We start from the raw sequence: 56548 nt of genomic DNA, 5'->3' as shown, positions 1-56548 counted from the left end.
CGCGTCGGTGCCAGCACCTCGGCGGTGCTCGCCGCCGGGGTGCTGGGGGTGCGCAACCTCGGGCCGACCGCGCTGCAGGTCGCCCAGGTCGGCTCCGGCCACCTGGACGCGTTCTGGGAGTGCGGGCTGGACGCGCCCAACCTGCTGGGCGGCGCACTGATCGCCGCCGAGGCAGGCGCGGTGGTGAGCGACCACGTGGGCGGACCATGGCTGCCCGGCACCTCCCCCGGCTTCCTGGCGGCACCGGTGCAGCAGCACGGCGAGTTGGTGCGGGTGTTGAGTGCGGTGGTCTGAGCGGTGCGGGCGGAATCGTCGGGTGCGGCGGAGCGGCGCATCCGACGACGCGCGGACTCAGCTCACGAGATGCCGCAGGCCACTTGGCGCGACTCCTGGTCGAGGTCGAGGAACGGGCAGTCGGCGGAGAGGTGGGAGCCGTCGCTGAAGACCAGGTCGACGTAGAGGCTGGGCTCCCAGTGGTTGCTGCCGTGCGGATCGATCCGCAGTGTGGTGGTGGCGCCCTTGAGGAGCTCCCACGAAGTCCGGTTGAGGAGGGTGAGCTAATACGGACCCACGTCGCTGTACTGGTCGAACTGGCCGAAGGTACTGGAGATCCGGGCCGCGGTGGTGCCGTTGAGGTCCCGCACGGTGACGGTGACCAGGGTGTCGCGGTCCTTCTGGTCGTGGTCGGAGTGGAAGGTGACGCTGGCGCCGGTGAGAACGGCGCCGGCGGCGCGCGGAGCGGGCAGGGGTCGGGCGGCCGGACGGCTGGCGGCGGCGGCCGGGGTGGTCATCGCGAGGACGGTGAGCAGGGCGAGGCCGAGACTGGGCAGGGCTTTGCCGAACATCATCTGCCATCCCTTCAGCAGGAGCTCAGATGTCCATCGTGACAAGGAGGTTCGGCCACGACCATCCCCCGCAGGAGTGATGGTTCGCGCACGCGCGGCCGACCGGCAGCAGGCTCAGTCCTGGTTCCAGGCGGGATGGGCCGGGTCGTCGGCCCGCACCAGGATGTCGGCAGCCTCGTCCGGTCGGACCTCGGCCTCGTAGCGGGCGAAGGCCGGCAGCGTCCACCGCTCCCCCTCCTCCGTGCGCCGTCGCAGCGCCGGCTCCGACATCCGCAGGTGCACCGCCAGGTCGAACGGGAACCAGCGGCCGAGCAGCAGTTGACCGTCCAGCAGCAACACGGTGCCCGGCGCCAACTCGACGTAGGGGCTGCGGGTGGAGCGGTCGGTCACCGGGTCGCGCAGGTCGGGCAGCACCCGCCCGGTGCCGCCCGGATCCAGCGGCGTGAAGACCTCGCGGAACAGCGCGTCATCGTCCAGCCAGCGGTCGTAGTAGGCATCGGCGTCCTGGTGGCCGTACTCCAGCCGCAGCGAGGCGGAGCGCAGGAAGGAGCGCGAGCGCACCCGCTGCACCGGCCGGCCGCGCAACCGCAGCTCGGCGGCCAGGTCGGCGGCGAGTTGCTCGGGGTGGGCCGCCGGAGCGCCGTCCAGCGCGATCCGTGGCCAGGCACCGCCGTCGGCCGGGGTCAACCGCTCGATCCGGTCGGCGAGTTCGCCGGTCAGCCGGGACCAGCTGATCGGCCGCAGCCGCAGGCCCGCCATCAGGGTGCCGTCTCCAGCAGGGTCTTGCCCAGCGTGGCCCTGGACTCCATCGCCGCGTGCGCGTCCGCGGCCCGGGCCAGCGGGAAGCGCTGGCCGATCACCGGGCGCAGCCGGCCGGCCGCCGCCTCGGCGAAGGCGTGCTCGGTGCAGGCGCGCAGGTGCTCGGGGCTGCGGTCGGCGGTGACCAGGCGCACCTCGCGGGCGGCAGCGGTCTGCGCCGGGATCGCGGCCCACTCACCGCCGGCCAGCCCGTAGCTGTCCATCCGCCCGCCCGGCAGCAGCAGGCCGAAGGCGGCCCGGCCGACCTCGCCGCCGACCCCGTCGAAGACCACGTCCACTCCGCCGACCTCCCGCTCGACCAGCCCGGCCCAGTCGGCGGAACGGTAGTCGAAGACGTGATCGGCGCCCAACTCGCGGGCCAGCTCAAGCTTGCGGGCACCGCCGGCCACCGCGACCACCGTCGCGCCGGCCGCCTTGGCCAGCTGCACCAGCAGGCTGCCCACCCCGCCCGCGGCCGCCTCGACCAGCACCCGGTCGCCGGGCCGCACCTCGGCGGCCCGCAACTGCATCACCGCCGTGCGCCCGTCGGCCAGCAGCGCCACCGCCTCGTCCAGGGCCAGGCCGTCGGGGACGGCGAAGAGCCCCTCGGCCGGGACGGCGGCCTTCTCCGCGTATCCGCCGGAGCCCCCGGTGGAGCTCACCACCGGGCGACCGAGCAGCACCGGGTCGACCCCCGCGCCGACGGCGCCGACCGTGCCGCCGACCCCGTTGCCCGGGATCAGCGGCGGCTCGGCGCGGAACGGGCCGGCGCCGGTGGCCCGGAACTGGGTCTCCACGAAGGTGATGTTGGCGTAGGCGACGTCGACCAGCACCTGGCCGGGGGCGGGCACGGGATCGGGCGCCTCACCCGGCACCAGGACGGACGGGTCGCCGAACCGCTCCAACCAGACTGCACGCATGTCGCTCTTCCTTCTCGCTCAGCGGTCGCCCGCGGACCGGCCCTGGTCAGCGCCGGTGATCTTGTGTCAGCATCCTCGCTCATCAAGTGCGCTTGAGGTCAAGGCACGGATGACCGGGTGACCGGGTGACCGGGTGACCGGGTGACCGGGTGACCGGGTGACCGGGTGACCGGGTGACCGGGTGGCGGTGACGGTGACGGGTCGCGGCACGCGGCACGCGGTGACCGGACGCGTTCGCCGAGAAGTCACCGGTCCGGCCGAGACACCCGGCTGAAGCACCGTGGTCGTCCCGCCGGTGGGTCGGGAGCTCTGATGCCGCGCGCCGGCTGGATGTTCGCCGGCACCTTGCTGACATCTCGTTGACATAGAGCCCTCCCGCAAGAGGATTGCCCGACTATATGCTCAGCCTGTGACTGATGATCAGGAGATCACCCTGGACTGGATGTCTGCCTCCGAGGAGGACAGCCGCCCGCCGTCCGACCTGCGGCCCGAGGTGCCGCACCCGGCGCGGATGTACGACTACTACCTGGGCGGCAAGGACAACTTCCCCGCCGACCGGGCGGCGGCCGAGGAGATCATGGCGTTCAGCCCCCGGGTGCGGCAGAGTGCCCGGGCGAACCGGGCCTTCCTGCAGCGGGCGGTGCGCTACCTGGCCGAGCAGGGCGTGAAGCAGTTCCTGGACATCGGCACCGGCATCCCGACGGCCGGCAACACCCACGAGATCGCCCAGCGGGTGCAGCCGGACGCGCGGGTGGCCTACCTGGACAACGACCCGATCGTGCTGGTGCACAGCCGCGCGCTGCTCGCCGGGGCCAGCCACGGCAGCGCCACCGTGATCCAGGCCGACCTGCGCGACCCGGCCGGGATCCTGGCCTCCCCGGAGATCCGCGAGCTGCTCGACCTGGGCCGCCCGGTGGCGCTGCTGCTCTTCGCGATCCTGCACTTCGTGGACGAGGACTCCGACCCGTACGGCATCGTGCGCACCCTGGTCGACGCGCTGCCCTCGGGCAGCTACCTGGCGCTCTCGCACGGCACGGCCGACTTCGCCACGCCCGACCAGGCGCGGCGCGGCCCTGCCGTCTACTGCGCCGCCACCGAGCGGCTGACGTTGCGGGGCAAGGACCAGGTGGCGAAGTTCTTCGACGGCCTGGAACTGGTCGAACCCGGGCTCGTCACCGTCCCGCTCTGGCGGCCCGAACAGCCGGAGCAGGAGGGCGACGCGAGCACCGGGATCTGGGGCGCGATCGGCCGCAAGCCGTAGCCGGCGGCGGCTGACCGCGCCCTCCTGGCGACCCTCCTCGCGGCCTTCCTCGCGGCCTTCCTCGCGGCCCGGCGGACGGCTCAGCGAGCGGACCGTGGGCGGACCGTGGGCGGCTCAGCCCTGCTGGGGCCAGGCCCGCAGGTCCCAGTCGGGGAACGAGTAGGCGTCCCACAGGGCCCGCTCGTTCTCCTGCGGCGCGTTCCGCACCCGCTCGGGCAGGTCCCAGATCTTGGTGGCCCGCGTGGCTGCCGTGTACGAGGGCCAACCAGGCACGCCGGCCCGGGCGAAGGCGGTCCAGGCGTCCATCATGTCGTGCGACAGCCCGGTCAGCTGCGGACGCTCGGCGGCGACGGTGGCGGCGCCGCGCGGGAAGGCGTCCAGGTCGAGGTTGCCGAAGACGAACGGCAGCTCCAGGGTGTGCATCGCACCCAGGTTCTGGGCGCCGGGCAGGCCCGGGACGTACGGCACGTGCCAGTCGAACTGGTAGACGTAGGTGGGCCGCCAACGGGCCTGTGCCGCGGCCATCCGCAGCGTGGGCACCCGCTCCAGCTGGTCGGTGACCATCGCGTTGACCACCCGGCCCGCCGGCAGTCCCGGCCGGTCGGCGGCGTAGACGTCGTACATCCGCTGCTTCTGGTCGGCCAGCGGCGCGGGGAAACTGCGGTAGGCGCTCAGCGGGAGGTCCAGCACGCTCGGCTCGAAGAGCGCCCAGTAGTCGGTCTCGTTCTCGTTGGTGCCGACCATCAGCTCCACCCCGCGGGCACTGCCCGCCGCGATCCGGTCCACCACCGGGCCGGGGACCAGGGTGCCGTCGACGGACGGGCCGAAGAAGAGCGCGTCGGCCAGACCCGACACGCCCTGCTGCGCGGTCGCCTGGAGGTGCAGCAACTGGTCGGTGCTCATCGCGTCCAACTGCGCGACGGTGGTGATGCTTCCGGCGGCGAGCAGGTGCGTGGCGGCAGCGCGCGCGTAGTCCTGGGTGTGCACCAGGTAGCCGGGGCCGCTCTCCACGATCGCCCGGTGGAAGAGCCGTTCGGGATGGTCGCCGGCCAGCAGCGCGTCGATCGAGATCGCGCCCGCCGACTGGCCGAAGACGGTGACGTTGCCCGGGTCGCCGCCGAAGGCCCCGATCTGCTGGTGCACCCAGCTGAGCGCCGCGATCTGGTCGCGCAGCCCGTTGTTGCCCGAACCGGCGTAAGCCGGGTCCAGGCCGCCGAGTTCGGTCCAGCCGAGCAGGCCGAGCCGGTAGTCGACGCTGACCACGACCGCGTCGCCGCGGTCGGCGAGCGCGGCGCCGTCGAAGACCGGATCGGCGGCCGCGCCGAGTTCGTCCGCACCGCCGTGCAGGAAGACCAGCACCGGCTTGTGCGCGCCGCCGCCGCGCGGCTGCCAGACGTCGGTGTAGAGGCAGTCCTCGACGCCGCCGCCGACCGTGAGGTCCTGCGGGCAGCCGGGTTTGGCGGCGGTGGCCCGCAGCGTCCCGCGCCACGGGGTGACCGGGGCGGGCGGGCGGAAGCGGCGGGCGCCGGTGGGCGGGGCGGCGTACGGGACGCCCAGGTAGGAGCAGGTGACCCCCTGCGGCAGGCCCTGCACCCTGCCCTGCCCAGTGGCGGCACGGCAGTCGCGGCCGGCGGCCGCGCCGGCCGGGCTCGCGGCGCCGAGCAGGCTGCCCAGGAGCAGGGCGAGGACAACCGCCCCCGCCCAGGGCGCTGTCGAGGTCGTCTTCCTGCGGAACACGCGGCACTCCCCTTTTTCCTCGCCATCAGGTGACTCCCAGGATCGGCGGGGCCGCGTCCGGCGGTCATCGGCGCGCGGGTGGAGGTGGAGATCTCCACCCTGGGGTGGAGGGTTGACGATCGCTCAGCAATTCCGAGTTCGGCGGTTCAGCCGTTCAGCCGCTCAGCCGTTCAGCCGTTCAGCCAGTCGCCGTCGAGCTCCTCGCGCAGGGATTCCAGCGCCTGGGCGGTGCGGGCCCGCACCGAGGTCCAGGCGCCGTCGTCGATGTCGGCGATCAGCACCTCCGGGCCGGTGAACCAGCGGATCTCACGGCTCAGCCGGGGCAGTTCACGGAAGCGGCGGGCCAGGTCCAGCTCGGGGCCGGAGGCGTCCAGGTGGTCGGTGAGCCCGTCGTCGTCCAGCACCGTCTCGAACATCACCGTCTCGACACAGGCCAGCGAGACCCGCGCGGTCCAGGACTCCCAGCGCTCCTGCGACTTGTCGGCCAGGTCGGGACGCACGACGGTGCCCGGGTCGTCCTGGTCGAGGTCGGCGAGGAGGACGCCCCAGTGCGCGCAGCCCTGGTTCTCCTCCCGGAAGACCAGCGCGCCCTCGTGCACGAACAGCTCGTCCGGCCTGAGCAGCCGGTTGTGATTGCGCGTCAAGTCGTCACGGCGACCCACGAGTCGCAGCGCCTCGCGGAGCGCGGTCGGCAGGCGCAGCCCGAGCCGCCGCTCGGCGGCGTCCAGCTCGGCGGCGCACCAGCCGTCGTCCTCGGCCAGTGGGCGGCGCCAGTAGGCGGCGAACTCGGCGATGAAGCGCCAGGCGGCGGCGCGGTCCTGGCCTGCGGCGATGAGGGCGGCGTGCGGGTCGAAGATCTCGGTCATGGCCGTACGGTACGACGCGGGGCGGACAGCCGGCCGGACAGGTCCTCATCGTCCAGGAAGGACAGCACGGCGGCGTCGAGTTCACCGGCCCGCCGGAACGGCAGGCCGTGGTGCGAGACGCCGGGCAGGATCGCCGTCCGCGCGCCGGGCAGCAGACGGTGGGCAGCGGCCTCGACCCGGCGGGCGTCGTGCACGCGGCTCTCGGCGGCGAGCAGGACCAGGGTCGGGACGGTGAGCCCCCGCAGCCGCGCGGCCCGCGGGCGCCGACCGACGATCGGCTTGGCGTCGGGGAACTCGGCTGCCAGTCCGTACAGTTCGAGAAAGTCCGGGTCGACCACGGCGCCGGCACTCTCCCAGCCGAGGAAGGCGCGGGCGCGGGCCGCGGTGGGGCGCAGCAGCAGGGGCAGGGCGCGCAGCAGGTAGCCGGGCCGGTAGCCGGCGAAGCACTGGGTGGGGTCGATCAGCACCAGCCGCTCGACGCGCTCGGGGCAGCGCAACGCGTGGGAGAGGGCGATCCACGCGCCGTAGGAGTGGCCGAGCAGCGCACACCTGGCGAGCCCCAGGCCGTCGAGCACGGTGTCGAGCCAGTCGAGCAACTCGGCGGACGTGCGCGGCGGGTGCTCGCCGCGCAGGCTGAGCCCCGGCTCGCCGATCCGGTCGACGGCGTGGACCCGGTGGGCGCGGCCGAGCTCCGCGATGTTGGCGAACCAGACGGCGGCCGTCGTGCCGCCGCCGTGCAGCATCACGAGGGGCGGCGCATCAGCGGGGCCGCAGCTGATCACGCGGGTGGTGCCGTAGCGGGACGCGAGGTCGGCGGTGTCGACCGGGACGGGCCAGCGGGCGAGAAGGGCATCGTAGGAAGCGAGGAAGGGTGTCCGCGTCATCGTGACCTCCGTGGGCGCAGTAGTTCGCCAGGCAAGTATCTCGCTGAACGAGAGATATTATGCCCACCACAGACCGCAGTGGAGAGGTGAGGGCATGGAGGAGATCGATCCGGCGATGCGGGTGGTACACCAACTGCGCGCCGTGACCGTCGAGCTGGACCTGCTGGCCGGCGAATTCGCCACCCGCGGCGGGCTGCACCCGACCGACCTGCGGGCGCTGATCTGCCTGCTCGACGCGGCCCGGGCCGGCACGGCGGCGACCCCGGGGTGGCTCGGGCGCCAGCTCGGCCTCAACTCCGCCGGGACCACCGCGCTGGCGGACCGCCTGGAGCGCCTCGCCCTGGTCCGGCGGACCCGGGACGCGGACGACCGGCGGCGCGTGCTGCTGGAGGTGACGGAGCGGGCGACGACCCTGGGGTGGGAGTTCTTCGGCCCGCTGATCGGCGCCGTGGTGGGCGAGCTGCGCGGCTTCGACGAGGCGGAACTCGCGGTGGTGCAAAACTTCCTGGGCGGCGTGCTGAACGCGGTGGCGCAGCAGCGCGGCGGCAGCGGCAGCGGCAGCGGCAGCGGCAACGGCAACGGCAACGGAGCGAACGGGGCCTGACCCGGAGCTGGTGCTCCGGGTCAGGCCCCGCAGTACTTCTGATGAAGTGTCAGCTCTCGTGCGCCGAGGCGTCGTCCACCAGGAAGGCGGTGCTGGGCGTGCTGCCGGTCTCGTGCGAGACCAGGCGCAGGCCGATCGTGGTGCCCCAGCCGACCTGGCTGATGAACGGGCTCAGGTCGACGGACTGGTACTGGTAGCCGTTGGTCGGGTTCTGGCTGGTCCAGGTCTTCACGGTGCCCAGCGACTGACCGGTGTACTGGTCGATGGCCTGCAGCTGCAGGGTGTCGGGCGAGGCGGCGGAGGTGTTGGTGGTGCTGATGTTCAGGTAGAACGAGAAGTTGGCCGAGCTGTAACCAGGGTAGGTGTTCAGCGAGTTGGCGATCGAGTCATCACTGGTGGCGTCCTGACCGAGCCAGGCGTACCACTGGCCCGAGTGCGCCGCGTGCAGGCTGGACGGGGTGATCACGTTGTAGCCGGACGGGCTCCACGCGTCGGTCATCACGGTGTGGTCGACGTCGGCCGAACCGTTCTCGAAGCCGCCGTCGGTCAGCTGCTCGATGCCGCCGCAACCGGTGGTGCCGGAGGCGCTGATGTTCTCCCAGAATCCGGTACTGGCCGATTTGCCGTTCTGGTCGGTCGCGTTGACGGTGATCCGCTGGTAGCCGCTGGTGGCCGCGGCGGTGCCGGAGATCACGCCGGTCGAGGAGTTGATGCCCAGGCCCTTCGGCAGGCCGGTCGCGCTGTAGCTGACCGTCGAGCCGGTGTTGTCGACCGCGACCGCCGGGATCGAGACCGACCCGGGTGCGTCGACCCGGTCGCACATGGTGCTGATCACCACGGGCGGGTTGGTGTAGACCGGGTCGGAGGCCATGCAGAGGTGGTCGGTGTTGGACCACAGGGTCTGCAGCGGGAACGACCCGGTGGCGAGGTTCTCGAAGAAGAGACCGCCGTTGGAGCCGTACGGGATCCAGGCGCACTTGTCGGCGATCTCCTGGCCGGTGGAGTCGGTCCAACCACCAGGGGTGTTCGGGTCGGTGACCGTCTCGGCGTACTCGTGGCCGCCGATGATGCCGTAGCCGTCGAGACGGCCGCGCGCGGTGTTCTCACCGAACCAGTTGGTGCCGCAGCCGGCGACGTCCGTCAGGTAGGGCATGTTGGTGTAGGCCAGCTGCCCGTACGAGGAGCGCTGGAAGTCGTGCCAGGCGCAGTAGCCCAGCTCGCGCCACTTGTCCGGGTCGGTGCCCTGCGGCGAGTCGATGATGTACTGCACGTTGCGGTTCTGCGCCTCGGTGGTGTTGCCGAAGTGCTGGGCGGCGGCGCGCGCTTCGTCACCGAGCTGCGGCTCGGTGGCGGACTGCGGGGCCGCGGCGCCGTTGTCCACCCAGACGCCGGCCAGCACGCTGCCCTGCTGCGGGAACGGGATGTGCGCGGCGCCGGAGGGGCACTGCACGCTGCCCGAGGCGATGCCCTCGCAGTACTGGGTCAGCACCCCGCTCCAGCCGTCGCCCGCGCTGCCCAGGCCCTTGAAGAAGTCCTGCTGGTACGGGACGGCCTGGTCCGCGTCGGCCGACATCACGGTGTCACCACTGGAGTTGGTTGACGGGGTGCCCCACTGGGATCCCCACACCACCAGGTAGACCTTCGGCGGGCCGATCACCACACCGGCGGAGTCCTGGCCGCCCTTGTAGGTGACGGGCAGGTCGTACTCGTTGGCGACGTTGCCGTCGCCGTCGTCGCCGCCGGTGCCCGGGTCGGCGCCGTCGGCCAGCTGCGGGGTGACCTTGCCGCCGGTCTTGGTGGTGGAGCTCTGCGCGGCCGGCGCGGGGCGGGCGGAGCCGGCCTTGCCCGGCTTGGCCAGGTGCGGGCCCGCGGTGGTGGCGTTGGTGCCGGTGCTCTTCGGGGTACCGGGCTTGACCTGGACGGTGGCGGTGGTCCTGGCCGCGCCGGGATCGGCGAGGGCGGTGAGCGGGCTGGCGAGCCCGGCGCCGAGCAGGGCGGCGGAGAGGGCGACCAAGGCGGTGCGCCGTCCGCGCGGGAGCAGGCCGGATCTGATTTTGATCACGGGTCAGCGTCCGTTTCTGGTGACGTGGGGGCACCCTGCCCGCGGGGCCGCGGGCAGGGGGTGGAGCCGACGAACGCCGGCGAGACCCGTCGGGGCGCGCGGTTCGAGGCGCGGGGGGACGAACCGCTGGACGGGCTGAGGCCGGGGGAGGTCGGTGCAATGTGCCATACGATATTTCACTGGCTGGGACCGCACAAGAGTCAACGCAACTGCTCGGGCGAGCTGAGCGCTATGGTGTTTTATGAGCGCTTCTGCGCGGTTCTGGTCGGCCTCGGACCGGTCTGGTCCGGCGTCAGTGCTCGGCGCTGTCCCTGAGTAGCGTGATCCCGTCGCGGGCGGCCACCACCGTGTAGCCCGAGCGCTCGGCGTCCGCGACCACCACCGCGAGGCCGGCACGGCAGTTGGTGGTGTCGGAGGTGGTGTCCTTCGTGTCGACCACCAGGTAGGCCACCGGCTGCGCCGGGCGGTGGTACGGGCAGGCCATGCTCACCGTCGCGCGGTCCGTCAGCTGCGCGGCCAGCTGGTTGCTGGCCGCCACCGTGGCACCGCTGGGGACCGCGCGCGCCAGTGCCAGCGCGGCCCGCTGGTGCGCGGTGGTGGTCCAGGTCGCCGGTCGGACCAGCGTGGCCAGCGGGAAGGCGGGCAGCGTCGCCGCCGTCACCAGCAGTCCCCCCGCCAGCACCCGCCGCAGCCGCCGACCCGAGTAACGCACCCTCTCGCGCGCCAGCACGTCCACCATCGCGCCGAACACGATCGGCACCAGGACGCCGTTGTAGTGGTACGCGGTGCCCCAGTAAGCGTTGTTGTGCGAGGCGAAGCGCCACCCCAGGGTGGGCAGCGCCAGCAGGGCCAGCGGCGAACGCAGCGCCAGGAAGGCGGTGGGGGCGAGCAGCAGCAGCGTGGTGTCAAGCCGGGTCGGCGGCCACCACCGGCTGCCGGGCGCGGACGGCGGGGCCGCGCTCGGTTCGAGCTGCTGCAGGTAGTCGAAGGTATGGGCGGCGCTGGCGGCCGGGATCAGTACGAACATCTCCAGCAGCGTGCCGAGCACACCCACCACGGCGAGCGCGACGCCGAGACGGCGCGGGCCACGCCAGGCGATGTAGAGGCCGAGCATCGCGACGGTCAGCCCGAGGTCCTCCTTGACCAGCAGCAGCGGCAGCGCCCAGCAGGCGGCGGCGCGCCAGCGCTCGCGGCCTGCCGCCTCGACGGCGAACGCCAGCAGCGGGACGGCGAAGCAGACCTCGTGGAAGTCGAACGCGTCGACCCGCACGATCCCCCAGGCGCAGCCCGTCCCGATCCCGGCGGCCACGCCCACCCAGAGCCCGCGGGTCCGCTGGGCCCAGCGGGTGATCGGCACCACGGTGAGCGCGAGCAGCGCGGCCTGCGCCACCAGCAGGGTCAGCGGGGTCGGGAAGAGGCGGTAGGCGGGGGCCAGCACGGCGAGGATCGGGTGGAAGTGATCGCCCAGCACGTTGTAGCCGGGGCCCTTGAGGTCGGCCACCGGCGCGTGGAAGTGCGCGTAGTTGCGGATCGCCTGCTCGAAGATGCCCAGGTCGTAGCCGCCGGAGAGGCCGCGCTGGTGGCGTCGGACGGCCACCGCGGCGTAGAGGACGAAGAAGGACGCCGCCAACGCGTAGGGCAGGGCACGGGGACCGTGGTTCGCCGACGGCGTCGGTGAGGGCTCGGTCGGCGACACCGCGGCCGCCTGCGCCGCGGGCCGGACGGTCTGGATTGTCGGCGCGCCTGACACAGGCTCCGTCCCCCCTCGGCTCTGCCCGCCGCCCCCGAGCGGGCGGGACAGGAGGGATCGACGCTACCACCCGGGATCCCGCCGCCCGCCGCGAGCCCGGTCAGGGCGGCGTGAGCGGTCACGGCGGGCTGGCGGTCACGGCGGCGCGAGCGGTCACGGCGGCGCGAGCGCGGCCAGGGCCGCTTCGGTAGCCGCGCCGGAGCGGGCGTCCAGCACCGCCACGCTGCCGCACAGCCGGTGGACGCCCTCGGTGGCGGCCAGCGCGAGCAGCCCGGGCAGCAGGTCGACGCTGCGCCGGGCCAGCCAGGCTGTGCCACGGGTGGCCAGCCACCACAGGTCGGCCGCGCGGCCGGGCGGCGCAGGCGCCCGGACGGCCGCAGGGGGCGGGCCGAGCGGGTGCCCGGCCTCGGCGAGCAACTGGTGGAACCGGCGGGCGATCAGCAGGTGGCCCGCCGGGCTCGGGTGCAGCCGGTCGGCGCTGAGCAGCGCGCGGTCGGCGAGCCAGGGCAGCTGGGCCAGGTGCAGGTGAACCGCGGCATGGCGGTGCGAGAGCTCGTGCACCACGGCGTTGACGGAGGCCATCCGGCGGGCCAGCGGACGGGCCAGCGGGCCCGGCAGGCCGAGCAGCGCCCCCGGATCCGGCAGGCAGGCGGTGAGCAGCACCGCGCCCTGGGCGGCGAGGGCTCCCAGGACGGTGTCCAGCGCGGCGGCGGTGCGGGCGATGTCGAACTCCGCGCGCAGGGTGTCGTTGCCGCCGACCAGCACGGCTGCCAGGTGCGGTCGCAGGTCCAGCGCCGACGGCAGTTGACGCATCGTCAGTTCGGTGGCCCGGGCGCCGCTGGCGGCCAGGTTGAGGTGCGTGACCAGGGTCGGGTCGGTGGCCAGCGCGGGCGCCAGCAGCGCACTCCAGCCGCGCCAGCCGCCCTGGTCGGGACTGCCGACGCCTTCGGTGAGCGAGTCGCCGAGGGCCGCGAAGCGCACGGTCCGTGCCCGAGCGGCCGCGCGGGCGGCGGTGGGCCGGGTGGGAGCGGTCATCGGGGTCTCCCGACCGGCAGCGGCGCGCCGCCCAGGGCCGACTCGTGCACGGCCAGGAACGCGGCCACCGCCGCGGGCCAGCCGTAGCGCTCGGCCCTGGCCCGCGCCGCCGCGCGCCGCGCCCGCTCCTCCCGGGCCAGCAACTCCCGCACCGCGGCGGCGAATCCGGCCCCGGTGTCGGGAGCGGCCGCACCCGCGGGGCCGACGATGTCCGGCAGCGCGGCCGAGCGGCTGACCGCGACCGGCGTGCCGCAGGCCAGCGCCTCCAGCGCGGCCAGGCCGAAGGTCTCCACCGGACCGGGGGCCAGCACCACATCCGCCGAGGCCAGCAGCGCGGCCAGCGCGGCCCGGTCGGCCAGGTGGCCCAGGAACCGCACCGGCAGCCGCTCGCGGTCGGCGCGCTCGGCGAGCCGGGCGTGCAGCGGCCCGGTACCGGCCACCACCAGCACCGCGTCCGTGCCGCCGCGCCGCAGCTCGGCGAGCGCGTCCAGGGCCAGGCCCGGCCGCTTCTCCGCCGACAGCCGCGAGCAGAGCACCAGCAGTGCCCGCCCCTGGCCGGCGTACCTGGTGCGCAGCGCCGGGTCGTACCGCCCTGGGTGCAGCCCGGCCAGGTCGACGCCGAGCGGCGCCCGGAGCAGGTTGCGCACGCCGATCCTGGCGAACTCGGCGGCGGCCCAGTCCGTGGTGCAGACCACGGCGTCGTAGGCGTGTGCGGTGCGGGAGTTGAGGCGGTCGGCGAGCGCCCGGGCGGCCGGCTCGGGCAGACCGTGGGTGCGCAGCAGGCCGGTGGCGTTCTCGTGCGAGACCATGGCCGCCGGGATGCCCCGGCGCCGGGCCCAGTCGCCGGTCCAGCGCAGCGTGGTGCGGTCGGAGACCTCCAGCCGGTCGGGCGCCAGCTCGGTGAGCAGCCGGGCCACCGCGCGTCGGTCGGTGAGCAGCCGGTAGCCGCCGCTGGCCGGCAGCACCGGCCCTGGCAGGGTCACCACCCGGCCCTGCTCGGTCTGCTCATCGCGGTGCTCGGCCCCCGGCACCACCAGCACCGGCCGGTGCCCGGCGGCCAGGTAGCCCGCGCCGAGGTGGCGCAGGGCGGTTCGCAGGCCGCCGGAGACCGGCGTGACGAAGTTCGCGACGCGGACGATCCGCAGGCCCTCGCTCATGCCGGCAGTTCCTCGGCGGGGCGCACCACCGGCACGCCGGCCGACGGGGTGCCGGCTGCGGCGGTGGGTGCGGCAGCGGGCGCGACGGTCACCGCGGGCGCCGGTGCGGGCGCCGGCACAGGCCCTGGTGCCGCGCCCGAGGCCACCTCCAGCACCTCCCCCCGGTGCTCCGCCACCACCTCCGCGTAGTGCCGCAGCAGCAGGTCCCCCACCGCCTCCCAGGTGCGCGCGGTGACGTCGGCCCGCCCCGCCCGCCCGTAGGCGGCCCGCCGCTCGGGGTCGGCCGCCAACTCGGCGACCGCCTCGGTCACGGCGCGCGGATCGCGTGGGGCGACCAGCAGCCCGGTGCGGCGGTGGCCGACCAGGTCGAGCGGGCCACCGGCCGCCGGGCCGACCACCGGCACCCCGCTGGCCATCGCCTCCTGGATGGTCTGGCAGAAGGTCTCCAGCGGCCCGGTGTGCACGAACAGGTCCAACGTGGCGTAGCAGCGCGCGAGTTCCTCGCCGGTGCGGCGGCCGAGGAAGACGGCGCCGGGCAGCGCCTGCCGCAGCGCCGGCGCGCTGGGGCCGTCGCCGATGACGACCAGCCGCACGCCGGGCAGCGCGCAGACCCCGGCCAGCAGGTCGACCCGCTTCTCGGGGGCGAGCCGGCCGACGTAGCCGACCAGCACCTCGCCGCCCGGGGCCAGCGCGCGGTGCAGCGCCTGGTCGCGGTGGCGCGGGTGGAAGCGCAGCGAGTCGACGCCGCGCGGCCACAGGTGCACCCGGGGGACGCCGTGCGCGGTGAGGTCCTGGGCGGCGGGGGTGGAGGGGGCCAGGGTGCGGGCGGCCTCCCGGTGCACGGTGCGGATCCGGTGCCAGGCGGTGGCCGCGCCGAGGCCGCCGCCGAACCGGTAGGCCTGGGCGTAGCCGGCCAGGTCCGTCTGGTAGACGGCGATCGCGGGCAGGCCCAGACGCTTGGCCTCGGTCATCGCGCGGGCGCCGAGGATGAACGGGCTGGCCAGGTGGACCACGTCGGGCCGGTGCGCGGTGAGCGCGCCGGCCAGCCGGGCGCTGGGCAGCGCGACGCGCACCTGGGGGTAGTTCGGCAGCGGGACGGAGGGGATCCGGACGACGGGCAGCGGGGCGCCGTCCGGGCCGAAGGAGTGTGCCGGGCAGCTCGAACCGCGAGCCGGTGCCGGGGTGATGACCAGCGGCTGGTGGCCGCGCCGGACCAGGTGCTCGGCGGTGCGGAGCACGCTGTGGGCGACGCCGTTGACTTCGGGCGGGAAGGACTCGGTGACGATCGCGACTCGCATGCCAACGTTGTTGCCGGGCCGGACGTGCGCTGGGCCAAAGGGATCTGTCGAACAGGCGAACGGCGGCCAGCTCTTTCGCACCGGCCAAGACGAGCTTCCCGATCCAGGGCTCAGGTTCAGCCCCGCCATGTCAAACAATCATGACAATTCCGCGCACAACGGCTAGCCAACCGACCAGTAACCCACTTACCGTCAACTCCCCACCGCACCGCGAAGCCCCCCACCGTGAGGAGCCGCCCCATGCCCCGCCGCACCTTACGTCCGACCCGCCGCCGGTTCGGACTCCCGGCGGCCCTGCTCGCCACCCTGCTGGCCGGCGCGCTGCTCGCCGCCGCCCCCGGCGCGGCCACCGCCTCGGCCGTCCGCGCCCTGCCCGCCGCCGCCGCCGACTACTGCGGCGGCCAGTGCGACGACATCCTGCCGCCCGGCGAGAACGGCAACGCCACCCTCGCCGACATCCTCGCCAACAAGGTCTTCGGCACCCGCCCCGCGCACACCGAGGACCAGCTCGGCCCGTACTCCGCGCTGTCCTCCGGCTACCCGGGCCTGACCAACGACCAGTTGAGCAGTTTCTTCAACGACGCGTCGTTCGGCGTGCCGGCCAACCAGGTGGCCAGCAGCATCAGCCCGCGATCCGACGTCACGATCGTGCGCGACAAGGCCACCGGCGTGCCGCACGTCACCGGCACCACCCGGTACGGCACCGAGTACGGGGCCGGCTACGCGGCGGCGCAGGACCGGCTCTGGGTGATGGACCTGTTCCGGCACGTCGGCCGCGGCGAGCTGTCCGGCTTCGCGGGCGGAGCCGCGGCCAACCGGCAGCTGGAGCAGAGCTTCTGGCAGGCCGCGCCGTACACCGAGGACGAACTGCAGCAGCAGATCAACACCGTGGCGAACGACGGGCCGCGCGGGCAGCAGGCGCTGTCCGACGCGCAGGCGTACGTGGACGGCATCAACGCCTACATCACCCAGGCCTACAACAACCGGACCTTCCCCGGCGAGTACGACCTGACCGGGCACGTCAACGCGATCACCAACGCCGGCTCGATCCAGCCGTTCCAGCTGACCGACCTGGTCGCGCTGGCCTCGGTGATCGGCGCGCTGTTCGGCTCGGGCGGTGGCGGCCAGGTGCAGTCCGCGATGGTCAAGGAGGCCGCCGACGCGCGCTACGGCACGGCGCTCGGCGACCAGGTCTGGCAGTCGCTGCGGGAGGCCAACGACCCGGAGGCGGTCACCACCCTGCACGACGGGCAGTCCTTCCCCTACGCGCTGCCGCCGACCGACCCGCAGGGAACCGCGATGCCGGACCCGGGCTCGGTCGTCCCCGAGCAGCTGATCTACAACCCGACCGGCTCGGCCACCTCCAGCACCACCAAGGCCGCCGGGGTGCTGCCGGGCGACCTGCTGACCGCCAAGCACGGCATGTCCAACGCGCTGCTGGTCTCCGGGAAGGACACCGCGAGCGGAAACCCGGTGGCCGTCTTCGGCCCGCAGACCGGCTACTTCGCGCCGCAGCTGCTGATGCTGGAGGAGTTGCAGGGCCCGGGGATCAGCGCCCGCGGCGCCGCCTTCGCCGGCCTGAGCTTCTACGTGGAGCTGGGCCGCGGCCAGGACTACGCGTGGAGCGCCACCTCGGCCGGGCAGAACATCACCGACACCTACGCGGTGCCGCTGTGCACGACCGACGGCTCGCCGGTCACCCTGGCCGCCCAGTCCTACCTCTACCACGGCACCTGCACCCCCTTCGACAAGCTGGTGCAGCAGGACGCCTGGTCGCCGACCACCGCCGACTCCACGCCGGCCGGCTCCTACTCGCTGGTGATGTACCGCTCGGACTACGGCCTGGTCACCTCCCGCGGCACGGTCGGCGGCAAGCCGGTGGCGTTCACCTCGCTGCGCTCCAGCTACGACCACGAGGTCGACTCGATCATCGGCTTCCAGATGCTCAACGACCCAGGCTCGGTACACGATCCGGCGAGCTTCCAGCAGGCCGCGCAGAACATCAACTACACCTTCAACTGGTTCTACGCCGACTCCAAGCACATCGCCTACTACAACTCCGGCGACAACCCGGTGCGCGCGCCCGGCGTCGACGCCGGCCTGCCGGTGATGGCCCAACCCGCCTACGAGTGGCAGGGATTCGACCCGAGCGACAACACCGCGCAGTACACCCCGCCGGCCCAGCACCCGCAGGGCGTGGACCAGGACTACTACATCTCCTGGAACAACAAGCAGGCCCAGGACTACGGCGCGGCCGGCTTCGGCGACGGCTCGGTGCACCGGGCCAACCTGCTGGACGCCCGGGTCAAGGCGCTGGTCGCCAAGGGCGGGGTCACCCGGGCCTCGCTGACCCAGGCGATGGAGGACGCGGCGGTGACCGACCTGCGCGGCGAGGACGTGCTGCCCGACCTGCTGAAGGTGATCGGCACCGCACCGGTCACCGATCCCCAACTGGCCCCGGTGGTACAGGAACTGCAGGCCTGGCAGGTGGCCGGCTCGAAGCGGGTGGAGACCTCCGCGGGCAGCCACGCCTATGCGAACGCGGCCGCCGTCCAGGTGATGGACGCCTGGTGGCCGCTGGTCGCCGACGGGGTGATGCACCCCGGGCTCGGTGACCAGCTGTTCACCGCGCTGACCGGCGCGCTGCAGATCAACGAGTCGCCCTCGGGCGGCCAGACCGGGCCGGTCGGCGGCGGCTCGGTGAGCGCCAACGAGTCGATCCCGCACAAGGGTTCGTCCTTCCAGTACGGCTGGTGGAGCTATCTGGACAAGGACCTGCGCTCGGTGCTCGGCGAGCCGGTGGCGGGGCCGCTCGCCCAGCAGTTCTGCGGCGGGGGCGACCTGACGGCCTGCCGCACGGTGCTGCTGACCACGCTGAAGCAGGCGGCGGCCGAGAGCGCCGCCCAGGTCTACCCCGGCGACGGCGACTGCGCGGCCGGTGACCAGTGGTGCGCCGACACCATCATCCAGCGGCCGCTGGGCGGGGTCACCGACGACAAGATCACCTGGCAGAACCGGCCGACCTACCAGCAGGTGGTGGAGTTCCCCTCGCACCGCTGACCTGCGAAAGGCCTGGCGGGGCGCCGGATCACAGCGCCCCGCCAGGCCGCTTCCGCTCGGCGCGGGAGCCGGTCAGTCCTGATTCCCGACCGCCGCCGAGCCCGGCGTGCCGACTCCGCGCAGCAGCGGCACGGCGAGCACCGCACCGAGCGCCATCAGCACCGCGGCGGCGATCGCCGCGCCCTGCAGGCCGCCGGTGAAGGCCTCCCGGGCCGCGACGAGCACGGCCCGACCGAGCCCCTCGGGCAGCCGGCCGACCACCGCGTCGGCGCCACCGAGCGAGTCGCGCGCCGGGCCGGCCACGGCCGCCGGCAAGCCGGCCGGCAGCTCGCCGGGCACCTGGGCCCGGTAGAGGGCCGTCCCCAGGCTGCCGAGCAGCGCCATCCCCAGCGCACCGCCCAGCTCGCTGCCGGACTCCAGCAGGCTCGCCGCCGTGCCCGCCCGCTCGACCGGGGCCGCGGCCATCACCACCTCGCTGACCTGCGACATCACCCCGACCGCGCCGCTGGCGTAGCACACGGCGACGGTCAGCAGCAGCCAGAGCGGCGAGTGCGGGCTCAGCAGCCCGAGGCCCGCGAAACCGAGCGCCATCAGCCCGAAGCCGCCGGCGACCACCGGCGCCCGCCCCAGCCGCTGCCCCAGCACCATCACCAGCGGGGCGACCGCGCCGACCGCCAGGCTCGGCAGCACGCTCCACAGGGCGGCGCTCAAGGTGCTCAGACCGAGCACCAGTTGGAGGTACTGGGTGACGAAGATGGCGATCCCGACCAGCCCGAACATGGCCAGCAGGTTCAGCCCGACCGCGCCGGAGAAGCCGCGGGCGCGGACCAGGGTCAGGTCGATCAGCGCGTGCGGGTGGCGGCGCTGACGGCGCACGAAGAGCGCGCCCACCAGCAGGCCGACCAGCATGGCGATCAGCGGCACGGGGTGCGGACCGTCCTGGGCGAGCTCCTTGATCCCGTAGACCAGCGGCAGGATCGCGGCCAGCGAGAGCAGGGCGCTCGGCAGGTCGAAGCGGCCGTCGCGGTGGCGGGGCGTCTCGGGCACCAGGACCGGGCCGAGCACGAGCAGCATCAGCATCGCGGGCAGGTTGATCAGGAAGACCGAGCCCCACCAGAAGTGCTCCAGCAACAGCCCGCTGAGCACCGGACCGACCGCGATCCCGCCGCTGGTGACGGCCGTCCAGACGGCGATCGCCTTGGCGCGCTGCTTGGAGTCCGGGAACAGGTTGCGGATCAGGCCCAGGGTGGAGGGCATCAGGGTGGCGCCGGCGACGCCGAGCACGGCCCGGGCGCCGATCAGGGTGGCCGCGCTGTCGGCGTAGGCGGCCAAGGTGGAGGCGGCGCCGAAGGCCAGCGCGCCGGTCAGCAGCAGCCGGCGGCGGCCGATCCGGTCACCGAGCGCGCCCATGGTGATCAGCAGGCCGGCGAGGACGAAGCCGTAGATGTCGAAGATCCACAGCTGCTGGGTGCTGCTGGGGTGCAGGTCCTGGCTGATGAACGGCACCGCGAAGTAGAGCACCGAGACGTCCATCGAGACCAGCAGCAGTGGCAGCAGCAGCACGCCGAGCGCGATCCAGGCCCGGCGGCCGGCCGGTGGGGCGGCGGGTGGTGCGGCGGCGGTGCGGTCCAGCGTGTCCATCCGATTCCCCCGGGGAGAGTGCGGCGAGGCATGAGGCGTACGGCGTACGCGCTTCGATGCGTACAGAGTACGCATAGTGCAGTGCGGCACGCAACAGGCAGACCTCAAGCGGCTTCTGCGAACCCCCGCTGGGCAATCGCTCAGCGCACTAGTACACTCGGTGAGAAGCGTCCGCCGACCGACCAGGAGACCCCGTGCCCGCCGCCGATGTGCCGCCCTACCTGCGGATCGCCGCCGACCTGCGCGGGCGGATCGCCGCCGGCGCGCTGCGCCCGGGCGACCGGGTGCCGTCGACCCGCGGGATCACGCAGGAGTGGGGAGTGGCGATGGCCACCGCGACCAAGGTGCTGGCGGTGCTGCGGCAGGAGGGGCTGGTCGAGTCCCGCCCGGGGGTGGGGACGGTGGTCGCCGAGGGGGCGGACGGGGATGGCGGCCCCGGCGCGCCCGTACCGCCCGTGACCGAGCCCGCCGAGCCCGCTCCCGCAGCGGCCCCCGCCCCGGCGCCCGCGCGCGCCCGGCGGCGTGAACCGCGCGCCGGCGACCCGGGGCTGAACCGCGAGCGGATCGTCCAGGCCGCCATCGCCGTGGCGGACGCCGAGGGCCTGGCGCCGCTCTCGATGCGCCGGGTCGCCGCCGAACTGGGCGTCGCCACCATGGCCCTGTACCGCCATGTGCCGAGCAAGGAGGAGCTGGTCGACCTGATGGCCGACGCGGTACTGCTCAGCACTCCGCTCCCGGCGGCCACCCTCACCGGCTGGCGCCCCCGACTGGCCGCGCTCGCCCGGGTGCAGTGGTCCCTCTACCGCCGCCACCCCTGGCTGGCCCGGTCCATCTCGCTCACCCGCCCCGTCCCGCTGCCCGGCGCCCTGCGGCACGGCGAGTTCGTGCTCGACACCGTGGCACCGTTCGAACTGCCGCCCACCACGCAGCTCTACCTGCACATCATGTTCTTCGCCGTCATCCGCGGCATCGCCGTCAACCTGGAACTCCAGTCCCAGGAAGGGGAGATGACCGACGAGGAGTGGATGGCCTCGCAGGAGGGCGTGCTGCTCAGCACGCTCGCCAGTGGCGAGTTCCCGCGCTTCGGCAGCCTGATGGGGCAGTTGGACTCCGCCACCGGCGAGGAGGACTTCGACCTCGATCTCGACCAGCTCTTCGAGTTCGTCCTGGCGCGCCTGCTCGACGGCCTGACCCTGCTCTTCGAACCGCCGGCCGGCTGAGCCCCCCGTCGGCCGGGATCCCGCCGGACGCGGACCGCTCACCCGGGCGGCGGCGGACCGCTTGCCGGGCTCCGGTACCCGGCCGAGGCTGGCCGGGTACCAGCCCCCGAGCCCCGGAGAGCCGCCGTGACCTCCTCCCCCGTCCCCTTCCGCCCGTACGGCACCCGGCTGCCCGACGAGTCACCGCAGTACACCCGGGCCCGCGAGGAACTCCGGCTTTCCGAAGTGGAGTTGATGCGCCAACGGGAGCGGGTGGCGCAGCGGCGGCGGGAGTTGCCACCCGGCCCGGCGGTCGAGGACCACACCTTCCTGGAGGGGCCGCCCTGGCTGGACCAGGACGACGGGCCGGTGCGGCCGGTGCGGCTCAGCGAGCTGTTCACCGCACCCGGACGCGCGCTGGTGGTCTACCAGTTCATGTACGGCAAGCTGCAGCAGAGCCCGTGCCCGATGTGCACCATGTGGCTCGACGGCTTCAACGCGGTCGCCCACCACCTGACCCGCACCGCCGACTTCGCCGTGGTGGCCGCCGCCGATCCCCAGCAGTTGCGCGCGCACGCCCGGCGGCGCGGCTGGGAGCGGCTTCGGCTGCTCAGCTGCGGGGCCGGCACCTTCAAGTACGACCTGGGCAGCGAGGACGCGGCAGGCAACCAGGACTCCACGGTCTCGGTCTTCACCAAGGACGCGGACGGCACGCTGCGCCACCAGTACTCCGCCCGCCCGGCACTGGCCGACGACATCGAGGAGCGCGGCATCGACCTGCTGTCGCCCGTCTGGCACCTGCTGGACCTGACCCCGGGTGGGCGCGGCGACTGGTACCCCGGGCTGGACTACTGACGGGCCCGGTTCATCTGTTGGCGCTCGGCGACCCCGCCCTTATACGCTGTACAGGCCTTATACGCCGTACAGGAAGGTGCCGCCTCCCCCATGCCCCGAACCGACCGCAGGCCCGACCGGTGGGTGATCCTCACCGTGATCTGCCTCGCCCAGCTCGTCGTGGTGCTCGACAACACCATCCTCAACGTCGCCGTCCCCTCGCTCACCAAGGAGTTGGGCGCGACCACCGCGCAGACCCAGTGGGTGGTCGGCGCCTACTCACTCGCCCAGGCCGGCCTGCTGATCGCCGCCGGCGGGCTGGCCGACCGGTACGGCCGCAAGCGGGTCCAGTTGCTCGGCCTTGCGGTCTTCGGGGTCGGCTCGCTCGGCGCCGCGCTGGCCGGCACCCCTGGTCAGCTGATCGCCGCCCGCGCGGGCATGGGGGTCGGCGGCAGCCTGCTGCTGGCCACCAGCCTGGCCATCGTGGTGCGCGTCTTCGACGCCGAGGAGCAGCCCAGAGCGATCGCCGTCTGGAGCGCGATCGCCTCCCTGGGCTTCGCGCTCGGACCGGTGACAGGCGGCGCGCTGCTCGCCCAGTTCTGGTGGGGCTCGGTCTTCCTGGTCAACCTGCCGGTCGCCGCGCTCGGCCTGCTCGCGGTGGCGCGCCTGGTCCCCGAGTCCAAGGACCCGCGCGGGGCGCGCCCCGACCTGCTCGGCGCCGCGCTCTCCACGGCCGGCCTGGTCGGCGTGGTGTACGCGGTGATCCAGGGCCCGGGCAGCGGCTGGACCGCCCCGGGGACGCTGCTCGCCGGCGGCCTCGGCCTGCTCATGCTGCTGCTCTTCCTGCTCTGGGAGCGCCGGATCGAGCACCCGCTGCTGGACCTGGCGTTCTTCCGCGACCCCCGGTTCCGCGGCGCGGTCTCAGGCGGCGTGCTGGTCAGCTTCGGGATGGGCGGCTCGCTCTTCCTGCTCACCGAGCACCTGCAGTTCGTACTGGGCTACGACCCGCTCTCGGCCGGTCTGCGCACCGCCCCGATGGCCCTGACCATCGTCGCGCTCAACCTGACCGGGACCGGGGTACGGCTGACCACGCGGCTCGGGCTCAGGCCACCCGCCGCCATCGCCGCGGGACTGGCCCTACTGGCAGCCGGACTGGCCGCGATCGCCCTCTTCGGACGCCACGACTCCTACCCGGGCGTGCTGCTCGGCCTGGTGCTGATGGGCATCGGCGTGGCCTTCGCGCAGCCCGCGATGGCCGTCTCGGTGATGGGCTCGATCCCGCCGGAGAAGGCCGGGGTCGGCTCCGGCCTGATGGGCACGCTCAGCGAACTGGGCAACTCGCTCGGCGTCGCCGTGCTGGGCGCCGTACTCACCGCCGGGTTCGCCGGCCGGCTGCCGGCGCGGCTGCCACCGGCCGCGGCCCGCTCGCTGCCCGCCGCGCTCGACGCGGCGGGGCCCGGCGCCGCCGAGCGGGTCCGCGCCGCCTTCACCGACAGCCTGACCAGCAGCCAGCTGATCGGCGCGGTCGCGGTGCTGCTCGGCGGCCTCCTGGCCGGCTGGCTGCTCAGCCGGGCCGGCGGCCGGCCCGCGGCACCCGCCATCCCGGCGCAACCGGCCGACGCGGCCGGAGCGGCCGGAGCGGCGGCCCAGGCGGGCTGACCGCGGGTGCCCCGGCACCGGGGCGCGCCCCGGTGCCGGTGGTGGGGCGCGCCGCTTACGATCACTGCACGGTCCGCCACCCAGCGGCCGCGCAGCAATGAGGTGAAGGACAGCGCATGGCCGACAAGCCCCGCGACCCGGCGGTCAGCATCTGGGTGAAGCCGCCCAGGACCCGCAAGCACGGAGCCGCCCCCAGCGGCCTGAGCCGGGACCGGATCGTCGGCGCCACGGTGGACCTGCTGGACGCGGACGGTGTGCAGGCCTTCTCCATGCGCAGACTGGCGGCCACCCTCGACGTCACCGCGATGTCGGTCTACTGGTACCTCGACACCAAGGACGAACTGCTCGAACTCGCCCTGGACGACGTCCTCGGCCGGATGGCCGTCGCCCCGCCGACGGACCACGACAACTGGCGCGAGCAGCTGCGCACCCTGGCACACGAGTACCGCCGCTGCTTCCAGCAGCACCCCTGGGCCGCCCAACTGGCAGGCCAGTTCCTGCCGCTGGGCCCCAACGCGCTGCTCTTGTCGACCAGTGCCATCGACGCCATCACCCGCACCGGCCTCACTCCCGACCGGCTGGGCGCCGCGCTCGGACTGATCTTCGAGTACACCTACGGCTTCGCCCTGCTCGAATCCCAGTGGCTGGTCCGGGTCCGCAGCTCCGGCCTGCCCGAGGAGGAGTTCCACAAGGTCGTCCACGGCCTCGTCGAGCAGGCCGACACCCGCTACGCCGAGCACGCGGAACTCATCGACGCCGTCGGCCACAACTCCGCCGCCGCTCGCGACCGCCGCTTCGCCCAGGGTTTGGACCTCGCCCTCGCGGGCATCGACGCCACCATCGCCGGCGCCCCGGGCACGCGGTAGCGGCGCGGCCGCGGAGACGGCATCGTCCACCGCGAGCGCGTCGTCGGCCTGGACGCGGCTACCATCGGCTGCAGGAGTGCCGCGCGGATCGACCCCGCCGGGCCCCGCACCCGGTGGCGCTGCGCTGACGACCTCGGAGGAGGCAACACCCATGACCACCGAGCAGACCACCCGCGACGCCGTTCGACGCGTCCTGGGAGACGTGCACACCGAGGTCACCGAGTTCCCCGGCGGCAACGTGGCGATCGCCGTCAGTGGCGCCGCGCACTCGGCCACCATCGACGGCCACCCCGACACCGGCTACGGCTGGACCACCGACCCCGGGGAGGACGACGGCTGCACCGGACACGAACGGATCGCGGCCACCCTGGACGACGCCCTCGCCGCGGTGCGGGCGGCCTTCACGGCGCGCTGACCGCCCGGGCGGCGTCCGAGGTCCGGCGTCCGGCGTCCGAGCCGTGTTCGACGGGGAGGTGACCGCTCGCACCCAGGGGAGCGGGGGAGCGGGTAGGTTGATGAGCGCCGGACGCCCGCGAGCGGCCCGATCAACGTCGACGGAGGAGTGCCGCATTGGGCGAGCGGTCGGACGGCTGGATCCGCGTGCCGGTCGGCGATGACTCGCGCAGCTGGGCTACTCGCGGACGGTGCAGGCGAGTTCTGCTGGTCGTACACAACGTGACGGCTGCGACGCGCCTGCTCGATGTCATCCCGCTCTTCCGCGACGACCTGCGCGTCCAACTGCTGGCCGGCTGCACGGGATCGTCGCCGTTCCAGTCGGGCGTCGCGGATCTGCTGGCGTCGGTCGGGGTGCCGGTCCTCCCCTGGGAGCAGGCCGTACGGGTCCCGGTCGACCTGGCGATATCGGCCAGCTTCGGCGGCCAACTCGGCTCCATTGAGGGGAAGTTGGCTGTCCTTTCGCACGGCGTCGGATACAATAAGAGGCTCCGGACACCGGACACCGGACACCGGACACCGGACACCGGACACCGGACACCGGACACCGGACACCGGACACCGGTCTTCGGCCTCGCCCCGGAGTGGCTGCTCGCCGACGGCGCCCCGATCGCGGACGCGATGGTGCTCTCCCACCCCGAGCAGCTCGACCGGCTGCGCGAGGCCTGCCCCGAAGCGGTCCCCACCGCTGTGCTGGGCGGCGACCCGTGCTTCGACCGGATCCTGGCCGCCCGCCGCTACCGCGAGCGGTACCGGCGCGCGCTGGGTGTGCGGCCGGGGCAGCGGCTCGTCCTGCTCAACTCCACCTGGAACCCGACCTCGCTCTTCGGTGACGGCGGCCCGGCGGACGTACTGCCGCTCCTGCTCCCCCGGTTGACCGAGGAGCTGCCGGTCGACGAGTACCGCCTCGCCGCCGTGCTGCACCCCAACATCTGGCACGGCCACGGCGCCGGCCAGATCCGCCTGTGGCTCGACCGGGCACGCCGGGCCGGCCTGACCCTGATCGACCCGCTGGACGGCTGGCGCCAGGCGCTGATCGCCGCCGACCTCGTGCTCGGCGACTTCGGCTCGGTCTCCTACTACGCCGCGGCCCTGGGCACACCCGTACTGCTCGGCGCGGCGCCACTGGAGGCACTCGGCACCGACTCCCCGGTGGCCGACTTCGTGCGGCGGGCACCCCGGCTGGACCCCTTCGCCGCGCTGCTCCCGCAGCTGGCGAACGCCGTCCGCGAGCATCTCCCGGTCCCGGGCCCGGCGGAGCTGACCAGTTCGGCCCCCGGGCAGTCCGCCGGGCTGCTGCGGGAGCTCTTCTACCGCCTGATCGGCATCCCCGAGCCGGCCGGAGCGGCGGTGCTGGACCCGCTCCCCCTGCCGCCCCACGAGCCGGCGGCGCGCACCGCGCCGCTGCGGGTGCTGACCCGAGTGATCGGCGGAGCCGACGGCCCCCTGATCGGCCTGCACCGCTACGCCGACCCGCGACACGAGCCGCAGGGCCACGGCGAAGGCCATCTGGCCGTGCCCGAGGACACCCTCGACCCGGGCGTGCTCGCGCTGGCCGACGTGATCCTGCGCCACGGACCCGCCCACGACCCGCGCCTGGGCCACCCGGCCGAGTGGGCCACCGAGGTCCTGGAGCAGTACCCCTCCTGCACTCTGGCGGCCTACCTCACCGAGCCGGGCAGCTGCACAGCACTGCACCGCGACGGCACGCTGTACCGCCTGACCGCCGACCCGGCCGGCGCCGACCCGGCCGCGCACGCCTCCGCGCTGCTCGCCTGGCTGGGCTCCGGCCGAGCCGCGACTCCCGACCTGGAGTTGACCGTGCGCACCGGGGCGGGCTGCGACCGGGTCCGGGTCACCGCAGTGCTTCCTGGCAACGCCGACGCAGCACGCCGAGGTCGATGAGGTGGACGTCCGCCCGCTCCCCGGCGAGGATCGCGGCGGCCTCCTCGATCAGGCTCAGCGCCTCGGCGGGGCGTCCGGCCAGCAGGCGGGTCTCGGCGAGGTCGCTGAGCGTGCGGGCGGCGTTGTACTGCTCACCGCCCTCGCCGCCCTCGCCGCCGCGGAAGAACGCCAGCGCGCCGGTGAGCAGGTCATCGGCCTGCGCCAGATCTCCCAGCCCGCGTCGCGCCCGCCCGCAGTGGCGTTGGAGCAAGGCCCGGGCCCGCGGCAGGTCCTGGGCACCCGGATCGCCCTCGGCGATGCCGTCCAGCACCTGGCCGGCATCGTCGAAGCAGGCCAGCGCGGCCCGGAACCGCCACTGCCGCAGGCGCAGCAGGCCCAGCGACTCCAGCGCCGTTGCCTGGCCCACCAGTTGGCCAGTCGCCCGGGCGGCGTCGGCGGCCGCGAGCAGCTGGACCTCGGCCTCGTCGTAGAGCTGCGCCTCCATCAGGCCGAAAGCGAGCTGGGTGTGCATCCGCGCGACCATCCGCGGATCGAGATCGCGCAGCAGGCCCGCGGCCCGGGCTCCGGACCGCAGAGCGGGGAGCATGAGGTCGATCTGACCGGCTTTCAACTGAACTGCCCAGAGCGCCTCGACCAGCTGGCAGACGGTGTCCGGGTCCCCCAACTCCTCGGCGGCGCGCACCGCTTCGAGGAGGTTCCCCAGCTCCGCTCCCAGAGCTTCGAGGGCCGCTCCCTCCCCCTCGTACCGGCCCGGGCCGAGCTGCGAGAAGAGGGGTCCGACGTGCCAGCGCTTGGGCAGCGCCGCGTAGTCCGCCTGGACCGCGAAGCGCAGGTAGCGCTCGATGGCCCCGGCCGTCGCCGCGAGCCGGGCCGCCGGGCCCACCTCCCGCAGCGCCTCCTGCTCGGCATGCGCGCGCGCCGCCGGACGGTAGCGGAAGCGGCCGGCGGCGGTCTGCTCCAGCAGGCCCAGATCGGTGAGTTCGGCGAGCATCCGCGCCGCCTGATCGCGCGGCACCCCGGCGGCCGCCGCCGCCGAGGCGACGCCGATGGCGGGCCACGGGCGCAGCGCGTTGCACCGGTAGAAGGAGGCGAGGCGCGGGTCGAACTCCCGGTAGCGGTCCTCGATGGCGGCCCGCACCGGGTCCACCGCGGCGGCACCGTTCCGCGCCGGCGGCACTGCGGTGAGGTACTGGGCGGCCGACCGCAGCGCGAACGGAGAACCGGCGCAGCGCTCCAGCACGGCGGGCAGGGTGGCGCGGGCCGCGGCGACCGCCTGCTTGCCCGCCAGGTCGGTGAGCAGGCGCTTGGCATCCCGGTCGGGCAGCGGCCCGACCTCGATCAGCACCGCCTCCAGCCCCGTCAGGGGGCGGCGGGCGATCACCACGGTGAACACCCCCGGGGCGGTTGTGATCAGCGGGCGGACCTGGGCGGCGGACTGGGCGTGATCCAGGACCACCAGCAGGCGCCGCTCGGCGAGCAGTGTGCGGTAGAGATCGACCCGGTCCTCCAGCACGGGCGGGATCCGCGGGTCGGGCACGCCCAGCCGACTCAGGAAGTACCGCAGGACAACGGTCGGTTCGGGCGAGGAACCCAGCGAGCCACCGCGCAGGTCGGCGTAGAGCTGACCGTCGGGGAAGCGCTCGACCTCCCGGTGGCCGAAGTGGACGGCCAGTGCGGTGGTCCCGATCAGTTCGGGCCCGACCAGCGCCGCGAGCCGACCCCGTCCGTCCGGTTTGCGCGCCGCCTCGCGCTCAAGGGCGGCCAACTGCCTCGCACGGTCGGTGAAGAAGCGGGCCGACGGCGGGAGCAGCGCCGGCACGCCGTGACCGACCGGACCGCCCACCGCGCCCTGAGCGCCCATCCACTGCGCCAGCACCCGGGCCTGCTCAGGTTCCTGTCGCACCCGCTCCACGATCAGCGCGGCCAACTCGGCCCGCTCCCTGGCCCCGGCGGGCGCCGGAACCTCTCGGCCGAACACCCGCCGGACCACTGCGCCGAAGGACTCGTAGACCGCCTTGCCCGCCTCCGTGGCCATGCTCGCGCTCATCGCGCTCAGCACCCCCGTGACCGCCGTGACCGACAGCGGATCCACCACGCCCCACCCCCTGGTCCGTCGGCGATGCCGACCACCACTGCGCCACACCTGTGTCGCCCCAACCGTAGCCCGCCGAGGCCCTCCTGTCCGGTAACCCCGGACCGGCCCGGTCGGCCGCGGTCTTGCCGCCCGCCCGGTCGGCATGCTGACGTTGGGTCAGGACGCGTGCGAGGGGGATGCATGGACGAGCTGACAGTCAAGCCGTGGCGGGCACCGGGCAAGGAGCGGTTGTACGTGAACAGGCCAGGCGCGCGCGGGGCGTCGATCGCCTGGCTCGACTGCCGGACCGGAGTGGTCACCCTTGAGGGGCCCGCTCTTGGGAACGCGGTCCTGGAAGCCGCGGCGCTGGCGAAGATCGAGGCATGGTGCCAAGCCTCCGGACGGCCGATCCCGCCCCGCACCGTGCGGGGCCAGGCGGCCACGCAGCCTGCTCAGCCATCCAGGCCGCCCATGCCTCCCACGCCCCCGGCACCCCCGGCGCCCCCAGCACCCCCAGCACCCCCAGCACCCCCAGCACCCCCAGCACCCCCAGCAAGCGTGCCGTTCCTGCCGTCGATGCGAGCAGAGGACGATCTCGCGCGCAATCTCCCCGGCGCGGGCCTGGAGAGCCTGGTCCGGGCGGGCGAACAGAAGTTCAAACTGCCGGTCCGCCTGATGGCCAGACTTGTCGGCGATCGTCTCGGCGACCCTGCCACGCTCAGAGGCCTGGAGGGGGAGCAGATCGTGGGTGCCGCACTTGTCGCACTGCAGAGAGTCGGGTGGAAGGTGCTGCATGGAATCCCGCTGCCGAGCGGCTCGGACATCGACCACCTGGTGATCGGTCCGCCGGGCGTCTTCACCGTCAACTCGAAGCACCATGCGGGCGCCTCCGTGTGGGTGGGCGGCAACACCGTGAAGGTCAACCGGATCGGCTACCCGTACCTGGCGAACTCGGAGTTCGAAGCAGCGCGAACAGCCGGACTGCTGACGGAGTGGTGCGGGTTCGCGGTCCCCGTGCACCCCGTCATCGCGATGGTGGGCGTTCGCGGGATCACCCGAGCGGGCACGCCCGCGGTGACCGTCATCGCCGGCGAGGAGATCGCATCGGCCCTGTCGACCTGGCCCGCGATGCTCTCTCCGAACCAGGTGGAGCGCGCCCACACCGTCGCGCGGCACGCCCAGGTCTGGCGCCACGTGGGCAAGGGCGGCAGGGCGAAGGCCCGCTGAGGCGGGCGCCCCCCACTCCCCCCGATCTCCCCCCGATCTCCCCTGCCGGTCAGCTCGGCCTGACCAGGAGCGAGCGGAAGTCCTCCGAGGACCGGGCCAGTTCCTCGAAGGTGCCGTGGCTCACCACGCGTCCGGCGTCCATCACCACGATCTGGTCGGCGGCCTCGAGAACCGACAGGCGGTGGGCCACCACGATCATCGTGTGGTCGCGACGTGACAGGGCTTCGAAGATGCCCGCCTCCGTGCTGGCGTCGAGTGCGCTGGTCGCTTCGTCAAGGATCAGCAGTCGAGGATCCCTGATCAGGGCCCTGGCGAGCGCGATGCGCTGGCGCTGGCCGCCGGACAGCCCCAGGCCTCCGGGGCCCAGGAGGGTGGCGTACCGCATCGGCAGTCGGGAGATGTCCTCGTGGATCCCGGCCGCCTGCGCCGCGGCGTGCAACTGCTCCTTGCCGACGCCGGGAAGCGCGTATCCGATGTTCTCCCTGATGGTCCCGGAGAAGATCCGGGAGTCCTGGGAGACGTACGCCAGGTTCCGTCTGAGCGCGACCGGGTCGAGCCGGCTCAGCGGTACCCCGTCGATCAGCACCTCGCCGCCTGCCGGGCTCTGCAGACCGGCCAGTATCGAGGCCAGGGTGGACTTTCCGGAACCGGATCGCCCCAGGACGGCGACGAACGCTCCGGGCTCGATGCGCAGGTCGATGTCGGTGAGCGTCGGCGTCCGGCTCCCGGGGTAGGCGAAGCTCAGCTTTCTGGTCTCGATCGTGCCCCCGATGTCGTAGTCCGGGACGGTCCCGAGTTGACGTGCCTCCGGCTCGTGCTCCAACACGTCAGCCAGCCGGGCCAGCGAAGCCCCGAGGCCGGCGGCCTGCAGCGCGTTCTGGATCAGGTTGGACAGCGGGATGAAGACGCCCGTGGCCAGGGCGGTGAAGCCGACGGCCTTGCTGAGCGAGATCTCGCCGGCCGAGACCCGCAGGTACCCCACGAGCAGGACCGCGATGGGCGCCAGGAACTGCAGCGTGACGCTCAGGGTCGATCCGAAGGCCTGGCTACGCCGACTGCGGTTGCGGGCGTTGATCTCCTCCACCAGGCTGTGGCTCCAACGCTCGCAGGCGATGTCCTCCAGGCCCGACGCCTTGAGCGTCTGCAGGCCGTCCAACAGCTCCTGAAGGCCGCCCTCTGCCACTGACTGCTGTTCGAGCGCCTCGGCGGAGAGGTACCGCTGCCGCTTCCAGAAGATGACCAGGATCAGCACCTGAAGACCGGCCAGCACCATGGTCACGAGCGCGAACCCGCTGTCCGCGACCAGCAGCAGGGTGAGATAGACCAGCACCATCGAGCCGTCGACCATGGCCGACAGCGTGGTCCCGGTGAGCACCTGCCTGACGGCCGTGCTGGTCCTGACCCGCATTCCCAGATCACCCGGGTTGCGTCTGGTGAAGTACTCGTAGGGCAGCGACAGCAGATGTGCCAGGATGCCCAGGGTCACCTTCTTGTCGGCCATCGACTGGAGCGAGACGAGGCTCACCGCACGCGCCAGCTGCAGACAGCCGAAGACCGCGGCTGCCGCACCCGCCAGGAACACCAGCAGGGCGACGTGCGCCGGCTTCCCCGATGGCACGGCGTGCGCGACGACATAGGCCGTCGCCAGCGGAGTCGCCAGGTTGAAGAGGATCAGCAGCAGCGAGGTGCCCAGCAGCGGCAGCCAGCGCGGGTCACGGCTCAGGAAGAACCGCAGGAAGCGCCACGGACTGTGCGCGAGCCGCCTGCCGATCCGCAGTCCGGGACCGCGTCGAACCGCCAGCGGCTCCTCGAACTCCAGCGCGATCCCGGTGAACGTCTCGGCCACCGCCTCCAGGGTGAGGCGCCGCCGCCCGAAGGCCGGATCGACCACGTAGACGTGGGCCGCGGTGGCCCGCTCGAAGACCACGAAGTGGTTGAAGTTCCAGAACAGGATGCTGCCGGGCCTCAGTTGACGCAGTCCCTTGACGGACACCCTGACACCCCGCCCCGAGATCCCGTGGTTCCGGGCCGTTTCGAGCAGGGAGCGTGCCGATACGCCGTTCTGACTGATGTTCAGCTCCCGGCGCAGCGAGCGGACATCCACCTCGACACCGTGGTGGGCCAGCACGATCGCCAGGCACGTCGGGCCGCAGTCACTGCTCTCGGTCTGGTAGATGACCGGGAGCGCCGGGCGGCCCAACAGGTGTGCGACAGTGGCCTTCAGATCCGCCGGCCTCGGGACGCCGCGCCGCAGATCGGCCAGCGGACCCGGGAGCACGAGCGGGTTGCCGATCATCCGGCCGGCCGGCCGGTTCTGGAGGGCCTGCTCCCTGAACCGGGGACGGTCGGACTGGTCGCCCTGGCGGTCAGCTGTGTTCGGCATCCTGTGGCGTTTCCTCGTATCGGTTCACATCGGCCAGGGACGTCAGTCGGGCCTTGAGCGTGTCGGCGACGGCTCGGGCGCTCGGTTCGGGAATCCGTCCGCTGTCGAGCGCGAGGACGAGACCGAGTTGGTCGGGCCGACTGGCGACCCGAAGATCGATCGGCGCCAACTGCCTTCGCCACTGGGGCTTGTAGAATCCCTGGTCGACCCGGATGGCGCCGTCACCCGGCCGGCTGCGCAGCGGCGCGAGCCGCGCGTAGGTGATCCACAGATTGCTCGCGGAGCCCCTGCCGAGCCAGTCGCTGCTGTCCGGTCCGATGCGCTCCAGCGCGCCGGCCGTGACGTGCCGGTGCCGCAGTACCTCGAACGACTCCTGCCTGACCCGGTCCAGCAGTTCGGCCGTCGACGCGGACCGCCTCAGGGTCAGCGGGAGTCCCAGGTCGAACATCCCGAGGACGCCGCGTTCCGCGGCGCCGCGGGTGTCGATCGGGGTCGACAGGGAGATGGTGTCCTGCGGCGTGTACTGGAAGATCGCCGCGGCGAACGCGCCCTGGATCAACTGGAGTTCCGTGCAGTTCGACCGACGTGCGGCGGCACGCAGCGCCGACAGCCGCGGCCCGGCGAGCTGGAACGAGGCCTCGACGGCCTCGCAGTCCGCGAGCGGGCCGGGCGGGCGGGCGGCGGTGAAGCCGCAGGCGCGTGCCTCCCGCAACCTCTCACGCCAGAACTCCGTCAGCGCGTCGTCGCCCGCCCGGAGGTCTCGTGCCTGGTGCGCCCGGGCGGCCGCGGCGAACGAACCGGTCAGCCGGTCCGGTGCGGGAGAGCCGCTGTCGACGCGGTGGTGGTAGAACTGCCAGAGATCCCGGGTGAAGATCGCATGCGTGGCACTGTCCACGGCCTGGTGAGCGAAGGTCGCCAGGAACGCGTGGAGGCCGGCGGTGTGGCTGAGGAGCCGGAACCGGAACGGATAGCTGTCCGACAGATCCCAGGGACGGTTCATGTCGAGGGCCGCGACCTGACGGACGAAGCGGGTGAACCGCTCCTCCGAGGGGGCCGAGACACGTTGGAGCCGAACTGTCGATGGTTCCGGGGGGAGTTCGCGGATCCACTGGTACGGTTCCCCGTCCGACCGGGCACCGAAGGCGATCCGCAGCGCGTCATGCCGCTCGACGGTGTCCCGCAGGGCGGCGGTGAAGGCATCGGTGTCGAGGTCGCCGACGAGGCGCGCCGAGAGCGCGACCGTGGATCTCAGCTCCGGCTGCCGCGACAACGAGTCGTGCAGCAGCCTCTGGGACAGCGTGAGCGGTATCGCCGAGTCCTCCGTCAACTGCCGCATGGACCTGCTCTCCAATCCGCTCCCGCATCAGGGCTGGCGCCTTCCGCAGGAGAAGGCGCCAGCCCTCGTTCAGCTCGATGTCCCCGTCATTACGGGAACTTCACGGAGCCGTTGATAGCCAAACCACCGCCGACGATGTCGTCGAGCGCGCCGTCCTCGATGGTCTCGAGGTCGATGAACTCCTCATCGAAGATCTCCATACTGTTCACCTCCGTCAAGCTAGTCATGGAATGAGGGAAGCCATTCGTCGGTCCTACCGGGAGCGGGATCGCCGAATGGACACTCAGGTGCGCCCGGCCTTCGATCTGATCGGCCTGATCAGCGTGGCCAGCTTTCTGATCGTCAGGTCGGCGTTCACGTCAGCGAAGTCGAGCCCCACACCGTAGGTCTCGGAAAGGTGCTCGATGAGCTCCACGATGCCGAGGGAATCGCCCCCCGACTCCCAGAAGTCGTCGAGGACCCCTGCCTGCTGGACACCGAGGATCGCTGACCAGATGTCGGCCAGTGCGGTCTCGAGGTCGTCCGAAGGGGCTTCGAAGACATAGGTCGCCAGGGCCGGCCTTCCGTGGACGGGCTCAGGGTCCGACGGGCACCAGCCGACCGCCGGCCAGCGCAGGCCTCCGGTGAAGACCACGCGCTTCGGATTCACGCCGTAGCAGCGGCGGAACTTCTGCCGCACCTCGGGCCCCGACCGGACTCCGTCGGTCGACACGTAGAGCGAGAGCTCGACATCGCCCGCGACCGCCGCGCCGAGGATGTCCGGACAGGACGTCCGGAACAGTACCGCGTCACGGGCATCACTGAAGGCTGCCACGATTCAATCCCTCCTCCACCATTGACTCGAGCTTGATCCGATTGACCTTGCCCAGTTCGGAGCGCGGAATGTCGGCCACCTGGACGAACCAGTCGGGTCGTTCGTGGACGGCCAGCCGGTCCGCGCAGTGGCGCGCGAGTTCCCTCAGGTCCGCCGCGACCCCGGGGCGGACGACGACGACCGCCGTGATGGCCTCGGCGGTGCCGTGCCGCAGACACTCGGCGTCCAGTACGGCGGGGTGGGTTCGCAGCACGGCCGAGGTGCGGCCCAGCCATGCGGTCTCGTTGTTCACGCTCACGCCGTTGGCGGCCCGGTCATGGATGAACAGGAAGCCGTCCTCGTCGACCCAGCCCATGTCACCGAGGCTGATGAAGCCGTCCGGGGTCGACCTCAGCCAGCCGGCCCGGTTCCGGTCGACCGCCGGTGCTCCGAGGCGGCGCAGGTAGATCCGACCGAGCTCTCCGGGCTTGGCCTCCTGCCCGTGCTCGTCGACGATCCGGATCCGGGTCATCACCCCACGGCCGACCGAACCCGGTCGCACCTCCCAGTCGGTACCCCGGATGACGGTCACGCCGACCCCCTCGGTGCCGCCGTACATCTCGTAGAGGCGTTCGGGCCCCAGCGCGGCCAGCCAGGCCCTCTTCAGCTCCGCCGGGCACGGCAGCGCGGTGTGGACGACGGCGCGCAGGCTGTCGAAATCGGCAGGGCGCTCCAACGCGACCGGCAGCAGGCGCTGGAGGTGGACCGGCGTCAGCATCATCCAGTCGACCCGGTGTTCGGCGATGGCGGCCGCGATGTCCTGCGGGGCGAGCCCGGTGCCCAGCACCAGCCGGTTCTCGTCCAGCACACCCTGGACGAGGGCCGAGAACGGCGCTATGTGACTGAGCGGCAGGACGAGCAGTTGGTTCTGGCCGCTCCGCCATCCGCAGGTCCGGAACACGGGATCGGGCACGGCGCGGGGATCGTAGTCGGCGCGCTGCCAGAAGGGCGTCAGCTTGGGGAGGCCGGTCGAACCGCTGGTGGCCAGCAGATGCGTCGGCGCGGCGGTGTAGCGCCTGCTCGTCCAGGAGGCGATCTCGCCCAGGCCCGGCGAGCCACCGGGGTCCAGGAGTACCGCCGTGACGGAGTCGGCCCGACCGGTGCGCAGCCCGGCTGCTCCGAGGGCCTCCTCGAACAGTTCCCGGTCGATCCGCGCGGGGTAGGGAAATACCGTGACGCCGGCGCACAGTGCCGCGAGCACGACCGTGGCCGTCCTGATGGTGTTCGTCGCGGGGTGGCAGATCACGGCGTCGTCGCCCAGCCGGGCCGCCATCTCGCCGGCCAGGCCCAGCACCTCCTCGGCCAACGCCCCGGCGGTCATCACCACCGGCGGTTCACCCGGGACCAGTTCGACCAGTGCCACGCGAGCAGGGGCCCGGTCGGCCATCTCGGCCAGCCTGGCGGCGAGCGGCTGCCCCGCGCGACTGCCCCCCATCGAATCCTCCAAATTCGGCTGAATGGTGTGCGAATGCCGTGGATACGGGATGGTTGACCATTCCCCTGGCACATTGCGATCCCCCGCACCCGCCATCAGAAGCGTGTCACGCCGCTGATTTCACGTCAAGGTCTTTAAGGCGGAGTCGAGTTGACCACAGTTGGTAGACAGAAGGCATTTTAGGATGCGTCATCCGTCGCACGCGATCAACTTTCCGACGAGATGCCCATGGCCTGCTCGTACGCCCGCCGCACCGACTCCGGCTGGCCGGCCTGCAGGGCGTAGTAGCTGCCCTCGTCCGTCTTCCAACGACCGATTCGCTCCTGCTGCAGCTCGTAGAACTCGCGGTCGGGTCCGTTGACGAACCGCTCACGACGAAAGACCGGCAGTCCGATGCACTCGTTCGCCGCCGGGTCGCGAACGATTCCGGCCGGGTCCTCGCCCTGCTGGACCCGCTCGATGTCGGCGAACAGCCGTCTGCGCAGCATGATGATTCCCTCATCGCTGCGACCCAGGTGCTCCACCGTGCGATCGGCCACGACGCCTTGCCCCACCCAGGCGGCGAAGTCCTGGTTCAGGGTGTGGCTGGTGATCCACGAGCCGTCCGGGTGCCGGATGGGCCCGTACCAGGAGGGAATGCGCTCCTGGGCGAGATCCGGCATGTCGTTGGGGATCGGCGAGTACTGCCGGACGATGCTCAGCGTGGTGACGTCGTCCACCGGCACCCGCCACTCGAGGTTGCCGCCCGCGTAGAGGACGTTGGGCCACAGACAGAGGATTCCGCTGTCCTCCAGCCGGTTGCTGGGCGCGATCGGACAGTCCGGCCGCTCCCCGTCCAACTGGGTGGAGCGGGCCACGGCGATGCCGTGGTCGAACTCCTCGAACTCGATCCCCAGGTGGCGCGGACCGTACTGCGGCCGGTCCGGATCGAGCTTGCGGGCGAGCAGATTCGAGTGCAGCCACTCGAAGTGCACCGGATCGACGGCGTTCTCATGGCATTGCAGCCAGTTGCACGGCAGCTCGGAGAAGATGATCTCCACGAACCCGCGTCGCCAGGTGAGCGGCTCGAACACCGGAATCAGCGGAGCGGGAGCAGGGCCCAGATAGGCCCAGACCAGCCCGGCGAACTCCGCCGCCCGGTAGGCCTTCACCCGGACCCGGTCGCGAAACGGCCGCTCCGACTCGAACAGGTCCTCGTAAGGCTGTTGGACGCAGGCACCGGCCCGGTCGAACATCCAGCCGTGGTAGAAGCACCGCAGTCCCTCGCCCTCGACCCAGCCGTCGGCCAGATCCGCACCCCGGTGCGGGCACTGCCGCTGGACCAGTCCGTACCCGCCGTCCGAGGTCCGGTAGAGCACCAGGTCCTCGCCGAGCAGCCTGACCGGTCTGACCGGCTGCTCGTCCAACTGGCTTGCGGCGGCCACCGGATGCCAGTACCTGCGCAGCAGCTCACCCATCGGCGTGCCCGGTCCCACCCGGGTCAGGACGTTGTTCTTCTCTTCACTGAGCATCGGGAGGGATCACCGCAGTTCCTTCGTCATCGAAACCGATTCCACCCACCAGCCGGCCTGGCGGAGGTCGCGCACCAGCGCGTGCGGGTAGTCGCCGTCGGGCACGACCACGGTCGCCCTGAGATCGCGCACCCCCTCGCGCGCCAGTGTCGTCCCGATCCAGCCGGTCAGCAGCCGCGACCACCCGTGGCCACGCTGTTCGGCATCGGGCACCATCACGTCGATCAGTGAAGCCTCCGGCGCCGGGCGATGCCGGGCCTGCGTCAGCGACACCAAGGCGTGCGCCACGGGCCGGCCCCGGTGCTCCACGACATAGGACCGGAGGTTCTCGTGGTCGATGGTGTTCAACCACGACGTGACGAACTCCGTCACCCGCCGCCCCTCCACCGGCGCCGCCAGCGCCTGTACGATCGCCCGTCTCACGCAGGCCACGGCGAACCAGAGTTCGTCGTCGCGCAGGGCGCGCAGGACCGCGCCGGACCGCAGGCCCGCCGGCTCCTCACCGCCCGGCACCGCGAGCGTCTTGTGGGTGTGCAGGATCTGGTCGCGGAACCCGGCCGCGAGGAGCGCGGCGCCGAGCTGCCCAGCGCGCTCCGCCGACCCGATCTCGGCCTGCAGGCGGTCCGTCCCGGCGGGCGCCAGCCGTTCGGCCCGGCCGATGAGTTCCCCCCATTCCGGCGTGGTTGGCGGGCGGTCGGTCCCGGCCCCTTCGAGCAGTTGGAAGAACTGCCGCTCGTGGTGCCCCGTCAGCGGGTGGGTACCGTCCCGCCACAGGATCGCGTGGGTGATACCGGCGTCCCGCGCCGTGGCCACCAGGCCCTCCCCCGTCGCGTGCCGCTCCGTGAGTTCGGCGGCGACGGTACGGCGAAGGCGCGCGAACTCCTCGCCGACGCGATCCGCCTCCCGAAGTCGGCGCAGGCTTCGTTCGACGGCGAGTGCCCGCAGCGCCGCCAGGTCCTCGACGGACACCCGCCGCACCTGGAGCAGGGGCGGGACGGAGGTCATGACCCCGCCCCGTCGGCAGCCGCCGGCAAGCTGTACGCCACCTCGTCCGCGGCGGCGATCGGCGCGGTGCGCAGCGTCATGCCGCCGAGCGCGGGATGGGCGCTGCTGCCGGGCAGACCGGCCAGTCGGCGGTCCGGGTCCGGCAGGCCGTAGACGACGGCTCCGTGCCGCAGATGCCTGCGGACCGCGCTGCGCGACACCGCGTACTCGTACGACGGTCTCGCCGAGGCGGTGCGCGCCGAGCGGCGCGGCGGGGCGCTGCCTGCCGCGGTCTGTGCCAGCAACTCCCTGATGACGCCGTCCAGTAGCCGGGCGCGGCTGCTGGACCGTGCCACCACCTCCGCGAGCAGGTTCAGCCCCCGGCGCACCGGGAGCCCGCGCAACTGCCGGGCCGCGGTCGGGACGTCGGCGCCGGCGTCGATGAGATGCAGCAGGTCCAGCACATCGCGGGCGATCACGTGTTCGCGCTCGCACAGCTCGACGGCCAGGACGGTCAGCAACGAGGTCGCCGAGGGCACGGGCACGGTACGGCCGGACACCTCGGCCCGCTCCGCCCCGTCCCACACCGCGTCGTCGAGCCGTACGTGGCGAAAGACGTCGAGGCCCGGGCCGGGCATGGTCAGGTCGAGATAGACGGGATGCGGAAGCCCCTGCGCGGGCTTGCGCAGTGCGGCCGCGGCCCACCAGCCCGACGCCGATCGCCGCGCGACCACCGGGCGTCCGAGTGAGTAGCCGACGCGTTCCAGTGCGCGCAGCGCCCTGGGCAGGTCGCGGACACGCCGCAGGGCGAGGTCGATGTCACTGAACTGCCGGTCGCGGCCCGGAAAGTGCCGCTGAAGCGCGATACCCCGCAGAACCAGCGCGTCGACTCCGGCTCCGGACAAGGCATCAGCGGCTTCCACCGCAGCGCTTTCCAGGGCTTTCGCCGCGGCTCCGCAGTAGGCGATGTCGTCCGCCATGAGCGCCCGGTCCGTCAATGCGGCCAGCTGCGGGACGACCTTGTGCGCGCGGGCGGCGCGTAAAGCATCTGCCGTCACCTCGCCGAAAAGGATACTGTCGGCGATCGACGCGGTTCGTGTGGGATCGTTCACCGTCTTCACTGCAATGCCCCCCATGGTGCTCCCGGCGACCTCGGGCAGCAGAAGCCCGCGGTCCACCGGTCTCCGACCGGAGGCGCAGGGGACCGGCTACAGAGGTCCCCTGCGCCTCTGTTGGTCGCTATGACCCAGTGCCCTTCGGCCGCTTACGCGTCCTTCTTGGGCTGGTTCACGATGATCGGAATGATCAGGTAGTCCTTGCGAGCCACGGCACACCTCCCATCATGGTCGAACTGACTGCCGAATGCGGCATCTTGATGGATCGTAACCTGACTTCAGGTCAGAACGGTAGAACTTTTCGATCTCTGCGGATCATCGATCCACCGCTGGATCGCAGACGCAGCATCCCGTGTGGTCACGGCTTCCTCGAACGGGTCCGAGCAGTTCTGGATCACACAGGTCACGGCCCCGAAGCGGGTCAGGTCGGCGCCCGGATCGGCGAAGCGCGGATCGGCCGCACCCCGGACACAGAGCACCGGGATGTCCAGGGCCGCGAGTTCGGTCCGCGGCTCCAGGCGCTCCCTGGAGCGGAAGACCCGCGACGGCGCGAGTTGCTCCCCGGCTCGGACCGACGCCATGCCGGTCACCACGAACCGCACCGACTGGACCAGATCGGCCCCGATCAGCACCAGCGCCTCGGGCGCCCCGCGGTGGCCTTCCCGGCGCATCCGGGCAGCCGCCGACACGGCGGGCACGCCCCCGATGCCCACGGCGATCAGCACCTTGCGCGCGTTCGCAGCCGTTCGGCCGGCCACCCAGTCCGCGACCGCGCACACCTCCTCGGCCATCGCCTCCCAGGGAACGAGAGGCCATCGACCGCAGGCGCCGGCCAGGCCGGACCCCTCCGCGTCGAACCTGCACACGTCCATTCCGGAGACCGCCAGCCGCCGGGCGAACTCCGATGCGGTGCCGTACTTCCCGTGCCGGTCCCAGGTGAAGTCGGGCACCATCGTCGCGGCCCAACGGGATTCCCGCGCGGGGCTGTCGTGGACCAGTGACAGCGTCCTTCCGACGTCGAGGAGGTGGTGGCCGCGCTCAGCGGACGTCGTGTCAGATGATCTCATCTCAGTATCATCCATCTGTCGGGCGATCTTGATCGAGAGGGGCGAAATGCTGTTGCGGCGACTTGTGTTGATGAGGCACGGTGAGAGCGAGGGCAACCGCGCGAGCGCGGGCGACCCCATGCCCGACGAGTTCTGGTTGCGCCGTGCGGAGACCCACGCACTCACCTCCCGTGGCGCGGACCAGGCAGTGGCAGGCGGTCGGCTGTTGCGGGAGGCCGGGCTGGACCGGCACGACCTCTACCTCGTCTCGCCGATGCGGCGCGCGATGCACACCGCCGCTCTGCTGGGCCTGGCCGAGCCCGGGTGGCAGATCGCCGGCTGGCTCGCCGAACGGGCTTGGGGGCCGCGGCTGCGGACCCTCGACGCCGGGCAGCGGGAGACGTTCCTGGCCGCTGCCAGGCGGGAGTCCTCGGAGGATCCCTGGTTCTGGGTCCCCGAGGGCGGCGAGAGCCTGGCGGCGGCCGCGAGCCGGGCCTACTCCGGTCTGGCCGCGCGGATCCGGGACCGCCGAGGTGCGTCGGTGCTGGTGGTGGCGCACGGCGAGCTGATCCGGGGGCTGCGGTGCCTGCTCCAGCCCGGCCTCGATCCCGACTCGAGCGACAACACCCTGGGCAACGGTCAGTTCGTCTGCCTCGAGTGGGACACGGCCGACCCCGACCAGGTCAGGGTCCTGGACCCGGGCGGACAGTGGACCACCTGGGCCCCGGTCGGGTACGACAGCGAAGAGCTGCTGCGGCTGGCGAGCGGCCTGCAGCCGCGGGAAGGACGACCGGCATGACGGATGTCTCGAAGCGCCTGTTCGCGGTCCGGCACGGCCAGACCGAATGGAACCTGCTCGGCCGCATCCAGGGCACTCTCGACGCACCGTTGACGGCGCGGGGTGAGCGGCAGGCCGAGGACCTCGGCGACCTGATCCGGCGGCACGGGATCAGCCGCATGCGGGTCTCGCCGGCGCCACGCGCGTTGCGGACCGCCGAGATCGCCGCTGCCCGCTCCGGCCGGAACCCGTCGATCACGGTCGACGAGGGGCTTCGCGAGATGGACCTCGGCCCCTGGCAGGGTCTGACCTTCGCGGACGTGGCCGCACGCTTCCCCCAGGAGAGCAAGGCGTTCTGGGAGGCACCGCAGGACTTCGAAGCCGAAGGAGTGGAGAGCTTCGCGGCCTTCTTCACCCGGGCCCGGCAGGCCGCGTCGCAGGCCGTGGCGGCCTTCCCGGACGACGCCGACCCGGAGCCGCTGCTCCTGGTGACCCATTCCCTGACGGTGAAGGCAGCCGCGCTGTCGGTCACGGGTCACTCTCCGGCCGCGATGTGGAACACCGAGGAGATACCGAGCGGCACGTTCACGGAGCTCGTCTCCACCGGCGGCCGTTGGACGGTCGCACAGTGGGCCTCGCCGATCAACCCGGCCGGGGCGCCGGAATGACGGTGCGGCAGGTCCTGTTCCCCGCACCGGGCCGGGAGCCACTGCTGGTCACCGCACCCGACACGATCAGGCACGTGGTGGTCCTCCAGCCGGCACCGACCGAGCCACGCGCCGGCCGCTACGGTGTCTTCGCCCAGTGGTCGCGGTACTGGGCGCAACTCGGCGTGGCGACCATCGTGTCCGACCCTCCGGGTTCCGGCGACAGCCTCGTCGTGGCGGATCCCGCGGTGTGGTCCGCTCAGCGTGCGGGGGCGCTGCGCCACGCGCGGCTGATCGCACCGGGTCGACCGGTCCATGAACTGGCCCGGGGCGCCGCCTGTGCCCTGTTCGCCACGACCGGCGGAGAAGACACCGGCGGAGAGGACGAGGCCGAGGGGTCCGGCACGGTCCGCATCGCCATGTCACCGCCGACCCCGCAGGAGTGCCGCCGGGTGGCCGAGGTCCTGCGCGCCAGGCAGTCCCCGGACTCGCCCGACCAGGCGGCCGAGCCGGGCGATGCCGCCTACACGCTGGGCGCGGCGAGCCTCGGCCCGGGCCCGGGGCGCGACATCGCCGGCGTGCTCGACTGGGCCGCGAACCGGCTGGAGAGCGTGCGATGGGACCTGGAACTCCGGGTGACGCCTCGTCGACCCCGAGCGGGTTCGAGCGTGGTGTTCGGCGACGCGGACCCACTGGGCGCCCTGGAGGTCACCCGCGCGGGAATCGGCTGGGTCCTCGGAGCCGCCTTCGACGAGCTCGCCAACACTGCGAACTGGAGTTGAGACATGACTGGCATTTCCCTCTGCCTCATCGTGAGGAACGAGAGCCGACATCTCGCCGACTGCGTGGCCAGCGCCCGCGCCGAAGTGGATCGCGTGCTGATCGTGGACACCGGCTCGTCCGACGGCACCCAGGAGATCGCACGGGAACTCTCGGACGAGTTCCACGCGATCCCGTTCGAGGGCGACTTCTCCCGGGCCCGGAACTTCGTGCTCGATCGCGTCACGACCCCGTGGGTGCTCTTCCTCGACGCCGATGAGCGGCTCACCGAGAACGCGCGGCTGTCGGAGCACTGCGACGACCGCGAGGGATCCACGACCGGTGGCATGACGCTGCTGCGGTACAACTTCTTCGCCGACGGCGGCTTCTTCCCGACCAGGGAACTCAAGCTCTTCCGCGGCGGACCGGACATCCGGTACGAACGGATCGTCAACGAGAGCGTGGCGCCGTCCCTGCAGCGGGCCGGGCACGCGGTCGACGACCTCCCGGTCATCCTCAACCACTTCGGGCACTGCCGCCCACTGGCGGAGCGGACGGCGAAGGCCGAGCGCTACCTCGACCTGTTCACCAAGGCCCAGGCCGAGGACCCGGACGACGCGTTCTATCCGGCCTTCGTCGCCCTCATCAGCCGCACGCTCGGCGACTTCGCCTCCGCCGCCGAGCACATCACGCGCGCGCTCGACGCGGCGCCGGACAACCCGGTCATCCGTCTCTTCCACGGACACGTACTGCGTGCGAGCGGCTCGGCGGCCGAGGCGCTCGACGCCTACCGGGCCGGGCTGCGCATCGACCCGCGCGATCCCGCGCTACTGACCATGGCCGGCATCCAGTCGTTCGCACTCGGCGACCACGAGGAGGCGGTCGGCTACCTCCGCCGGGCCCAGCAGGCCGAGCCCGCCCTGCAGCACATCGACATCAACCTCGGGCTGATCGCCGAGGCGCAAGGGCGCTGGGCCGACGCGGTGGCGGCCTACGAGCGCGCGGCGGCCTCGAACCCGGCCTTCACCCTGCGCGGCCCGTCGAGCCTCGTCGACCGGGACTACTACTCGCTGACGCACTACGAGACGCCGTTCGGCTACCGGGGGCTGGGCTACCACCTGGCGTACGCCCGGATGATGCGGGACCGCGCATGAGGCACGCCGGGTCCCCGCACGCGGCCCCGGGTCGCGGCTCGCTGGTCACGGTCTCCGGCATCGACGGCGGCGGCAAGTCGACCCTGATCGGCGGCCTGGCCGGGCTGCTGGAGCGCGGTGGCAGGCTCGTCGAGGTCGTGACGCCACTGAAGCGGGACCCCGCGATGCTGCGTGCGCTGGCGAGCCTGCCGGCGCCGCCCGGCACCGACGGGCACTGGCCCGCCCGGCGCGAAGCCCTGGTCGCCCACCACATCGGCACCGTGCTGCTGGCGAACGCCGTCGACCTGGTCGAACCGAGGCTGGCGGCGGGCGTGGACGTGCTGTGCGACCGGTGGGTGTGGGACCACCTGGTCAGCCAGGAGTGGTTCGGCGTGGACCTGACCGGCGATCTGGACCTCTTCCGCGCCCTGCCCCGGCCGGACCTGGCCGTTCTGCTCGACCTGCCGGCCGAGGTCGCGCAGCAGCGCATCGACCGGCGCGGTGACGCGGGAGTGGGGACCGGCGAGCCGTTCCTGCGCTTCTCCCGGCAGCGCTTCCTGGACCACGCGGACCAGGACGGCCTCGTGGTGGTCGACGGCACCGCTCCGGTTGACGCCCTGCTGCGCGAGGTCCAGCGGCTCGCCGGACCGGTCCTGATCACAGGGGCGCCGAGGTGACGGCGGGTCACGAGCGCGGCGACCCCCTCAGCCGCCGCTCGGTCGTCCGGCTGGCGGTCAGCGGGCGGATGGCCGCAGGTAAGGACACCATCGCTCTCGAGGCCGCGACCCGCTGCTCCAGCGGACCGCTGGTCGTGCTCCGCTTCGGCTCCGGCATCGTCGACGAGGTCGACCGGACCGCCGCGGAGATCTCACGTGCCCAGCAGGCGGGTTCCGGTCCCCGGTCCGCGGTCCGTTCGGCGGCGCGCCTCCTCGAACTGGCCGAGGAGCAGGTCGAGCCGCTCGTCCGGCGGCTGTGGGCGGAGATCGCCGAGCACGGCGCCGGCATCATCAGGAACCGCACCGCGGCGGGGCGCGGTGCCATGCAGTACTGGGGCGTGGCTCGCCGCGCCGACGATCCGCTGGTCTGGGTCCGGTCGACGCTCGCCGCGGCCCGGGCCGCCCACGCGTCGGGGAGCAGTGTGGTGGTGCCGGACGTCCGTTCCGGGGCGGAGGCCGACGCGCTGCGCGCGGAGGGGTTCCTCCTGGTCCGGGTGAACGCGAGCGACGACACCCGGCTGCGCAGGCTGCGGCAGCGCGACGCGCTGACGCCTCCTCCGCAGGCCCTGGAACACGTGTCGGAGACCGAACTCGACGACTACCCGCACTTCGCCCTCCAGGTCGACAACGACCTGGAGAGCGAGGTCAGCCGGAGCCGGGCCGTCGAGCAGGTCGTTCGAGCGCTTCTGGAACGCATTCCCGCAGAAAACCGAGGCTGAGCTCGACCAGTCGCGCCCGCGCCGCGGGCGTCTCGAAGAGGTGCCCGCACCGCGGGATCCCCCGCGCGCTGATCCCGAGCTCCAGCAGAGCGGGGACTTCGGGCGCCACGAACGGGTCGTCCATGCCGTGGACCAACCGCACCGGCGCGCCGATCGAGGCCAGCGCGGCGCGTGGCCGCAGCGCGGCGCGCTCGGCGAGGTAGGCGGTGCTCAGGTGGAATTCGCCGTCCCGGAAGAGCGTCGGCGCCCCGGCGAAGTGTTCCGCTTCGAGCAGGTCGCTCGACAGCAGCAGCACTCCCGCGAGCGGGTCGACGCTCGCCGCGGCCCCGACCGCGGGCAGGCCGCCGAGGCTGATGCCCGCGAGGACGGTCGGCAGGGGCCGGCCCCGCGTTCCGGCGACGGCCCCCCGGCTCCACGCCGTCGCGCCCAGGACGTCCTCGACGCCCTGGGCGAGGGTGGCCTCCTCGAACGTCCCCGAGGAGTCGCCCGAACCGCGCAGGTCCAGCCGGGCCACCGCCCAGCCCGCGCGGGCGAGCGCGGCGGACCAGTCCGCGAGCAGGCGCACGGGGCCGGTCCGATCGCCGGTCAGACCGTGCGCGCACACGACCAGGCCCCGCGCGGGCCGCGCCGAGGGCTCGTCCAGGACGATCATCAGCCTGCCGCCGAAAGGCCGGGTCCCGACCGCCTCGGCCCCGACCGCCTCGATCCCGACCGTCTGGGTCACGACCGTCTGGGTCACGACCGCCTGGGTCACGACCGTCTGGGTCACGATCGCCTGGGTGCGGCGGATGCCCGAGGCGACGACCGTCACCGCGCCGTCCGAAGCCGTCATCGGCCCGGCCCGTCCTGCTGGGGCAGGGCCACGAGCGCCTCGCGCACCCGTGCCGCGTTCTCCCCCGTCGGCGCGTCGGCGGCGAGGTGCAGCATCCCCGGCCGACCCCGCAGGCGCGCGTACCGTCGGACGGCGTGCTCAAGGTAGTCCTGACGGGCCCCGGGACCGTCGTGGCCCTGCTCGGCCAGCCGCCGGGACAAGGTGTCGACCGAGGAGTGCAGGACCACCGTCAGATCGGGGACCGGCAACCGCGACAGCGCCGCCGACCAGCGGCTCAGGTCGACGCCGAAGTAGTCCTGCGAGACCCGCAGGTCCGCCACCCACTTGTCGGCGACGACGGTGCCGCCGGCCTCCATCGCGGGGAGGACGAACCGCTCGGCGCACTCCACCAGGCACAGGCAGAGGTAGCCGGCCATCCACTCCTCACGGGCCGCCCAGCGCCCGGGGCCGGGCGCGGGCAGCGCACCGAAGCGCAGGGCGAGCTTCTTGCCGGACTCCAGTGGCGCGACGACGACCGGCGTCGTCCCGGACGCCCGGCCGTCCTGGCCCAGCACGTCGCACAACGTGGTCTTGCCGGCCCCGTCGGGCCCGGTAACGGCGATGAACATCAGGATTCTCCCTGGGAGAGCCGGCGGGTCAGGAGGGCTGCGAGGGCGATTCGGGCGGCCTGCAACCTGAGCAAGGGGTCGGCTTCGGTGACCACGATCCGCTCCGGCACCCGGAACGGTTGGGTGGCGGCGCCGGCCTCCACGTCCCAGGCCGGCCGCGCCAGGCCCGCCGCGCAGGCGCGCAGCGCCGCCGTCGGCAGGCTCAGGCCACCGATCAGGTTGGGCTCGACCCCCGCTGCGGCCCAGCACGCGGCGAGCGCACCGGACGGTACGCCCCGCACCGTCACCTCGCCGCTGTCGTCAACGTGTCCACCCAGGTCGAGCAGGTCGAGCAGGTCGAGCAGTGTCCGCGGCAGCGGCGGGGAGAGGGCCACCCTCAGCCCGGCCACCCTCGGCCAGGCCACCGATCGGCTCGCCGCCGGGAGCAGCGCCGCGCCGGCCCCCCGCGCCACGACGTGGACGCGGCGCAACCCCGCCCGCGTGGCCAACAGGTCGAGCGCGTCGGCGACCTGCGCCTCCCAGACCTCGAACTCGGGCTCCCGCAGGCTCTCGCCGCAGCCCGCCAGATCGAATCTCGCCGCGAGCATCCCTTCGGCGGCCATGGCCCTCGCCAGCCCCGCGAAGAGGTAATTGCCGCCGGTGCGGTTCTCCCCCGGCGCGTGCACGAACAACACTCCGGTCTCCGCTCCCGGTGGCGCGTCCACCAGTAACGGCTCGTACGCGGTGGACCACAGGCCGGTTCCGGCGGCCCCTTCCACAGGATTCAGCATAAGACACATGAATAGTCGTTAATTTCTGTGTAGGGTCAGCTTGTTGGACGATCTTAACGGGGTGCGGTGCGTCTATGCCTCCTGATGCGACAGGACCGGCTGCGACGACCGCTGATGCGGGCTGCTGACACGGGGGCGAACCGATCGTGCGGATCGGGCCCTCCTGTACCGCGACGAGGAGGCTTCGCACATGGTTCGAGGACGGAAATCCGTCTCCCTTGTCGGGCTGGGCCCGCACGCGCGGCGAATCTACTACCCGATGCTCGCCAGAGCGGCTGCGGCGGGCGAGGTCGACATACCGCTGCTCATCGAACTCGAAGACCAACGGCAGACCGTCGAATCGTACTTGGCGACACATTCCGTGCAGCCCACCCGGATCGTCTACGTCCCCACGGCGGAACGCGACAGCGAGTCATTGCCGCAGACGGCTTTACAGGCGCTGGAGGAAGCGCGGCGGGACGGACTGTGGGGGATGATCGTCGCGACCGAACCGCGAGCCCACCGCGTCTACAGTCTGTGGGCGCTCGAAAACGCCGTACATGTCCTGCTCGACAAACCGGTCACCGCTCGCTCGCTGGTCGATGACCCCGCATCCGGCTCCCTTGGCCTGGTCGACGACTTCTACGACCTCCTCGACGCCTCCGAGCGGACCGGGGCCCGGTGCCTGGTGCAGACCCAGCGCCGCGCGCATCTCGGATACGAGCTGATCCACAGCTACCTCAGGGAGTTCCTGGGCGCGTACGGCGTGCCGGTCACCTACCTCGACCTGTACCACGCGGACGGCATGTGGAACATGCCGGACGAGTTCTTCAGCCGCGAGAACCACTCGTACAAGTACGGCTACGGCAAGCTCATGCACTCCGGCTACCACTTCTTCGACCTGATGACCTGGCTGCTCGGCGTCAACGACTCGCTGCGGGCCACCGCGCCCGATCGTTTCGAGTTCAGCACCCGTTCCCACACCCCGGCCGACTTCCTGCGGCAGGTGGGGCCCGACCAGTACCGCAGGTTCTTCGGCGAGCAGGGCGCGTCGCTGACGCGCTTCGACCCGGACGCACTGCGGCAGTTGAGCCGGTTCGGCGAGACCGACCTGCACCTGCTGGGCCAGTTCCGGCGTGGCGAGGCGGCCATGACCACGGTGTCCATGAACCTGCTCCAGACCTCCTTCTCCCGCCGCGCCTGGATGGAGCTGCCCGCGGACACCTACAAGTCGAACGGCCGGGTCAGGCACGAGCGGATGACGATCCAGGTGGGTCACCTGCTCAACATCCAGGTGCACTCCTACCAGTCCTACGAGTCGGGCAAGCACGCCGACTCGGACGCGGGCCTCGGCCACTACGACCACTTCGACGTGTACTTCTTCCGCAACTCCGCCGTCGTCGGCGGCAAGCCCTTCGACAGGCTCGAAGTCGGCGAAGCGCTGGCCCGCGGCAGTGCCCCGGACAGCGGGTACCTGGGCCACAACGAGGCCGCCCGCAGCGAGTTGTTCAACGACTTCCTGAACGCCGACTCCGGCCGGGCCGGCCTCGCCAGCCACGAGCTGCCCGTCAAGCTCGCCGCGAGCACCTACTGGAACATGCTGGTGGCAGGCCCCGGACGGTCCACATCGATCGACCTCAACGCGAAGCGGACGGGCTGGCTGACGGTCGACGGCGCGGACGTCGACACCTCCGGCGGTTCGCGGTGACCGCGCCCTGGCGCCCGCGGACCGCGCTGGTGACCGGCGCGGCGGGCGGCTACGGGTCGGCGCTGGTGCGGCGGCTACGGCTCTCGGGCTGCGAGGTCCTCGCCCTGGCACGCCGCGCGGAGTCCGTGCGGGCGCGGCCCGGCCGCGACGGTGCGCCCTTGGCCGCCCTGCACGTGGTCGAGGCCGATGTCACGTCCGAGAACTGCGGGCACCGGGTGGCCGAGGCGCTCGGCTCGACGGGCTGGTCCTCCTTGGACCTGCTCGTCAATGCCGCCGGCGTCGTGCGGATCGGGCCCGAACTGGCCACGGTCCAGGCCTCGGACGTCCTGGCCAGCCTGGACGTGCACTGCGTCGGGGCGCTGCGGGTGGTGCGCGCCGCCGTTCCCTGGCTGGAGCGCGGTGAACGACCCGTTGTCGCGAACATCTCCTCGCGCCACGGATCACTGGACATCGTGGCCGGCGGCGGCATCCCGAACGTCCCGGTGTCCTACTCCTACCGGATAGCCAAGGCCGCCCAGAACATGCTGACGGCCTGCCTGCACCAGGAGTTCGCGCCGAGGATGCGCGTGCTGGCCGTGCACCCCGGCCTGATGAGCACCTCCATCGCGCCCGGGGACGCCGACCGGACCGCCGCCCAGGCCGCCGACGAACTGCTGACCATGCTGGCCGGCGCTCCCGACGCCTCCGGCGTCTTCCTCACGCCGCCCGGCACCGTGCTGCCGTGGTGACGGCGCCGGGGACGCTCAGCCGGAGGCTGCCGCACCGCGCCGGAACTCCAGGTCCGCGTCCGCGAGTTGACGTGTGACCAGTTGGCCGAACCTGCGGGCCTCCACGTCCTTCGGATAGCCGGAGACGATCAGGTCGTCGACCCCGAGCCGCCGATACTCCATCAGCTGCCCGGTGACCTGAGCCGCGTCCCCGACGACCGACACGGAGGCGCCGAACCTCGCGGAGCCCGTCCCCGTCCACAGGTGTCGGCCGATCCGGTCACTGCCCTCGGCGAGCCTGCTCTGCCGGCCGCGACCCGGTGCGCTGCCGCCGGCGGTCTCCTCGATCCGGGTTCGCGCCACCTGCGGATCGATCCGGGCCGCGGTGAACTCAGCTGCGCGCCATGCCTCTTCCTCGGTCTCCCGCACGATGACATGCAGGCGCAGCGCGATCCGCACCTGGCGGCCGTCCAGCGAGGTCAGCTCCCTCACCCGGGCGATGGTCTCCGCGGTGCGCTCCGGAGTGTCGGCCCACAGCACGTGGGTGTCGGCGAACATGCCACTCACCCGCAGCGCGTCGTCGGACATCCCGGACAGGAAGATCTCCGGCCGACGCTCGACCGGCGGGTAGATGCGCAGTCCGGCCACGTCGTAGACCTTGCCCGAGAACGAGTAGTTCTGCCCCAGGCCCGAACCCTCCCACGCCTGGGTGGCGACGGTGAGCCACTCCCGCGCCCGGAGCAGCCGCTGCTCGGCGGACTCCACCATGCCCAGGATGGCGTCCTCCGCGTCGTAGCCGCCCAGGACCACGTTCACCGAGAGCCGGCCGCCGGTCAGCTCGGCCATCGAGGCGCTCACCTTGGCGAACTGGGCCGGATGCAGCTGGTTCGGCCGGATCGCCACGAGCATCCCGATGCGCGCGGTGCGGGCCAGCACCATGGTCGCGGCGACCCAGTTGTCGACGTAGTTGCCGTACGCCGTGGGCACGAGCATGCCGTGGAACCCGGCCGCCTCGGCTTCCCGCGCGGTGCGCACCATGTGGTGCACGGTCGGCAGGTCGCCCTCGGGGGGCCACGTGCCGACCTGGGCCACGTCGGGCCCCGGCACCAGGAAGTTGAAGAGACGGAGCGGGGCCGGCGGGAACGGGTCAGTCATCGTGCTCATCTCCGGGTACGGGCCGGGACCTGTCCAGGTCGTCGGTGAAGCGGGGGTCGTCGCGGAAACGTGCCTGCGCCTCGCGGCTCAGCGCCAGGGCCCGCGTCGCCGGCCGTGACGGGGGTGACGCGAGTGACGCCCGCGGGGCGGCGGCGGGGCCGACGGCGAGCCACATGACACCCCGCCCGCGGTCCACCGCCACCTGCCGGTCGGGGCGTCGCCGCCACGAGGGCGCGGTCCTGGCCTCGTCCAGCGTCCGCACGACGTCGGCGACCCGGCTGCCCACGCGGGCCGCGTCGGCCGCGTCGAAGGTGCCCAGTGCGGGCGATGAGCGCAGGACTTCCACCATGTGCCGGGCGAGCGCGAGCTGGCCCGGCCCCGGGTCGGCGCCGAGGATCGCGCGCACGAAACCGTGACTGCTCAGGCCGGCCACCAGCTGCGCGAGCACCGCGTTCCGGACCTGGTCCGGTGTCTTCTCCCACGGGTGGTCGAAGTCGTACGCGCCCGGATCGACGCAGTGGGAGGCCTCGTGGGCGATGACGGCCGCCGGATGGTCGCCGTCGAGGGTGACCGACAGATCGATACGGATGTGCGCCAGCCGACGCGAGAACATGCCGCCCGATTCGCCCTGCGGGCTGAGTACCGGCCCCTCGGACAGCTCGAAGCCGATCGCCGCCACCACGTCCCGCGCGGCCCGTTCGGGCGAGGGGCCCGACGCCGCCTCGACGGGCCGGCTGACCGAGGGGTCGTACATCCCGCCGGACCCCACCGGGTCCGCACCGGCGAGCAGGCGTTCGATCAGGAACCGGCTCTCCGCGGCGAAGTCAGGGCTCTGGATGGAGTGGTTCACGGCCGACGGGTCCCGATCACGGCCGACAGGTCTGCCGCGAGCCGCACTTCGGTGGCGAGCAGCGCCGGGTGGTTCAGCCAGGAGAGCCGGGCGGTGTCCGGCTGCCCGCCGTACAGCGGAGGCCACTGGCTGAGCGGGGTGAAGTCGTCGATGACGATGGAGCCCGCGGGCGTCAGCAGCCGCTCCGGATCCGCGGCGGCGGTCTGCTTCCCGTTGCCTCCACCGTCGACCACGAGCAGGTCGAAGGGGCCGTGCTCGTACACCCGGGTCCAGTCGCCGTGGACGATCTCGACGTCGGGCACATCGGCGAACAACTCGGCTGCCCACCGGGCACGCTGGGGATCGCGCTCCACGCTGACCACCCGTACACCCGGGCGTCGTCCGGCGATCATCCACGCCAGGCCCACCCCGCACCCGGTACCCGTCTCCCCGATGCTCTCGCGGGCGCCCGCGGCCAGGGCGAACAACAACCGACCCTGCTCCGGCCGACAGGACTTGGTGAAGCCGACCCGCCGCGCGAGATCCACGGCCTTCGTCACCAACTCGGGCAGTTGGGCCTGACCGGCGTAATCGGCCGTCCCCTGAGTGGACACAGCGTCACCGTCCCACAGGGCGACGGCCGGAATTCGTGCCCGAAGTCCGCAGCACGGGTATGGCTCGCTGGAGCAATGTCCCTCTCCTGTCCTGACCGCATCTCATGAACCTGAACGTCCTGTTTTTCCAGGGCAGTTGGACTCACGGTCCAGGTCCGCGACCTTCAGTCTAGCCACAAGATCGCTTGACCGGATCGAATCGTCCGAAATTCGTTCCTGGACGACCGGACCTCTGTCGCGGCGTCAGAAACCACCCGCACCAGCCCTCGATGACGCGCTCGTCCGCAACGCCCTTGGCAGCGAGAAGCTGACTCACCTCACTCTGCGTGAACACGTCCGGCGGGAGGTCGGCGACCAGCTCGAGCCAGTCACCCAGCACCGCGGATCCAGCCACGCCTGCCCCGCGAGGAGCACCAGCACGTTTGCCGGCAGGTCGCCGTACCTCTCGCCGACCAACGCACCGCCACTGCGGCCTTGTTCGGGTCTGGCGCACTGGCGGACGCCCCCTACCCGACCTGGCACGGCAACGGCAACGGCGGCTACGCCCCCAGGCCGCTCGGACGAGGGCGACAAGGCACGGGCACCATGACACAATCTCCCGCCATGTCCACTATCGAACGTACTGTGGGGCTGGTCATCATGAGCCTCGTGAGCCTGCTGGTCTCCGGATACGGCGCCGGGCTCCTGCTGAACGTGCGCGGCCTGCGCGACAGGCACAACGCCAGACAGCAGAGCCTTACCGAGCGAGGGCAGCTGCACACCGGGGACCTGGGCTACCAACCCCGCGGTATCGTCTCGCTCCTGCAGCAGCACACGGCGCTCTACGGGAGCCTGGCGCTGGGAGCCGGGCTGGTCCTCCTGCTCTCTGCCGTGGCGACGCTGATCAACCCCCCGTCCTGAGCCCTACGCCGTTGCCGGCGGATCGGAACAGGTACACGGTTCGCACAGCCGGCACATCTCCCCGCCGAGCGGAGTGGCCCCCTCCCCGATCGGGCAGCTTCACCGCCCCCAGGCTCTCCAGGGGCCGCCAAGGCCCACGCCCGTGACGCTCACGCCTGACCTTGGCGGCCCTGTTCCCCTCCGCGGCAGGGGCCAGTTCTGCTTCGGGCCACCGATCGACGGCGCCTGACCAGTGAGAACACCGTGATCGTTCAGGGGGAATTCAGGAGTGGATCTTGCGTAGCAGGACTGCAGACAGCCCGAGCCGAACTGTAGAGCGGTCGGGAAAAAGGATCGGCCCAACTCAGAAAACTGCTCCTGAGCTGGGCCGATGCGGGATTCTCGCTGGTCAACTGGTGGGCGCGGACGGTTTCGAACCGCCGACATCTGCTTTGTAAGAGCAGCGCTCTACCACTGAGCTACGCGCCCCCGCCGCATGCCCGCCTGCGGGAGGGGGTCATGTGGTGAAGAGTAAGAGTACCTGGTCCTGGGCGCGGCGCCGCGCAGGGTGTGGGGGTGCGGCGGTGTGGGCCGGGGTGATCGGGGACAATGGGGGGTCGGGTCGGCGGAGCAGGGAGCGCGCAGTGAGGGCGGGTAGCACGCGGGGGTACGCGGGGCTGGTGCTGATGCCGGTGGTCGTGGCCGGGGTGCTGGCGACGGCGGTGGCCGGATCGTTCGCCGGTGGCGGCGGTCGGGGCGGCGGCGGGCGGTCGCGGTGGCGGCGCGGGGACGACGCGCAGCGGGCGGCGGCGGTGGCCGCGCGGGACGCGGCGCAGGAGGCCTTCTACGAGCTGGACTCCGCGCAGCGGGAGCTGGAGCTGGCCGTCGAGACGGTGCGGGCCGCCGAGGAGGGGGCCGCGGTGCGTCAGGCGCTGGCCGACCACCAGGATCTGCGAGCCCGGATCAACCAGGTGACCGTCGCCTATCTGGACGCGCTGGACTCGGTCGACCTGGAGGCCGCCGAGCTGCCCCCCGGGGCGATCGCGCAGGCCAGGCAGCGGCTGGAGCAGGCCCAGCGTGAGCTGGCGGCCAAGCAGACCGAGCTGGCGAACTTCCTGGGCCGGCTGCAGCCGCTGCTGCAGCGCGCGGAGGAGCAGCTGATCCGGGTGACCCCGGCCGTCGAGCAGGCCAAGCGGGCCCTGTTGGCGGCCAGCGGCGCGCTGGACGCGGTGCGGGGGGCGGGTCTGCGGGCGGACGATCTGGCGGCGCGGCTGGCCGAGTTGGGGCCGGAGCTGACCAGGCTGAACGAAGGCGTCAGCAAGCACGGCGTGGCGCAGACGCTGCAGCGGGCCGACGACGTGGTGCGCCGGGCGGACGGGATCAGGGCCGACGCCGAGCAGTTGCCGGAGCGGGCCCGCGAGATCGACCGCAGGGTGGCCAGCCTGCGCACCCGGGTCCAGGCGCTGGAGACCAGGGCGGGGACGGTCGAGCCGGCCCTCAGTGAACTGCGTCGGCGCTTCTCGGCGGCCTGCTGGCAGGACCTGCAGCGGGTTCCGCAGCAGGTCGTCGAGGCGGGCCGGGCCGCGGAGGCCAAGCTGGCCGAGGCGGGCCGGGCCCGGGACGAGCAGCGCTGGGCGGACGCCACGGCCGCGATCGGCACGGTCCGGGCGATGCTGGAGACGGCCGACGGCTCGGTGGCGGCCGTGGCCGACCGGCTGCGGCGGCTGACCGAGGTGGAGCGTGATCCGCAGGCCGAGGTCCAGCGCGCCCGGTTCGCGCTGCGTGACGCCCAGCGGCTGGCGATGGCCGGACGCCAGGCACCGGACCCGCGCCACGCCGGACCGCTGGACGCGGCGGTGGCACGGCTGGACCGGGCGGTGGCGGCGCTGACCGAGGCCGGGCGGCACCCTGACTTCTGGCACTTCCTGACCGAGCTGGACGGCGTGCGCCACACGGCCACCGAAGTGGTGGAACTGATCCGGACGGACCACGGGCGGCACTGAGCCCCGGGCCGGCACGCACCGACGGCCTCGGCGCGGCCGCGGATCACGGGATGACCAGGCCCGCGGCGGGTACGCTGCGGGCATGCCACGCTACGACTTCCGCTGCCGCTCCTGCGGTGCGACCTTCGAACTGCGCCGCGCCATGGCCCAGGCCAACGACCCGGCCATGTGCCCGCAGGGGCACACCGACACGACCAAGCTGCTCTCCACGGTCGCCGTCACCGGCGCCGGCGCCGGCGGTTCCGCCCCGCAGCCGCCCGCCGGCGGTGGCGGTGGCGGCTGCTGCGGTGGCGGCTGCTGCGGCTAGCCGTATCGACCCGCAGGGTTGTTGACGCGGCCGGCCCGGGTCCCGGTCGGTGCCCGGTCGGCGCCCGCTCGGTGCCCTGTCGGTGCCCCGCCGGCGCCCGGTCCGGCCGGAGGTTCCGCGCCGCACGTCATACGCGGGCGAGGAAGGCCGCCACGATCTCCTCGCCCGCGAGTGCGCCGCGCCGAGCCAGCGCCGTGACGTGCGGCGCCGTCCAGCCCTGATCGGCGAGTTCGCCGTGCCCGGGGCGCCAGGCCAGGTCCGCGGCGAGCAGCAGGTCGGCGTCGAGCAGCGAGTCCCCGGCGGCCAGCACCCCGACCCCGCTCCCGTCCCCGCCCCCCGCGCCCACGCGGCGGACCACCTCCGCCACCGCCGCGCTCTTGGTCAGCGCGGTCGGCACGGCGTACACCTTGCGCCCCTGCAGCGAGACGCCCCAGCCCCGCTCGGCGCACCAGGCGGTCAGCTCGGCCAGCCAGCCCCGCGGCAGCAGCGCGCGGTCGACCACCAGGTAGGCGAAGAGCTCCTCGGCGACCCGGCGCTTCAGTGTCCAGGCCGGGTCGGCGCTGCCGGCCAGCCGGTCCACCACCTCGGCCAGCGGCGCACCGCTCGC

At 72.8% G+C, this 56548-nt stretch carries 50 protein-coding genes and 1 tRNA gene (2 of these 51 running past the window's edge); 22 read left to right on the top strand and 29 right to left on the bottom strand.

What is annotated here, in order from left to right:
- On the top strand, positions 1-294 hold the 3' portion of the coding sequence (locus OG455_RS28340) for an inositol monophosphatase family protein (RefSeq protein ID WP_266298460.1). The gene continues 525 nt to the left of window position 1, outside the view; the window shows 294 of its 819 coding nt (coding positions 526-819); its start codon lies beyond the left edge, outside the window; it ends in the stop codon at positions 292-294.
- Positions 295-557: 263 nt separating this feature from the next.
- Here OG455_RS28340 and OG455_RS28335 read toward each other — a convergent pair whose 3' ends face one another.
- The 3 genes from OG455_RS28335 to OG455_RS28325 form a co-directional block, all read right to left on the bottom strand.
- Positions 558-848, bottom strand: coding sequence for a hypothetical protein (locus OG455_RS28335; RefSeq protein WP_266298458.1), 291 nt, complete (start codon positions 846-848; stop codon positions 558-560).
- Positions 849-959: 111 nt separating this feature from the next.
- Positions 960-1595, bottom strand: coding sequence for a uridine kinase (locus tag OG455_RS28330; protein WP_266300981.1), 636 nt, complete (start codon positions 1593-1595; stop codon positions 960-962).
- A gap of 8 nt (positions 1596-1603) precedes the next feature.
- On the bottom strand, positions 1604-2563 hold the full coding sequence (locus tag OG455_RS28325; RefSeq protein ID WP_266298456.1) for a zinc-binding dehydrogenase: 960 nt from the start codon (positions 2561-2563) through the stop codon (positions 1604-1606).
- Between the two features lie 442 nt (positions 2564-3005).
- Here OG455_RS28325 and OG455_RS28320 point away from each other — a divergent pair, with 442 nt between their 5' ends.
- Positions 3006-3824 carry an SAM-dependent methyltransferase gene (locus OG455_RS28320; RefSeq protein WP_266300980.1) on the top strand — a complete coding sequence of 273 codons (819 nt, stop codon included), beginning with the start codon at positions 3006-3008 and terminating at the stop codon, positions 3822-3824.
- Positions 3825-3938: 114 nt separating this feature from the next.
- On the opposite strand, the gene OG455_RS28315 is transcribed toward OG455_RS28320, so the two are convergent.
- The 3 genes from OG455_RS28315 to OG455_RS28305 form a co-directional block, all read right to left on the bottom strand.
- A complete protein-coding gene (locus tag OG455_RS28315) occupies positions 3939-5561 on the bottom strand; it encodes a carboxylesterase/lipase family protein (protein ID WP_266298454.1) in 1623 nt (540 codons plus the stop codon).
- A 170-nt stretch (positions 5562-5731) separates the two neighbouring features.
- A complete protein-coding gene (locus OG455_RS28310) occupies positions 5732-6427 on the bottom strand; it encodes an SMI1/KNR4 family protein (protein ID WP_266298452.1) in 696 nt (231 codons plus the stop codon).
- Positions 6424-7311, bottom strand: coding sequence for an alpha/beta fold hydrolase (locus OG455_RS28305; RefSeq protein ID WP_266298451.1), 888 nt, complete (start codon positions 7309-7311; stop codon positions 6424-6426). Before OG455_RS28305 ends, OG455_RS28310 begins: the two co-directional genes overlap by 4 nt.
- A 94-nt stretch (positions 7312-7405) precedes the next feature.
- On the opposite strand from OG455_RS28305, the gene OG455_RS28300 reads away from it, so the two are divergent.
- On the top strand, positions 7406-7915 hold the full coding sequence (locus tag OG455_RS28300; RefSeq protein ID WP_266298450.1) for a MarR family transcriptional regulator: 510 nt from the start codon (positions 7406-7408) through the stop codon (positions 7913-7915).
- Positions 7916-7964: 49 nt separating this feature from the next.
- Here OG455_RS28300 and OG455_RS28295 read toward each other — a convergent pair whose 3' ends face one another.
- From OG455_RS28295 to OG455_RS28275, 5 genes are all read right to left on the bottom strand, one after another.
- On the bottom strand, positions 7965-9977 hold the full coding sequence (locus OG455_RS28295; protein ID WP_266298449.1) for an Ig domain-containing protein: 2013 nt from the start codon (positions 9975-9977) through the stop codon (positions 7965-7967).
- A gap of 292 nt (positions 9978-10269) precedes the next feature.
- Positions 10270-11673, bottom strand: coding sequence for a DUF2079 domain-containing protein (locus tag OG455_RS28290; protein ID WP_266298448.1), 1404 nt, complete (start codon positions 11671-11673; stop codon positions 10270-10272).
- 207 nt (positions 11674-11880) lie between these two features.
- The gene (locus OG455_RS28285; RefSeq protein WP_266298447.1) at positions 11881-12762 is read right to left on the bottom strand and encodes an SGNH/GDSL hydrolase family protein; all 882 of its coding nucleotides are present in this window, start codon (positions 12760-12762) and stop codon (positions 11881-11883) included.
- The gene (locus OG455_RS28280) at positions 12759-13919 is read right to left on the bottom strand and encodes a glycosyltransferase (RefSeq protein ID WP_266298446.1); all 1161 of its coding nucleotides are present in this window, start codon (positions 13917-13919) and stop codon (positions 12759-12761) included. Before OG455_RS28280 ends, OG455_RS28285 begins: the two co-directional genes overlap by 4 nt.
- On the bottom strand, positions 13916-15217 hold the full coding sequence (locus OG455_RS28275; protein ID WP_266298445.1) for a glycosyltransferase family 1 protein: 1302 nt from the start codon (positions 15215-15217) through the stop codon (positions 13916-13918). Before OG455_RS28275 ends, OG455_RS28280 begins: the two co-directional genes overlap by 4 nt.
- Before the next feature lie 240 nt (positions 15218-15457).
- Here OG455_RS28275 and OG455_RS28270 point away from each other — a divergent pair, with 240 nt between their 5' ends.
- On the top strand, positions 15458-18277 hold the full coding sequence (locus OG455_RS28270; RefSeq protein WP_266298444.1) for a penicillin acylase family protein: 2820 nt from the start codon (positions 15458-15460) through the stop codon (positions 18275-18277).
- Between the two features lie 72 nt (positions 18278-18349).
- On the opposite strand, the gene OG455_RS28265 is transcribed toward OG455_RS28270, so the two are convergent.
- On the bottom strand, positions 18350-19918 hold the full coding sequence (locus tag OG455_RS28265) for an MFS transporter (protein WP_266298443.1): 1569 nt from the start codon (positions 19916-19918) through the stop codon (positions 18350-18352).
- A gap of 194 nt (positions 19919-20112) precedes the next feature.
- Between OG455_RS28265 and OG455_RS28260 the strand changes: the two genes are divergently transcribed.
- The 6 genes from OG455_RS28260 (at position 20113) to OG455_RS28235 (ending at position 26834) form a co-directional block, all read left to right on the top strand.
- Positions 20113-21138, top strand: a complete 1026-nt coding sequence (locus OG455_RS28260; RefSeq protein WP_266298442.1) for a GntR family transcriptional regulator — start codon at positions 20113-20115, stop codon at positions 21136-21138.
- A 126-nt stretch (positions 21139-21264) separates the two neighbouring features.
- Positions 21265-21972, top strand: a complete 708-nt coding sequence (locus OG455_RS28255; RefSeq protein ID WP_266298441.1) for a DUF899 family protein — start codon at positions 21265-21267, stop codon at positions 21970-21972.
- 90 nt (positions 21973-22062) lie between these two features.
- Entirely contained in the window at positions 22063-23610 is a 1548-nt protein-coding gene (locus tag OG455_RS28250) for an MFS transporter (RefSeq protein WP_266298440.1), read from the top strand.
- Positions 23611-23726: 116 nt separating this feature from the next.
- Positions 23727-24476: a TetR/AcrR family transcriptional regulator gene (locus tag OG455_RS28245; protein ID WP_266298438.1), complete on the top strand. Its 750-nt coding sequence runs from the start codon at positions 23727-23729 to the stop codon at positions 24474-24476.
- Between the two features lie 151 nt (positions 24477-24627).
- Complete coding sequence (locus OG455_RS28240; protein WP_266298436.1) at positions 24628-24891, top strand: hypothetical protein; 264 nt, start codon at positions 24628-24630, stop codon at positions 24889-24891.
- A gap of 155 nt (positions 24892-25046) precedes the next feature.
- A complete protein-coding gene (locus tag OG455_RS28235) occupies positions 25047-26834 on the top strand; it encodes a hypothetical protein (protein WP_266298434.1) in 1788 nt (595 codons plus the stop codon).
- On the opposite strand, the gene OG455_RS28230 is transcribed toward OG455_RS28235, so the two are convergent.
- Positions 26785-28929 carry a tetratricopeptide repeat protein gene (locus tag OG455_RS28230; protein WP_266298433.1) on the bottom strand — a complete coding sequence of 715 codons (2145 nt, stop codon included), beginning with the start codon at positions 28927-28929 and terminating at the stop codon, positions 26785-26787. The genes OG455_RS28235 and OG455_RS28230 overlap by 50 nt on opposite strands.
- A 555-nt stretch (positions 28930-29484) precedes the next feature.
- Here OG455_RS28230 and OG455_RS28225 point away from each other — a divergent pair.
- Entirely contained in the window at positions 29485-30135 is a 651-nt protein-coding gene (locus tag OG455_RS28225) for a nuclease-related domain-containing protein (RefSeq protein ID WP_266298431.1), read from the top strand.
- Positions 30136-30184: 49 nt separating this feature from the next.
- On the opposite strand, the gene OG455_RS28220 is transcribed toward OG455_RS28225, so the two are convergent.
- From OG455_RS28220 to OG455_RS28185, 8 genes are all read right to left on the bottom strand, one after another.
- Complete coding sequence (locus OG455_RS28220; RefSeq protein ID WP_266298429.1) at positions 30185-32518, bottom strand: peptidase domain-containing ABC transporter; 2334 nt, start codon at positions 32516-32518, stop codon at positions 30185-30187.
- Positions 32502-33854 (bottom strand): condensation domain-containing protein, encoded by a 1353-nt coding sequence (locus tag OG455_RS28215; RefSeq protein ID WP_266298427.1) that lies wholly within the window; start codon positions 33852-33854, stop codon positions 32502-32504. Before OG455_RS28215 ends, OG455_RS28220 begins: the two co-directional genes overlap by 17 nt.
- A gap of 283 nt (positions 33855-34137) precedes the next feature.
- Entirely contained in the window at positions 34138-34668 is a 531-nt protein-coding gene (locus tag OG455_RS28210) for a phosphopantetheine-binding protein (protein WP_266298425.1), read from the bottom strand.
- Positions 34652-36142: a class I adenylate-forming enzyme family protein gene (locus OG455_RS28205; RefSeq protein WP_266298423.1), complete on the bottom strand. Its 1491-nt coding sequence runs from the start codon at positions 36140-36142 to the stop codon at positions 34652-34654. The genes OG455_RS28210 and OG455_RS28205 overlap by 17 nt, the downstream gene beginning before the upstream one ends.
- A 206-nt stretch (positions 36143-36348) precedes the next feature.
- The gene (locus OG455_RS28200; RefSeq protein ID WP_266298421.1) at positions 36349-37653 is read right to left on the bottom strand and encodes an aromatic ring-hydroxylating dioxygenase subunit alpha; all 1305 of its coding nucleotides are present in this window, start codon (positions 37651-37653) and stop codon (positions 36349-36351) included.
- A gap of 9 nt (positions 37654-37662) precedes the next feature.
- Positions 37663-38622 carry a hypothetical protein gene (locus tag OG455_RS28195; RefSeq protein ID WP_266298420.1) on the bottom strand — a complete coding sequence of 320 codons (960 nt, stop codon included), beginning with the start codon at positions 38620-38622 and terminating at the stop codon, positions 37663-37665.
- Positions 38623-38654: 32 nt separating this feature from the next.
- Positions 38655-39758 carry a nucleotidyltransferase family protein gene (locus OG455_RS28190; protein WP_266298419.1) on the bottom strand — a complete coding sequence of 368 codons (1104 nt, stop codon included), beginning with the start codon at positions 39756-39758 and terminating at the stop codon, positions 38655-38657.
- Positions 39759-40030: 272 nt separating this feature from the next.
- Complete coding sequence (locus OG455_RS28185; RefSeq protein ID WP_266298418.1) at positions 40031-40939, bottom strand: alpha/beta hydrolase; 909 nt, start codon at positions 40937-40939, stop codon at positions 40031-40033.
- On the opposite strand from OG455_RS28185, the gene OG455_RS28180 reads away from it, so the two are divergent.
- Genes OG455_RS28180 through OG455_RS28155 form a run of 6 tightly spaced genes read left to right on the top strand, consistent with a single transcriptional unit; the run spans position 40938 to position 45550 of the window.
- On the top strand, positions 40938-41597 hold the full coding sequence (locus OG455_RS28180; RefSeq protein WP_266298416.1) for a phosphoglycerate mutase family protein: 660 nt from the start codon (positions 40938-40940) through the stop codon (positions 41595-41597). The genes OG455_RS28185 and OG455_RS28180 overlap by 2 nt on opposite strands.
- Positions 41594-42244, top strand: a complete 651-nt coding sequence (locus OG455_RS28175) for a histidine phosphatase family protein (protein WP_266298414.1) — start codon at positions 41594-41596, stop codon at positions 42242-42244. Before OG455_RS28180 ends, OG455_RS28175 begins: the two co-directional genes overlap by 4 nt.
- Entirely contained in the window at positions 42241-43005 is a 765-nt protein-coding gene (locus tag OG455_RS28170; protein ID WP_266298412.1) for a hypothetical protein, read from the top strand. The genes OG455_RS28175 and OG455_RS28170 overlap by 4 nt, the downstream gene beginning before the upstream one ends.
- Positions 43006-43008: 3 nt before the next feature.
- Positions 43009-44136 (top strand): TPR domain-containing glycosyltransferase, encoded by a 1128-nt coding sequence (locus OG455_RS28165; RefSeq protein ID WP_266298410.1) that lies wholly within the window; start codon positions 43009-43011, stop codon positions 44134-44136.
- A complete protein-coding gene (locus OG455_RS28160) occupies positions 44133-44792 on the top strand; it encodes a hypothetical protein (protein ID WP_266298408.1) in 660 nt (219 codons plus the stop codon). The genes OG455_RS28165 and OG455_RS28160 overlap by 4 nt, the downstream gene beginning before the upstream one ends.
- Positions 44789-45550 carry a hypothetical protein gene (locus tag OG455_RS28155; protein ID WP_266298406.1) on the top strand — a complete coding sequence of 254 codons (762 nt, stop codon included), beginning with the start codon at positions 44789-44791 and terminating at the stop codon, positions 45548-45550. Before OG455_RS28160 ends, OG455_RS28155 begins: the two co-directional genes overlap by 4 nt.
- Here OG455_RS28155 and OG455_RS28150 read toward each other — a convergent pair.
- The 3 genes from OG455_RS28150 to OG455_RS28140 are packed head-to-tail and all read right to left on the bottom strand — an operon-like array spanning position 45477 to position 47748.
- Entirely contained in the window at positions 45477-46382 is a 906-nt protein-coding gene (locus OG455_RS28150) for an alpha/beta hydrolase (protein ID WP_266298404.1), read from the bottom strand. The two genes, OG455_RS28155 and OG455_RS28150, sit on opposite strands and share 74 nt — an antisense overlap.
- Positions 46379-46990 (bottom strand): hypothetical protein, encoded by a 612-nt coding sequence (locus OG455_RS28145; RefSeq protein WP_266298402.1) that lies wholly within the window; start codon positions 46988-46990, stop codon positions 46379-46381. Before OG455_RS28145 ends, OG455_RS28150 begins: the two co-directional genes overlap by 4 nt.
- Entirely contained in the window at positions 46990-47748 is a 759-nt protein-coding gene (locus OG455_RS28140) for a hypothetical protein (RefSeq protein ID WP_266298400.1), read from the bottom strand. Before OG455_RS28140 ends, OG455_RS28145 begins: the two co-directional genes overlap by 1 nt.
- 202 nt (positions 47749-47950) lie before the next feature.
- Here OG455_RS28140 and OG455_RS28135 point away from each other — a divergent pair, with 202 nt between their 5' ends.
- Together OG455_RS28135 and OG455_RS28130 are read left to right on the top strand one after the other, a co-directional pair.
- A complete protein-coding gene (locus OG455_RS28135) occupies positions 47951-49447 on the top strand; it encodes a hypothetical protein (RefSeq protein WP_266298398.1) in 1497 nt (498 codons plus the stop codon).
- Complete coding sequence (locus OG455_RS28130; RefSeq protein WP_266298396.1) at positions 49444-50175, top strand: SDR family NAD(P)-dependent oxidoreductase; 732 nt, start codon at positions 49444-49446, stop codon at positions 50173-50175. Before OG455_RS28135 ends, OG455_RS28130 begins: the two co-directional genes overlap by 4 nt.
- A gap of 15 nt (positions 50176-50190) precedes the next feature.
- Here OG455_RS28130 and OG455_RS28125 read toward each other — a convergent pair whose 3' ends face one another.
- From OG455_RS28125 to OG455_RS28115, 3 genes are read right to left on the bottom strand one after another with little or no spacing between them, the layout of a single operon-like run.
- Positions 50191-51309 carry an LLM class flavin-dependent oxidoreductase gene (locus OG455_RS28125; protein ID WP_266298394.1) on the bottom strand — a complete coding sequence of 373 codons (1119 nt, stop codon included), beginning with the start codon at positions 51307-51309 and terminating at the stop codon, positions 50191-50193.
- Positions 51302-52159 (bottom strand): hypothetical protein, encoded by an 858-nt coding sequence (locus OG455_RS28120; protein WP_266298392.1) that lies wholly within the window; start codon positions 52157-52159, stop codon positions 51302-51304. The genes OG455_RS28125 and OG455_RS28120 overlap by 8 nt, the downstream gene beginning before the upstream one ends.
- Entirely contained in the window at positions 52156-52752 is a 597-nt protein-coding gene (locus OG455_RS28115; RefSeq protein WP_266298390.1) for an O-methyltransferase, read from the bottom strand. Before OG455_RS28115 ends, OG455_RS28120 begins: the two co-directional genes overlap by 4 nt.
- Positions 52753-53355: 603 nt before the next feature.
- Here OG455_RS28115 and OG455_RS28110 point away from each other — a divergent pair.
- Entirely contained in the window at positions 53356-53652 is a 297-nt protein-coding gene (locus OG455_RS28110; protein ID WP_266298388.1) for a hypothetical protein, read from the top strand.
- Positions 53653-54045: 393 nt separating this feature from the next.
- On the opposite strand, the gene OG455_RS28105 is transcribed toward OG455_RS28110, so the two are convergent.
- Positions 54046-54120: transfer RNA gene (locus OG455_RS28105), tRNA-Val, on the bottom strand.
- Positions 54121-54275: 155 nt separating this feature from the next.
- Between OG455_RS28105 and OG455_RS28100 the strand changes: the two genes are divergently transcribed.
- Complete coding sequence (locus OG455_RS28100; RefSeq protein ID WP_323185587.1) at positions 54276-55634, top strand: hypothetical protein; 1359 nt, start codon at positions 54276-54278, stop codon at positions 55632-55634.
- 82 nt (positions 55635-55716) lie between these two features.
- On the top strand, positions 55717-55941 hold the full coding sequence (locus OG455_RS28095; RefSeq protein WP_266298386.1) for a zinc ribbon domain-containing protein: 225 nt from the start codon (positions 55717-55719) through the stop codon (positions 55939-55941).
- A 127-nt stretch (positions 55942-56068) separates the two neighbouring features.
- Here OG455_RS28095 and OG455_RS28090 read toward each other — a convergent pair whose 3' ends face one another.
- Positions 56069-56548, bottom strand: the 3' portion of a protein-coding gene (locus OG455_RS28090; RefSeq protein ID WP_266298384.1) for an HAD family hydrolase. The gene runs 357 nt beyond the window's last position; the window shows 480 of its 837 coding nt (coding positions 358-837); its start codon lies beyond the right edge, outside the window; the stop codon is at positions 56069-56071.

Origin of the sequence: Kitasatospora sp. NBC_01287 (assembly GCF_026340565.1) — a bacterium.
Taxonomy (GTDB): Bacteria; Actinomycetota; Actinomycetes; order Streptomycetales; family Streptomycetaceae; genus Kitasatospora.
This window is presented reverse-complemented; position numbering and strand designations above follow the sequence as displayed.

What these genes read in the sequence shown, in the direction of transcription:
- OG455_RS28335 (WP_266298458.1), bottom strand. Translation starts at nt 848, where the DNA reads ATGATGTTCGGCAAAGCCCTGCCCAGTCTCGGCCTCGCCCTGCTCACC.
- OG455_RS28325 (WP_266298456.1), bottom strand. Translation starts at nt 2,563, where the DNA reads ATGCGTGCAGTCTGGTTGGAGCGGTTCGGCGACCCGTCCGTCCTGGTG.
- OG455_RS28320 (WP_266300980.1), top strand. Translation starts at nt 3,006, where the DNA reads ATGTCTGCCTCCGAGGAGGACAGCCGCCCGCCGTCCGACCTGCGGCCC.
- OG455_RS28310 (WP_266298452.1), bottom strand. Translation starts at nt 6,427, where the DNA reads ATGACCGAGATCTTCGACCCGCACGCCGCCCTCATCGCCGCAGGCCAG.
- OG455_RS28305 (WP_266298451.1), bottom strand. Translation starts at nt 7,311, where the DNA reads ATGACGCGGACACCCTTCCTCGCTTCCTACGATGCCCTTCTCGCCCGC.
- OG455_RS28300 (WP_266298450.1), top strand. Translation starts at nt 7,406, where the DNA reads ATGGAGGAGATCGATCCGGCGATGCGGGTGGTACACCAACTGCGCGCC.
- OG455_RS28285 (WP_266298447.1), bottom strand. Translation starts at nt 12,762, where the DNA reads ATGACCGCTCCCACCCGGCCCACCGCCGCCCGCGCGGCCGCTCGGGCA.
- OG455_RS28280 (WP_266298446.1), bottom strand. Translation starts at nt 13,919, where the DNA reads ATGAGCGAGGGCCTGCGGATCGTCCGCGTCGCGAACTTCGTCACGCCG.
- OG455_RS28275 (WP_266298445.1), bottom strand. Translation starts at nt 15,217, where the DNA reads ATGCGAGTCGCGATCGTCACCGAGTCCTTCCCGCCCGAAGTCAACGGC.
- OG455_RS28270 (WP_266298444.1), top strand. Translation starts at nt 15,458, where the DNA reads ATGCCCCGCCGCACCTTACGTCCGACCCGCCGCCGGTTCGGACTCCCG.
- OG455_RS28265 (WP_266298443.1), bottom strand. Translation starts at nt 19,918, where the DNA reads ATGGACACGCTGGACCGCACCGCCGCCGCACCACCCGCCGCCCCACCG.
- OG455_RS28250 (WP_266298440.1), top strand. Translation starts at nt 22,063, where the DNA reads ATGCCCCGAACCGACCGCAGGCCCGACCGGTGGGTGATCCTCACCGTG.
- OG455_RS28245 (WP_266298438.1), top strand. Translation starts at nt 23,727, where the DNA reads ATGGCCGACAAGCCCCGCGACCCGGCGGTCAGCATCTGGGTGAAGCCG.
- OG455_RS28240 (WP_266298436.1), top strand. Translation starts at nt 24,628, where the DNA reads ATGACCACCGAGCAGACCACCCGCGACGCCGTTCGACGCGTCCTGGGA.
- OG455_RS28225 (WP_266298431.1), top strand. Translation starts at nt 29,485, where the DNA reads ATGCGAGCAGAGGACGATCTCGCGCGCAATCTCCCCGGCGCGGGCCTG.
- OG455_RS28220 (WP_266298429.1), bottom strand. Translation starts at nt 32,518, where the DNA reads ATGCCGAACACAGCTGACCGCCAGGGCGACCAGTCCGACCGTCCCCGG.
- OG455_RS28215 (WP_266298427.1), bottom strand. Translation starts at nt 33,854, where the DNA reads ATGCGGCAGTTGACGGAGGACTCGGCGATACCGCTCACGCTGTCCCAG.
- OG455_RS28205 (WP_266298423.1), bottom strand. Translation starts at nt 36,142, where the DNA reads ATGGGGGGCAGTCGCGCGGGGCAGCCGCTCGCCGCCAGGCTGGCCGAG.
- OG455_RS28200 (WP_266298421.1), bottom strand. Translation starts at nt 37,653, where the DNA reads ATGCTCAGTGAAGAGAAGAACAACGTCCTGACCCGGGTGGGACCGGGC.
- OG455_RS28180 (WP_266298416.1), top strand. Translation starts at nt 40,938, where the DNA reads ATGCCCGACGAGTTCTGGTTGCGCCGTGCGGAGACCCACGCACTCACC.
- OG455_RS28185 (WP_266298418.1), bottom strand. Translation starts at nt 40,939, where the DNA reads ATGGGGTCGCCCGCGCTCGCGCGGTTGCCCTCGCTCTCACCGTGCCTC.
- OG455_RS28175 (WP_266298414.1), top strand. Translation starts at nt 41,594, where the DNA reads ATGACGGATGTCTCGAAGCGCCTGTTCGCGGTCCGGCACGGCCAGACC.
- OG455_RS28170 (WP_266298412.1), top strand. Translation starts at nt 42,241, where the DNA reads ATGACGGTGCGGCAGGTCCTGTTCCCCGCACCGGGCCGGGAGCCACTG.
- OG455_RS28165 (WP_266298410.1), top strand. Translation starts at nt 43,009, where the DNA reads ATGACTGGCATTTCCCTCTGCCTCATCGTGAGGAACGAGAGCCGACAT.
- OG455_RS28160 (WP_266298408.1), top strand. Translation starts at nt 44,133, where the DNA reads ATGAGGCACGCCGGGTCCCCGCACGCGGCCCCGGGTCGCGGCTCGCTG.
- OG455_RS28150 (WP_266298404.1), bottom strand. Translation starts at nt 46,382, where the DNA reads ATGACGGCTTCGGACGGCGCGGTGACGGTCGTCGCCTCGGGCATCCGC.
- OG455_RS28145 (WP_266298402.1), bottom strand. Translation starts at nt 46,990, where the DNA reads ATGTTCATCGCCGTTACCGGGCCCGACGGGGCCGGCAAGACCACGTTG.
- OG455_RS28135 (WP_266298398.1), top strand. Translation starts at nt 47,951, where the DNA reads ATGGTTCGAGGACGGAAATCCGTCTCCCTTGTCGGGCTGGGCCCGCAC.
- OG455_RS28125 (WP_266298394.1), bottom strand. Translation starts at nt 51,309, where the DNA reads ATGACTGACCCGTTCCCGCCGGCCCCGCTCCGTCTCTTCAACTTCCTG.
- OG455_RS28110 (WP_266298388.1), top strand. Translation starts at nt 53,356, where the DNA reads ATGTCCACTATCGAACGTACTGTGGGGCTGGTCATCATGAGCCTCGTG.
- OG455_RS28095 (WP_266298386.1), top strand. Translation starts at nt 55,717, where the DNA reads ATGCCACGCTACGACTTCCGCTGCCGCTCCTGCGGTGCGACCTTCGAA.